This is a genomic window from Olivibacter sp. SA151, from assembly GCF_054130995.1.
In genome coordinates this window covers 2,249,185-2,306,855 of the sequence record NZ_CP096391.1, presented here as the reverse complement: position 1 = coordinate 2,306,855, position 57,671 = coordinate 2,249,185, and the positions used below count along the sequence as shown (strand labels likewise).

The 57,671-nt window shown below is 38.7% G+C and carries 59 protein-coding genes (2 of these 59 only partly in view); 23 read left to right on the top strand and 36 right to left on the bottom strand.

The window, feature by feature from the left end:
- The 6 genes from M1D52_RS09450 to M1D52_RS09425 all read right to left on the bottom strand — a co-directional run.
- Nucleotides 1-63: the 5' end (the start) of a hypothetical protein gene (locus M1D52_RS09450; protein ID WP_437392356.1), read on the bottom strand. 1,140 nt of this gene lie to the left of the window's left edge; the window shows 63 of its 1,203 coding nt (coding positions 1-63); the start codon lies at nt 61-63; its stop codon lies off the left edge, out of view.
- Nucleotides 64-73: 10 nt separating this feature from the next.
- Nucleotides 74-3,808, bottom strand: coding sequence for an AAA family ATPase (locus M1D52_RS09445; RefSeq protein WP_437392354.1), 3,735 nt, complete (start codon nt 3,806-3,808; stop codon nt 74-76).
- A 1-nt stretch (nt 3,809) separates the two neighbouring features.
- A complete protein-coding gene (locus M1D52_RS09440; RefSeq protein ID WP_437392353.1) occupies nt 3,810-5,051 on the bottom strand; it encodes an exonuclease SbcCD subunit D C-terminal domain-containing protein in 1,242 nt (413 codons plus the stop codon).
- A gap of 8 nt (nt 5,052-5,059) precedes the next feature.
- Nucleotides 5,060-6,682, bottom strand: coding sequence for a P-loop NTPase fold protein (locus M1D52_RS09435; protein WP_457941736.1), 1,623 nt, complete (start codon nt 6,680-6,682; stop codon nt 5,060-5,062).
- A 219-nt stretch (nt 6,683-6,901) separates the two neighbouring features.
- On the bottom strand, nt 6,902-7,429 hold the full coding sequence (locus M1D52_RS09430) for a hypothetical protein (protein ID WP_437392349.1): 528 nt from the start codon (nt 7,427-7,429) through the stop codon (nt 6,902-6,904).
- Nucleotides 7,430-7,538: 109 nt separating this feature from the next.
- Nucleotides 7,539-7,943, bottom strand: a complete 405-nt coding sequence (locus tag M1D52_RS09425) for a DUF805 domain-containing protein (protein ID WP_437392347.1) — start codon at nt 7,941-7,943, stop codon at nt 7,539-7,541.
- A gap of 1,334 nt (nt 7,944-9,277) precedes the next feature.
- On the opposite strand from M1D52_RS09425, the gene M1D52_RS09420 reads away from it, so the two are divergent.
- The 4 genes from M1D52_RS09420 (at nt 9,278) to M1D52_RS09405 (ending at nt 13,455) form a co-directional block, all read left to right on the top strand.
- On the top strand, nt 9,278-9,442 hold the full coding sequence (locus M1D52_RS09420; protein WP_437392345.1) for a hypothetical protein: 165 nt from the start codon (nt 9,278-9,280) through the stop codon (nt 9,440-9,442).
- Nucleotides 9,443-9,538: 96 nt separating this feature from the next.
- Nucleotides 9,539-10,525 (top strand): hypothetical protein, encoded by a 987-nt coding sequence (locus M1D52_RS09415; RefSeq protein ID WP_437392343.1) that lies wholly within the window; start codon nt 9,539-9,541, stop codon nt 10,523-10,525.
- Nucleotides 10,526-10,529: 4 nt separating this feature from the next.
- Nucleotides 10,530-11,006, top strand: coding sequence for a MauE/DoxX family redox-associated membrane protein (locus M1D52_RS09410; RefSeq protein WP_437392342.1), 477 nt, complete (start codon nt 10,530-10,532; stop codon nt 11,004-11,006).
- A gap of 10 nt (nt 11,007-11,016) precedes the next feature.
- Nucleotides 11,017-13,455, top strand: a complete 2,439-nt coding sequence (locus M1D52_RS09405) for a TonB-dependent receptor domain-containing protein (RefSeq protein ID WP_437392341.1) — start codon at nt 11,017-11,019, stop codon at nt 13,453-13,455.
- A 288-nt stretch (nt 13,456-13,743) separates the two neighbouring features.
- Here M1D52_RS09405 and M1D52_RS09400 read toward each other — a convergent pair whose 3' ends face one another.
- Nucleotides 13,744-14,403 carry a hypothetical protein gene (locus tag M1D52_RS09400; RefSeq protein ID WP_437392339.1) on the bottom strand — a complete coding sequence of 220 codons (660 nt, stop codon included), beginning with the start codon at nt 14,401-14,403 and terminating at the stop codon, nt 13,744-13,746.
- A 443-nt stretch (nt 14,404-14,846) separates the two neighbouring features.
- Here M1D52_RS09400 and M1D52_RS09395 point away from each other — a divergent pair, with 443 nt between their 5' ends.
- Nucleotides 14,847-15,104: a hypothetical protein gene (locus M1D52_RS09395; protein WP_309012404.1), complete on the top strand. Its 258-nt coding sequence runs from the start codon at nt 14,847-14,849 to the stop codon at nt 15,102-15,104.
- A gap of 35 nt (nt 15,105-15,139) precedes the next feature.
- On the opposite strand, the gene M1D52_RS09390 is transcribed toward M1D52_RS09395, so the two are convergent.
- The 3 genes from M1D52_RS09390 to M1D52_RS09380 form a co-directional block, all read right to left on the bottom strand.
- Nucleotides 15,140-15,346: a hypothetical protein gene (locus tag M1D52_RS09390; protein WP_437392337.1), complete on the bottom strand. Its 207-nt coding sequence runs from the start codon at nt 15,344-15,346 to the stop codon at nt 15,140-15,142.
- 277 nt (nt 15,347-15,623) lie between these two features.
- On the bottom strand, nt 15,624-15,863 hold the full coding sequence (locus M1D52_RS09385) for a hypothetical protein (RefSeq protein WP_437392336.1): 240 nt from the start codon (nt 15,861-15,863) through the stop codon (nt 15,624-15,626).
- 107 nt (nt 15,864-15,970) lie between these two features.
- On the bottom strand, nt 15,971-16,702 hold the full coding sequence (locus M1D52_RS09380) for an energy transducer TonB (RefSeq protein ID WP_437392334.1): 732 nt from the start codon (nt 16,700-16,702) through the stop codon (nt 15,971-15,973).
- A 974-nt stretch (nt 16,703-17,676) separates the two neighbouring features.
- Here M1D52_RS09380 and M1D52_RS09375 point away from each other — a divergent pair.
- From M1D52_RS09375 to M1D52_RS09365, 3 genes are read left to right on the top strand one after another with little or no spacing between them, the layout of a single operon-like run.
- Nucleotides 17,677-18,198, top strand: coding sequence for a hypothetical protein (locus M1D52_RS09375; RefSeq protein WP_437392332.1), 522 nt, complete (start codon nt 17,677-17,679; stop codon nt 18,196-18,198).
- A gap of 1 nt (nt 18,199) precedes the next feature.
- Nucleotides 18,200-18,616: a helix-turn-helix domain-containing protein gene (locus M1D52_RS09370; protein ID WP_437392331.1), complete on the top strand. Its 417-nt coding sequence runs from the start codon at nt 18,200-18,202 to the stop codon at nt 18,614-18,616.
- 8 nt (nt 18,617-18,624) lie between these two features.
- A complete protein-coding gene (locus tag M1D52_RS09365) occupies nt 18,625-19,053 on the top strand; it encodes a hypothetical protein (RefSeq protein WP_437392330.1) in 429 nt (142 codons plus the stop codon).
- A gap of 272 nt (nt 19,054-19,325) precedes the next feature.
- Here the strand turns inward: M1D52_RS09365 and M1D52_RS09360 are convergent, their stop codons facing one another.
- On the bottom strand, nt 19,326-19,538 hold the full coding sequence (locus tag M1D52_RS09360) for a hypothetical protein (RefSeq protein ID WP_437392329.1): 213 nt from the start codon (nt 19,536-19,538) through the stop codon (nt 19,326-19,328).
- Between the two features lie 882 nt (nt 19,539-20,420).
- On the opposite strand from M1D52_RS09360, the gene M1D52_RS09355 reads away from it, so the two are divergent.
- Nucleotides 20,421-21,215, top strand: a complete 795-nt coding sequence (locus M1D52_RS09355) for an SDR family NAD(P)-dependent oxidoreductase (protein ID WP_437392328.1) — start codon at nt 20,421-20,423, stop codon at nt 21,213-21,215.
- 17 nt (nt 21,216-21,232) lie between these two features.
- Entirely contained in the window at nt 21,233-22,144 is a 912-nt protein-coding gene (locus M1D52_RS09350) for a helix-turn-helix domain-containing protein (RefSeq protein WP_377612870.1), read from the top strand.
- A 276-nt stretch (nt 22,145-22,420) separates the two neighbouring features.
- Here M1D52_RS09350 and M1D52_RS09345 read toward each other — a convergent pair whose 3' ends face one another.
- From M1D52_RS09345 to M1D52_RS09325, 5 genes are all read right to left on the bottom strand, one after another.
- Entirely contained in the window at nt 22,421-23,347 is a 927-nt protein-coding gene (locus tag M1D52_RS09345; RefSeq protein WP_437392326.1) for an RpnC/YadD family protein, read from the bottom strand.
- A gap of 148 nt (nt 23,348-23,495) precedes the next feature.
- Complete coding sequence (locus M1D52_RS09340; protein ID WP_130855184.1) at nt 23,496-24,080, bottom strand: hypothetical protein; 585 nt, start codon at nt 24,078-24,080, stop codon at nt 23,496-23,498.
- 145 nt (nt 24,081-24,225) lie between these two features.
- Nucleotides 24,226-24,450 (bottom strand): hypothetical protein, encoded by a 225-nt coding sequence (locus M1D52_RS09335; RefSeq protein ID WP_130855183.1) that lies wholly within the window; start codon nt 24,448-24,450, stop codon nt 24,226-24,228.
- A 135-nt stretch (nt 24,451-24,585) separates the two neighbouring features.
- Nucleotides 24,586-24,795, bottom strand: a complete 210-nt coding sequence (locus tag M1D52_RS09330) for a helix-turn-helix domain-containing protein (protein WP_130855182.1) — start codon at nt 24,793-24,795, stop codon at nt 24,586-24,588.
- Nucleotides 24,796-24,800: 5 nt separating this feature from the next.
- Nucleotides 24,801-25,019, bottom strand: a complete 219-nt coding sequence (locus M1D52_RS09325; protein ID WP_437392324.1) for a hypothetical protein — start codon at nt 25,017-25,019, stop codon at nt 24,801-24,803.
- Between the two features lie 480 nt (nt 25,020-25,499).
- On the opposite strand from M1D52_RS09325, the gene M1D52_RS09320 reads away from it, so the two are divergent.
- Nucleotides 25,500-26,906 (top strand): TlpA family protein disulfide reductase, encoded by a 1,407-nt coding sequence (locus M1D52_RS09320; protein WP_437392322.1) that lies wholly within the window; start codon nt 25,500-25,502, stop codon nt 26,904-26,906.
- Nucleotides 26,907-27,311: 405 nt separating this feature from the next.
- On the opposite strand, the gene M1D52_RS09315 is transcribed toward M1D52_RS09320, so the two are convergent.
- On the bottom strand, nt 27,312-28,019 hold the full coding sequence (locus M1D52_RS09315; RefSeq protein WP_437392321.1) for a LytR/AlgR family response regulator transcription factor: 708 nt from the start codon (nt 28,017-28,019) through the stop codon (nt 27,312-27,314).
- Entirely contained in the window at nt 28,016-29,047 is a 1,032-nt protein-coding gene (locus M1D52_RS09310) for a sensor histidine kinase (RefSeq protein WP_437392319.1), read from the bottom strand. The genes M1D52_RS09315 and M1D52_RS09310 overlap by 4 nt, the downstream gene beginning before the upstream one ends.
- Nucleotides 29,048-29,249: 202 nt before the next feature.
- Between M1D52_RS09310 and M1D52_RS09305 the strand changes: the two genes are divergently transcribed.
- Entirely contained in the window at nt 29,250-31,688 is a 2,439-nt protein-coding gene (locus tag M1D52_RS09305) for a TonB-dependent receptor domain-containing protein (protein WP_437392317.1), read from the top strand.
- 394 nt (nt 31,689-32,082) lie between these two features.
- The gene (locus tag M1D52_RS09300) at nt 32,083-33,558 is read left to right on the top strand and encodes an aminotransferase-like domain-containing protein (RefSeq protein WP_437392316.1); all 1,476 of its coding nucleotides are present in this window, start codon (nt 32,083-32,085) and stop codon (nt 33,556-33,558) included.
- 130 nt (nt 33,559-33,688) lie between these two features.
- Here the strand turns inward: M1D52_RS09300 and M1D52_RS09295 are convergent, their stop codons facing one another.
- From M1D52_RS09295 to M1D52_RS09265, 7 genes are all read right to left on the bottom strand, one after another.
- Nucleotides 33,689-34,432: an SDR family oxidoreductase gene (locus M1D52_RS09295; RefSeq protein WP_437392314.1), complete on the bottom strand. Its 744-nt coding sequence runs from the start codon at nt 34,430-34,432 to the stop codon at nt 33,689-33,691.
- A 320-nt stretch (nt 34,433-34,752) separates the two neighbouring features.
- On the bottom strand, nt 34,753-35,487 hold the full coding sequence (locus M1D52_RS09290; RefSeq protein WP_437392312.1) for a DUF6597 domain-containing transcriptional factor: 735 nt from the start codon (nt 35,485-35,487) through the stop codon (nt 34,753-34,755).
- Nucleotides 35,488-35,582: 95 nt separating this feature from the next.
- Nucleotides 35,583-36,365 (bottom strand): hypothetical protein, encoded by a 783-nt coding sequence (locus M1D52_RS09285; protein ID WP_437392311.1) that lies wholly within the window; start codon nt 36,363-36,365, stop codon nt 35,583-35,585.
- A 169-nt stretch (nt 36,366-36,534) separates the two neighbouring features.
- Nucleotides 36,535-36,660 carry a hypothetical protein gene (locus tag M1D52_RS09280; RefSeq protein WP_437393131.1) on the bottom strand — a complete coding sequence of 42 codons (126 nt, stop codon included), beginning with the start codon at nt 36,658-36,660 and terminating at the stop codon, nt 36,535-36,537.
- 61 nt (nt 36,661-36,721) lie between these two features.
- Nucleotides 36,722-38,146, bottom strand: coding sequence for an MFS transporter (locus M1D52_RS09275; protein WP_437392309.1), 1,425 nt, complete (start codon nt 38,144-38,146; stop codon nt 36,722-36,724).
- A 69-nt stretch (nt 38,147-38,215) separates the two neighbouring features.
- Nucleotides 38,216-38,488 (bottom strand): Ada metal-binding domain-containing protein, encoded by a 273-nt coding sequence (locus M1D52_RS09270; RefSeq protein ID WP_437393125.1) that lies wholly within the window; start codon nt 38,486-38,488, stop codon nt 38,216-38,218.
- Between the two features lie 366 nt (nt 38,489-38,854).
- On the bottom strand, nt 38,855-39,817 hold the full coding sequence (locus M1D52_RS09265; RefSeq protein ID WP_437392308.1) for an aldo/keto reductase: 963 nt from the start codon (nt 39,815-39,817) through the stop codon (nt 38,855-38,857).
- Between the two features lie 100 nt (nt 39,818-39,917).
- Between M1D52_RS09265 and M1D52_RS09260 the strand changes: the two genes are divergently transcribed.
- Entirely contained in the window at nt 39,918-40,274 is a 357-nt protein-coding gene (locus M1D52_RS09260; protein ID WP_130855164.1) for a winged helix-turn-helix transcriptional regulator, read from the top strand.
- Between the two features lie 436 nt (nt 40,275-40,710).
- On the opposite strand, the gene M1D52_RS09255 is transcribed toward M1D52_RS09260, so the two are convergent.
- On the bottom strand, nt 40,711-41,607 hold the full coding sequence (locus M1D52_RS09255) for an NmrA/HSCARG family protein (protein WP_437392307.1): 897 nt from the start codon (nt 41,605-41,607) through the stop codon (nt 40,711-40,713).
- A gap of 74 nt (nt 41,608-41,681) precedes the next feature.
- On the opposite strand from M1D52_RS09255, the gene M1D52_RS09250 reads away from it, so the two are divergent.
- A complete protein-coding gene (locus M1D52_RS09250; RefSeq protein ID WP_377610777.1) occupies nt 41,682-42,068 on the top strand; it encodes a winged helix-turn-helix transcriptional regulator in 387 nt (128 codons plus the stop codon).
- 31 nt (nt 42,069-42,099) lie between these two features.
- Here the strand turns inward: M1D52_RS09250 and M1D52_RS09245 are convergent, their stop codons facing one another.
- The gene (locus M1D52_RS09245) at nt 42,100-42,360 is read right to left on the bottom strand and encodes a hypothetical protein (RefSeq protein WP_437392306.1); all 261 of its coding nucleotides are present in this window, start codon (nt 42,358-42,360) and stop codon (nt 42,100-42,102) included.
- Between the two features lie 132 nt (nt 42,361-42,492).
- On the opposite strand from M1D52_RS09245, the gene M1D52_RS09240 reads away from it, so the two are divergent.
- On the top strand, nt 42,493-43,239 hold the full coding sequence (locus M1D52_RS09240) for a zeta toxin family protein (protein ID WP_437363886.1): 747 nt from the start codon (nt 42,493-42,495) through the stop codon (nt 43,237-43,239).
- Nucleotides 43,240-43,493: 254 nt separating this feature from the next.
- Nucleotides 43,494-44,060 carry a Crp/Fnr family transcriptional regulator gene (locus M1D52_RS09235; protein ID WP_437392305.1) on the top strand — a complete coding sequence of 189 codons (567 nt, stop codon included), beginning with the start codon at nt 43,494-43,496 and terminating at the stop codon, nt 44,058-44,060.
- Nucleotides 44,061-44,137: 77 nt separating this feature from the next.
- Here the strand turns inward: M1D52_RS09235 and M1D52_RS09230 are convergent, their stop codons facing one another.
- Nucleotides 44,138-45,868 (bottom strand): ABC transporter ATP-binding protein, encoded by a 1,731-nt coding sequence (locus tag M1D52_RS09230; protein WP_437392303.1) that lies wholly within the window; start codon nt 45,866-45,868, stop codon nt 44,138-44,140.
- A gap of 38 nt (nt 45,869-45,906) precedes the next feature.
- The gene (locus tag M1D52_RS09225) at nt 45,907-47,691 is read right to left on the bottom strand and encodes an ABC transporter ATP-binding protein (RefSeq protein WP_377610783.1); all 1,785 of its coding nucleotides are present in this window, start codon (nt 47,689-47,691) and stop codon (nt 45,907-45,909) included.
- Between the two features lie 25 nt (nt 47,692-47,716).
- On the opposite strand from M1D52_RS09225, the gene M1D52_RS09220 reads away from it, so the two are divergent.
- Nucleotides 47,717-48,769 carry a helix-turn-helix transcriptional regulator gene (locus tag M1D52_RS09220; protein WP_437392302.1) on the top strand — a complete coding sequence of 351 codons (1,053 nt, stop codon included), beginning with the start codon at nt 47,717-47,719 and terminating at the stop codon, nt 48,767-48,769.
- 138 nt (nt 48,770-48,907) lie between these two features.
- On the opposite strand, the gene M1D52_RS09215 is transcribed toward M1D52_RS09220, so the two are convergent.
- From M1D52_RS09215 to M1D52_RS09185, 7 genes are all read right to left on the bottom strand, one after another.
- The gene (locus tag M1D52_RS09215) at nt 48,908-49,084 is read right to left on the bottom strand and encodes a hypothetical protein (RefSeq protein ID WP_437363890.1); all 177 of its coding nucleotides are present in this window, start codon (nt 49,082-49,084) and stop codon (nt 48,908-48,910) included.
- 7 nt (nt 49,085-49,091) lie between these two features.
- Nucleotides 49,092-49,682 (bottom strand): zeta toxin family protein, encoded by a 591-nt coding sequence (locus M1D52_RS09210; protein WP_437392301.1) that lies wholly within the window; start codon nt 49,680-49,682, stop codon nt 49,092-49,094.
- A gap of 135 nt (nt 49,683-49,817) precedes the next feature.
- The gene (locus M1D52_RS09205) at nt 49,818-50,321 is read right to left on the bottom strand and encodes a CPBP family glutamic-type intramembrane protease (RefSeq protein WP_377610788.1); all 504 of its coding nucleotides are present in this window, start codon (nt 50,319-50,321) and stop codon (nt 49,818-49,820) included.
- Between the two features lie 157 nt (nt 50,322-50,478).
- Complete coding sequence (locus tag M1D52_RS09200; protein WP_437392299.1) at nt 50,479-50,979, bottom strand: hypothetical protein; 501 nt, start codon at nt 50,977-50,979, stop codon at nt 50,479-50,481.
- Nucleotides 50,963-51,304 carry a hypothetical protein gene (locus tag M1D52_RS09195; RefSeq protein ID WP_437392297.1) on the bottom strand — a complete coding sequence of 114 codons (342 nt, stop codon included), beginning with the start codon at nt 51,302-51,304 and terminating at the stop codon, nt 50,963-50,965. The genes M1D52_RS09200 and M1D52_RS09195 overlap by 17 nt, the downstream gene beginning before the upstream one ends.
- 199 nt (nt 51,305-51,503) lie before the next feature.
- On the bottom strand, nt 51,504-52,004 hold the full coding sequence (locus M1D52_RS09190) for a DinB family protein (protein ID WP_437392296.1): 501 nt from the start codon (nt 52,002-52,004) through the stop codon (nt 51,504-51,506).
- A 53-nt stretch (nt 52,005-52,057) separates the two neighbouring features.
- Nucleotides 52,058-52,906 (bottom strand): helix-turn-helix domain-containing protein, encoded by an 849-nt coding sequence (locus M1D52_RS09185; RefSeq protein ID WP_437392294.1) that lies wholly within the window; start codon nt 52,904-52,906, stop codon nt 52,058-52,060.
- A 545-nt stretch (nt 52,907-53,451) separates the two neighbouring features.
- Between M1D52_RS09185 and M1D52_RS09180 the strand changes: the two genes are divergently transcribed.
- The 5 genes from M1D52_RS09180 to M1D52_RS09160 form a co-directional block, all read left to right on the top strand.
- Nucleotides 53,452-54,240 (top strand): AraC family transcriptional regulator, encoded by a 789-nt coding sequence (locus tag M1D52_RS09180; protein ID WP_437392293.1) that lies wholly within the window; start codon nt 53,452-53,454, stop codon nt 54,238-54,240.
- Between the two features lie 80 nt (nt 54,241-54,320).
- Nucleotides 54,321-54,674, top strand: coding sequence for a cupin domain-containing protein (locus M1D52_RS09175; RefSeq protein WP_013667672.1), 354 nt, complete (start codon nt 54,321-54,323; stop codon nt 54,672-54,674).
- Between the two features lie 227 nt (nt 54,675-54,901).
- A complete protein-coding gene (locus M1D52_RS09170; RefSeq protein WP_437392292.1) occupies nt 54,902-56,314 on the top strand; it encodes a TlpA family protein disulfide reductase in 1,413 nt (470 codons plus the stop codon).
- Nucleotides 56,315-56,482: 168 nt separating this feature from the next.
- The gene (locus M1D52_RS09165; RefSeq protein WP_437392291.1) at nt 56,483-56,848 is read left to right on the top strand and encodes a BlaI/MecI/CopY family transcriptional regulator; all 366 of its coding nucleotides are present in this window, start codon (nt 56,483-56,485) and stop codon (nt 56,846-56,848) included.
- Nucleotides 56,849-57,671, top strand: the 5' portion of a protein-coding gene (locus tag M1D52_RS09160) for a M56 family metallopeptidase (protein ID WP_437392289.1). The gene runs 680 nt beyond the window's last position; the window shows 823 of its 1,503 coding nt (coding positions 1-823); its start codon is at nt 56,849-56,851; the stop codon falls past the right edge of the window.

Below are 57,671 nucleotides of genomic sequence, written 5' to 3'. Positions count from 1 at the left end.
GTGGAACGTTATTATAAATTGGTATATGAACCCTTGTATTGTATAATCTGCAGTTCTGCTCATAATTTTTGTTTTATACTCCCACCACTTCCACCCCACTCTTCCCACTACTCTTTTTACTCACCTTGATCTGTACCGGTATCCGTTCCGTCATTTCCTGTACGTGCGAGATCACTCCCACCTTACGCCCTTGGTTATGCAATCGTTCAAGTGCATCCATGGCAATATTCAGTGTGTTCGGGTCTAATGACCCGAAGCCTTCGTCAATGAACAGCGATTCTACCTTCATCCGACTAGATGAAAGGGAAGCCAGTCCCAAAGCCAGCGCTAGCGATACTAGGAAGGACTCTCCACCCGAAAGGGAATACACGGTGCGAACCTCATCACCCATATCCTGATCAAGCACTTGCAAGCCTAATGTATTTGGGATGCGCTGTAACAGATAACGTTTGCTTAGCATCTCCAAATGGATATTTGCATAACTGAGCAGTACATCTAGGGTATACTCCTGAGCGATCTGCCGGAATTTTTTCCCATCGGCCGAACCGATAATCTCATTCAGTTTGGCCCAGTTTTCTACCACGGCAGCTTTTCTTTCAATCACCTGAATTAATTCACCTATCTGTTTTTTATTAGCTTCGTCTTGCTTTAATCGGAAGCTGATTTCATTCATGGCTCGTTGGTTTTCCTGAAGATTATTCCGAATAGTATTGAACAGTCCCGTTAGAGTCTCTAAATCCCTATCGGACAACTTTTGCTGCTGGTGTTTTTCCAAGGTTATTTCTCGCTCGGCCAACACCGATCGAGCCTGCATCACCGCATCTTCTAGTTGCCTGATAGCTTTCCGCTCATACTCAAGCCAATCTGTTCCGAGTGCCAACAGTCCGTGTAAATCCTCTTGACTAAGATTCGTGTTATTCCGATTGTTGTAATCCACCAGCCAATCTTCGATCTGTTTGCTTAACGTATCGCTTTGCTGCTCGAGTGCCGTTATATCTTTACGACTCTGTTCCTGTTGCGTATGCAGTTTAGTGAACTGTTGCTGTAACTTTTCGGCTTCGGCTCTATGTTGATCTAATTGTCGTTGGGCAAGATCAACGGCTTGTTTTAATTCGGCTTCTACTAGAGTGATTGCTTTGCCTTCAAAAAAACCGTTACGTTGCTGATTCAGTTGGTCTAACAGGGCTCGCTGATCTTGAAAGAGTTGACTTTTCTTCCTTAACTCACCAACAAGGCGCTGGACTATATCTTCTTTTCCTTTGATAGTTGCCGATAATAGATGATAGGCGTTAGTACTTTCTTCCAGTTCTTTTGTTTTTGATTTCCATTGCGCTGCAAATTTATTTATGTGCTCTAAGAAATCGTCTGGATTGTGCTTCCAATTAGCAAACCATGCTTCATTTTGAAAATAATTGGAGAGCCTCTGCTCTACTCCTTCCAAAAGAACTTTTGATTTTTCGGCTTCGTTTCGTTGCTGGTCCAACCGTTCGGCCAAGCTCTGTAGCTTCCGCTCTACATCTTTCTCTTGGTTAGCTAATAAATTGATATCCTTCTCTAATTGCTCAAGCGTTTCCTTTTGTTGAGCTAGCACTGCTTTCTGCTGGTAATAATTACCGATACTTCCCTGTAACTGCGATTGCTTTTCTCTATGCTTGGTTAGCTCTTCTTGCAGCCAATCTGCCTTCTGCTCATCTGCTACTGCCTTACTCGTCTCATAAATAGAAAAGGACTGCCAAATATGGCGTAAGGTCTCCAGTTGCTCTTCTTTACCTTTATACGCTGCTTTTTGAAATTCAACAGCTTTTTTCAGTCGATCAAGAGCTTCCGCTAAGCGGGCCTCCTTGTTTCTTACGGCCTCGTAGGATTGCACGATTTGTTGGTGATCCTCTTCCAATTCGTTCAGTACGTGTTGCAGTTTAGGCTGTTGATCTGCGTAAGGGTGTTCTGTGCTACCGCAAACTGGACAAGCCTCTCCGACCACGAGTTGGCTACGCAAAACCTCCACATTTTCGGATGCCGCCAAACGTGCCTTGTTGAGCATCTTCAGGGAAGTTTCGCATTGAATTTTACCGGTTAGGACGTCCTTGGCCGTTGCCACAAGCTCCGTGTTTGTATCTGTCAGTTCTTTTTCCTGTTGCTGCAAAGCAATTTGGATAGTTTTAAAATCATTTTCGGCTTGAATCAGTAGCTGCCAATGCGCCTTGGCCTCCACTAAGGTTTGAGTCTGTGCATCCGCTACCACTTTGTTTTGCTCCAATTCGCTTAGCGAAATCGCAGCTAGTTCAGATTGCATGGCCTGATAGGCCTGTTGTTGTTGCTCGTGGTTGTTCTCTAGTTCTCCCTGCCTTTTAAAAAGCTTTGCCTGTTCCTGCTCTGCTTGTTGAATTTTCTGTCTATAAATGGCTAACTGATTGGAAGCGACTCGCTCTGCTTCCAGCCACTGCGTAGCATCCGCGAGCTTGGAAACAATCAGTTGGTAATTATCGGCAATTCCCTGTTTTGCGCTATGCTGTATTTTCCATTGTTCCAATTGGCCAATAGCATCTTTTAATTTATTAGCCTCTTGCTTTTGCTGTTCTAGTGCGACCGCTTCTTCCTGCTGTTTTTCCTTGGCCTGTAGAACATCTTCTTCGGCCGCTTTTAGCTGTCTTGTGCGCTCGCTGATCTGTATATCCAAAGCTTTAGCCTCGTCCAATATCGGCTGCGCTCGATCGCGGCTATTTCTTTGATTTTCTAAATGGGCATCAGCCTCTTTTAATAAATCCTTTTGACGTTCTTGTTGCTGTTGAACAATGGATAAATTAATATTGATTTGTGCTAGATTGTTTTTCCGTGTATCGAGCTGACCGTGCACATTTACTAAAGAATCTATCCAGGTACGAGCGGGCTGTACTTGCTCAGCCTGTTGGAGTTTCTTTATACGAGTAGAAGCTGCCTCTTTCGCTTCATATGATAAAGTATACTGCTCGTTAGCTAATTTAAAGTTTTCCTGTAACTGGCTTAACTGCTTATACCAATCGATTTCTTTACCTATGGCTTCCAGTTCTGTTTCTTTTGCTTTAATTGTTAGCTGGTATTCAGCTGCTTTTGCTTCTAAATCGGCAAGTTCTTCTGTAGTGAGTGTGCCCACACCCTCCCTTTTCAGATTTAGTTCACGCAGCTGCTGGAGCGCATCGCGATGCTTTTCAAAAATTTTCTTGGAAATTTCGGAGTAGATATGCGTGCCGGTGAGCTTTTCTAAGAGAGACGATTTCTCATCTTTGCCAGCTTTAAGAAAAGCAGTAAAATCACCCTGTGCCAGTAAAATAGAGCGCGTAAATTGCTCGAAATTGAGCCCCACCAACCGTTCAATCTCGATTAGTAGTTCATTCTTCCGACCGGGGATATCGCTGTCATTACTAATATTTTTAAGGCTAACATTGTAAGCTTGCAAAGCGCCTTCGGCCTTATTGCGTGCGCGCCTGACACTCCAATTGGCACGGTAATGCTCTCCATCAACGCCCACAAAATCGACTTCGGCAAAACCTTCAGCAGTGCCATCTCTCAGGATCCCACGTGCATCGCTCTGATTAATGGCACTGCCCTGCACATCCTGAACTTCTATACCAGATTCTTTGGCTTGTAGGTAACGGGGCGTTTTGGCATAGAGCGCCAAACAAAGGGCATCGAGTATAGTAGATTTGCCCGCGCCGGTAGGACCGGTAATAGCGAAGATTCCTGCTGAACACAACGGCTCTTGCGTGAAATCAATTTCGGTGGTTCCTTCGAGTGAAGCGAGGTTCTGTATGCGTATGGCTAATATCTTCATCTTAATCGGCTTCGTTTATTTCCTGGCTTACTTGATTGAACAATTGTAGTATCTCCGCTGGGACAGCGTTGCTGTATCTCGATTGATATACCTTTGAAAAGACATCGAGTGGCTTTAATTCGTGTAGTTTATCAGCAGTGATAAGCTCTTCGGCCTTATCAGTAGCTGTTGCAGAGGGATATCTTGTATCGATTCTCGTAAGGCGTACATTTTTTCCTTTTAGCGCGGTCTCAATCTTATGCCTCAGTGCGGGTTCAGGGCCATCCAATAGTACCCTTACTTCTAAGTAAGGTGCAGGTATTTGACCTTCTTCCGTTTTCGGTAATTGCTGTAAAGCTTGCAAGACCTGTGGCAAAGAACTATGCACGGACGGTACGCGCTGCAACGCAACAGATACGGGTATTTCAATCGATTTGACCGCTTGTAGTTGCCCCGCATTCACTTCGAAGGTGATGACCTGATGTTTATAGTTAATTTCCGAAAAAGACATGGGAATTGGGCTACCACAATAACGAATATGCTCTTGCCCTCCTATTCGTTGTGCTTTGTGAATATGCCCCAGTGCCACATATTGAATATCAGGATGAAATACCTGTGCAGAGATGCTCTCTACACCACCCATGATAGCGCGCTCGCTCTTATCCATATCGCTTACTTCTGCCTGTTGTGTATGAAGGTGTCCCATAGCAATGATGGCCTGTCCAGCTTCTCTTTGTTCCGCTGCGTACGCATAAGCTTCTTTATAGAAGGCCGTGACTCCTTCAACATAAGGATTATCACAATTAAGTATTGCCGGATAATCGCCCATCCGTAAGAATGGTACAGCCAAACACCAGGCTTCTATTTGACCTTTCTGATCTTTTAAGGGAATAGTAAGCTTGCCGTAATCAAATTGGCCGTCGGTGTTTTTTTCTACGTGGCCAATGATATGGATATTGGAAGATTCAAGTAAGGGCTTGGGAGATTCTAGCCGTGAGGCAGAATCATGATTACCGGCAGTAATGACAATCTGAAGATTTGGATTGCTAATTGTAGCTTTATTAAGAAAGGCATAGAACATTCTGATCGAGGCAGCCGAAGGATTGGACAGATCGAACACATCGCCACTGATCAGCAGCACGTCTATGTTTTCCTGCTGCAGCGTCTGTAAGAGCCAGTTCAAAAACTGCTGATGCTCATAAGTGCGATCGTACTCGTGAAATAATTGCCCTATGTGCCAGTCGGCGGTGTGTAGAATTTTCATGTATAAAACTAATTAATTACACCCTTTTGAATGCACTGTTGTAATGTGAAGTGCAACAATTTGAACACATCGATTTTAGCTCTTACTGTATCTTCTTTTGGCTCTGTGAACGCACCTATCACATTTGGTTGGTTCCATCGACGCCCTCCGTCGTCTGTGGATCTTAAATAATACTCGAAATAGCAATTGTCCTGTACTGGATTTTGAAAAAAGTCGTTCTCAGTTTGAGTCCCATACCTTAACAAATCATCGTTAAAAACTTTTTCAGATGGCAGTAAAAAAACAAGACACCATTCGGCAACTGCACGTTGTACGTTATCTACTCTATACTCCCATTCTAGCTCCTTTCTTTTATATTCAGCACCAAGCTTTTGGGAAAGCACTTGCATCTTTTGATTCAAGGTTCCTAAATCAAATAAGGTTTGTAAGAAACGTATCAAAACATAAAAATCGAATGTTATAGCTTGATGATTTCTGCTGTCTGGGGTCAACGGTAGGGTCTCTTCGGCAGATAGAGTGAATGGAGATGATCTATCTAATGTCCTTATTGTTAACTCTTCTAAATCAATCAATGAGTAAAGTGTCCATTTTAAAACAGCTCGAAAAGTCGTGCCTCTGCCGAAATGACTGGCAATAGATTCTGAGGTATTCCACGGTTTAGCATTGATAAAGTCATCCACCTTTGAAATCAAGTATTTTTTGCTGTCGAATGCAAAGGGTTGTGTACTGTAGAATTTATTGAGATATCCGTTAAAGTCGACATTCTGACCATACTTATTTGCGAACATCCTTTTAATATTCTGATAATCGCAAATAAAAACAACTTTGTCAAAACCAAACTTATTTTGTTCTGTCATTGCATCGTAATGTGCACTAAAAACATTAAAAAGTCGAAATACTTGATCAGGTTCAAGTCTGTCTAAATCGTCAATAATCAGTATCGTGTTAATATCGCTTTCGGTTTTTGGGTTGTTATTCTCTTTATCAAACTTCACTAAATGATATTTTTTAATATCGATTAATGCTTGATTAATCAAATGCGAGACATCATCCATCTCTAGAACTCCAGGTCGCCGATTAAAACTTTCAAGATATTCTTCAATGGATTTTTTAACATCGGGTTCGACATCGTTTTCAAATTCTTTAAAGTCTCTGCCTTGAGCTTTCAACATCTCTAAAACCTCAAATAAAGATTTCCCAGTCTTACTAAAAGCAGAGATCATCGACTTTAGGAAATCCATACCGGCATTTGTTTGTAATGCAAAAACTTGTGCTTTAAGTGCCAACGAAAATTCGTCCTTCTTAAATATCGGCAAATCTTTGTTACCATACTTGGCTATTATCTCCGATAATATATCGAATTTGATCAATTCAAATACGTCTTCGTTATTCGCAACCGCATAGTTGACCGGATATAAGTTTATAGAAACAAAATGCCGATTTGAATCCTTTTCAAAAAAATCACGAATGAAGGTAGACTTTCCAGAACCAAAAGGTGCCGAAAATAGGATTCTAGTGTTTCTCTCATCAAGCAAATGATCAAGAAAATAATCCTCTATTTTAGAGTATTCAACTTTTATATCTGTGTGATGGGTATTCATTAATGTTAGTTCTTCGCTTTGTTTGTTCAATGTGTAAGTTAATTGATCACTACATAGTTAAATATTAATATTCTCACATTTTTATGGTTTCCCGTATTCCTGTTTTGGTTGTTGGTTATTAGTTACTCGTTATTGGTTGTTGGTTCCGGCGCGCGAAGACGTAGCTTTTATTAGTTGTGCGTTTTTCATATACCCTAATTATTCATCCACCCTTCAATGTTGTTGTTACTTATGTGCACATTATTTTTACTATCTATCTTTCCAATATAAAACAAGTCGTATTCTATGCGTATTCAACGCAAATATCATATTCAGCTCGGCCTTGATGGCATCATTTTCCCAACGCGTTGTCCGTGACAAATAGGTCTCTTCATATTCCTTGGTAGGTTTTGCTTCACGGTCTTCTTCAATTGGAATTCCGAGTTGATCAATAGCCAATGCTTTAATCCGTTCATACTCTCGATTATACTTTTTGAACTTGGTATGTTCCTTTTTTAATATCCGTTCCTCTTCCGGTGAACTAACAAACATTGCTTTATCCCAATCGTATAGTACAAATCGAACAACAGAATCTTTTGGCGTGTAAAAGTAGTTTGTATACAGGGGTAAATAATGGTGTGGCTTATGTAAAACAATTACTGGTAACCTCACAGGATATCTATCTATGAGCGGATAATACGCTTCTGATAAGTATACGTTATGGTGCAAAAACTCTGGTTTTGGACGAAGATTCTTCTCTGCAGCGATTACTTCAGAAATAGGAACCTGTTTCGTCATTATCTTTTCCTGAGCATGTAATAGAACAACTGATTGCGAAAAGGCAATTAAAAAATGAAATATTATCTTTTTCTTATAACGCATTGCAAATTATCAACCTAGTGACCAATTACTGTTCTTCAATTGATTTGGAGCTATCGTTTTCGATATCGACTTCATCAAGTACCGTTGCCATCTCCGGCCGCATGTAAGTCGGTTCTCCTTTTGGTACACGCGGATCGTCTCCGTAATAGTTCTCACCTTCTTCGCCCTGCCGGAATATCAATACCAAAAAATAGAAGGGAACTATTTGATACCAACCATTACTGCCAAGATCATGGCATCTCTTTGCACCCTGTGCCCACAAAAACCACAAAAGTGGTACAGCTCCTAATCCCAAAAGGTTATAAATAGAATCTTCGTCATCACCTATTACGATGTTGATGAAGATTATGAAGATAAGATAGATCAAAAAGCTGATACCGTATTCTAACCTTCTAATACGGCCTTCAAATGAAAAGGGTGCTCTGAACATTTTGGTTATTGGTTGATTATTAGTTATTGGTTACTAGTTATTGGTTATTCGTTATTGGTTATTCGTTATTCGTTATTAGTTATTGGTTCGGTGCGCGTAGCTAAAGAGCCTATTTTTAGGTTGTTAGTTGTCCGCGTCTCACACGAACCCATTACATTTTCAATTATTGTTTTTTGTTCTGATTCTATAGGTTATAGAAATGCTGCATTCCTATTCCGTTGGTTGCTATATTCTAGTTGTTAGTTGCCAGTTGCGAGTTGTCAGACTCACAAAGCTCCCTCACTATTTGATTTCGTTGGTTCAGTTTGTTTAATGTTTTAGTTTGACTTTGTCTTTTTTCTTTTGGACCGCCAAAAGAAACAAAAGCTCGCGACTTGAAATCTTCTTTGAACGGCTCTGCTGTTACTTAGCCTCTACTACCCGAACATTTCGAGGTCGCTTTTTTCCTTATTGAAGGGTTATTCCTTCGACTATTGATAGCTAATTTTAGTTCTCTGACTTTGGCTTAATTTGTTTAATATTTTAGTTTGACTATGGAAAGTTAGAAAAAGATTTTTTGATTTCACAAATAAAAATAAAAAAGTGAGAACAATCATATTGCTTAACCTGTGCATTGATTCGATTTTTCTTCAAATTTTACGACTACCATATAGAACAGGAAACTATTTTCACGAATTGCGTTCCGGATTATATGAAAGTGAATAGAAGATCAATATTTACATTATAGTCAATGAAAGCTCACTAACTGCAAGGTTTATATGCCCTATAAATATCAAATAAACAGTCGAATCTAAGCAGGATTCTTAGAAGTACGGACAGTTTACACCATATTAATCAAGATGATTGAATTTTATTGTAGTTATACGCATCAGATATGATGAACGAATTCGTATCGACACTGTATTTCAAACATCACAGCAACAACTGGGTAACATACAGTCTACAAGTATGCATCTTGCACCACTGATGAAAATGGTCCGGCATCTTCAATCCTTAAAAAAGAATATATCAATTCATAATAATAGCTGACAAACAAATTAAGACGCGTATCGAAACTAAATTGGACAAACCCGTATGCAAGTATAGGAATCCCCTAGGTATTAAGATGGATATGGCGTTTATTTCAAAATATTGAACCTACTGCCCAGTTCATAGATACTGTATTGCAATTGGTGAAATTTAATTCAATCTACGTTCTATTAACGCTAGCTTTAATACGGGTTGATAGTATATAGACCTTTTAACACAGACACAAACATTGTACACATAACAATTGATCTAAAGGGGTAGCCGAAAACCTTGAAAAGAGTAGGTCAAACTTAAATTAAAAAAAGATGAAAAAGTTAATGATTGTAGCTGCATTCCTCGTAGCAGGAATTGTATCGTCTAAAAATCTAGAGGCCAGTGTTAATCCACCTGCACCTTCTTGTTCGGGGTCAGGGCAGCATTGTGCAACAGCAACTGACGGTACTACTTACGTGAAATGCGAAACCTGTTAAAACAAAAGCTAGGCTAACTTATTCTATTGTATGAAAAACTTTATCGAACTCATACGGGAATAGGTTAGCCTTTAATTACGTCAATATCTAGGTCATATGAAGAAACATGTCTTTTTCTTTATTGTAATGTTAATCTTTTCATGTCTGCCCATATACTTATTACATAGCTTTTCGAAACCGAAAGGATCAGAAATGGGCTTCCGGAATTTTTTCAGTGAGGATACGCTTAGAAAAAGTTTCGAGAAACAATACGCTAATGTATCGTTCCAAGAAATGAAATATGCTAATCGACACTTCTATATCCACGAAATTTCTGCAAATAGCATTCTAGAAAAAGACTTGGAAGGAGAAGATATAGGCAGTTTTAGCCTTAACAACATAGGTCAATTGTTAGATTATTTACCCTTTGACTCAACAATGGGACTGGCAGATCTGAAAAATCAACAGGTGTCCTTTATAAATTATTCTGGAATAGCCCGAAACAGTACACTTAAAATTAACAAGTTGCGTAGGGTAGGTTTTTTAAGTAAATCCCACCTAATTTCTAAAATCCCTCAGGATACTACTTCTGTATATAATGGCAAGGATAATTTTGCAGTATATGATCTAGAAAAAGGAACGGTACATAAAATAAATATCTTACCCAATATTGAAAATAACGGAATGATTTATGATGGGAATTTTATCGAGGGAGAAGATAAGTCGTTCTATTTCACATATTTTTTTAATGAGCTATTTGCTTTCGACTCTATAGGGAATCTTATATATAAAACCAAAACTATCGACAGGAATTTACAGAAACCCGAAATTAAACTGTCAGCTAACGGCTGGCGAACTTTTGATAAAAATGTGGAGTTAAGAAATAAAAGTGGCACAACAGACGAAAAGTATTTATACCTATTAACAAGTATGACCAATAATTCCTATAGCTACGTAGACGTTTATAACAAAGAAAATGGAAATTACGTTAATAGCCTACTTGTTCCCTTTGTTGGTGGTAATAGAATAATAGGCATATCGAAGGTTAACAACAAACTATATTGTATTACCAAAAACGCCTTCGCGTGTTTTAACTTCAAATGATAATATGAACAGGCAAAAAGCAAGAGAAGCATTAGTGTTTATTATTAGAGTAGCTATGATACTCTTATTCTCGATAACCCTGATCGACAAGGTGTTTCGTTTTAGTAAATTCAAACAGGATCTTTTTCTATCTCCATTGATCCCACAAGTATTAATCATGCCGACAGCAATAAGCGTGATAATTATAGAGCTAGTGATATTAGCTTTCCTTTCGATTGAAAAGCAATTAAAAAATGGCTTGTTATTGACTAGTTTTACATTGAGTTTATTTGGATTTTATCTCCTCTTCCTTGCCATGTTCTATGATGATACGAAACCCTGCGCCTGTGGCTTTATATTGGAAGGTCTTTCTTATAAAATGCATATAATATTAAATTTCATTTTATCACTACTGACGTACATTGCGGCAGTTGTTCATGATAACGTCAATTATTCTAAGAAGACTCTCCATCAGGAAATGATGACTAACGCAAATGCATAATTGATAACAGATGCGAAGTTATTTTCAATACTGGATCACTTTTTCCCTTCCAATTGCGTTGATAAGTCATGCATTTGCTCAATCCATCACAGATTCTACAAGCCAATATAGAATAACGGGAATAGTTAAAGATTCAATAACCGACAATCAAATAGAATTCTGCTCGGTAACTTTGCTAAGTAATGATTCGTTGAGCAATGTACATACGTTCACTGATTCTTCAGGGATATTCCACCTTACTAGTTTAGAAAGAAAAGACTATTCAATCCATTTGCAAAGGATGGGATATAAAAGAAAAGTGATCAAAATTCATCTTGACACCGTTAAATCGCTACAAATTATGATTCCGCTGTCGCCGGATATTACGATGTTAAAAGAGGTAAGCGTTACTGGGATAAAAAACAAAATTGAAAGTAATCGTGATAGACTTATCTATAATGTAGACGATGCTGACATACAGGGCAATCAGAAACTGATTGATATTCTAGCGAGGGTACCTTTAATCAACATTGGAAGAGACAAAAGACTGGAGGTTCTGGGAAAAAAAGCCGTCATCATCCTGATAAACGGAAAAAGAACGATCTCCGATGCAAATTCACTTATGAATTACCTCAATACGTTGCCTGCGAAAGAAATCAAGAATATAGAAGTAATGACAAATCCTTCTTCCAAATATGATGGAGAAAATAATGCTGGAATTGTAAATATCATTACTAAAAAGCCCATCGCCCCTCAATATTTTGGCTCGATAGGTCTTGGTGCTGGCACTAGAGATAATAATGATGCAAACGTATACTTAAGCATCCAGACAAAAAAAATAAGTTCGGTGATAAACTATGGATTCAATACGTATAATAACATAGGAGACTATACTATACATCGTAAAATGCTAGATACCAATCGGCAAATTGATCAAGATGGTGACAGAACCAACAAAGCGTTTACACAAGCTGGATTATTCAATTTCTCTTATGAGGTTGATAGCTTAAATATCATTTCAAGTAATTTCAACATCAATTCATCAAAAAACGACAAGAGTAGTTTATCCAATTACTCCTTTTTGTCTCAAAATACACAATATGCTAAAAATAATATTTATGCTCTATCTGAATCCAAGAGCATTGGCTTAAATCTTTATTTGGATTATACGCGTAAATTCAAAGGAAACGACAATGAGCTGGTAATTTCATATCTTTATGGAAATTCCAGTAATAGTAATACATATGGTGTCGACAATCTTCAAAGAGAAGGATATGAATATGAACTTAATGTACCTAAATCAAAAGAATCGACTATTCAGATCGATTATAATTGGTTCCTTTCGAAAAAATCTAAAATAGAGGTTGGAGCAAAAACTATATTGAGGAATTTTACAACCTATATTAATGACTCTGTATCTAACAAGTCCGAACAGCTTGAGATTATAGATATACTAAGAGGAAAATCGACAGGTCTCGAAGCATCCCAAGATATTTACGCAGCGTATTTAAACTACAATTATTCATTTAGCAGCTACTATATATTAGTTGGTTCAAGATTTGAATATACTAATGTTAACGGAACATTCTACAACGAGAGGAAAGCACAAATAGCAAATGATCACCACAATTTCTTCCCTTCCATCACAGTCAGCAGAAAACTCAAGAATGACCAAAATGTCAAAATACAATATTCACGTGGAATTATGCGGCCAGGAGTAAATTTGTTAAATCCGAACATTGTATCTTCATATGATCCGAACAATCTGATCTTTGGAAACCCTGAATTACAGCCAGAGTTTTCAGATAATTTGGAGTTAAGTTACGATGTGTTAGTAAAAAAGAAGAGCTTTTTGTATGCTTCTTTATACTACTCTGAGGGCAAAGAAATTATTCAGAACATATCCCAAAGTAATGGCGAGGTCCTAAGTACATCCTATTTTAATTCGGGACGTGATCGATCTCTTGGATTAAACTTCTCGAGCTCGATATCGTTACCAAAATTAAATATAGGTACATCGTTCAATGTCAATAGATATATCGTAAAAAATCAGTTGGAGAATGTGAGCGTGGCAGAAAACAATGGATATAATTTTACAGGAAATTTCAATTTCAATTACAGATTACCTAAAGGCCTTACATTACGGGGGATATTCTCCATAGGTGCTCCAAAAGTTATTCTTCAGGGACGTTCTTTTAACTTCAGCTATGCTCAGTTCAATCTTAATAAATCAATCCTCAAATCACGAGGCACATTGGGATTAGAGTTAACAAATCCATTTTCATTTAACAATAGATTTTCACAAAGAATCGGAAGTCCAAATTTTAATCAAAAAGAACGTTACTTCTACAAAATGGATCATGTTGCTATTAATTTCTCGTACTCGTTCGGTAAATCCTTCGCTCAAAAAGGGGTCGATCGAAAAATCAAAAATACAGATGTTAAGGAGGGGCAAAAATCAATGAATTAATATTTGGAAAACCATATATGAAACCACTTTCTTTTCTTCATACGGAGCTTCGTTTAGCTTCTCTATATTGCTTTGCTAATATTACAATAATATGTTTATCAATGGATAAACTGTTTTTACACCGCCACCATAATAATGATTCGATTTTTCTCCAAATTTACGATACCAACTAAAACGCGAAACTGTTTTCACGAATTGCGTTCCGGATTATATGAAAGTGAATAGAAGATCAACTTTCTGCGGGAGCACTTGAAGTTTTGGTTTTTTAATCTAATATTTATCGAAAAACTAGTCTAGAAACCGAAGTGTTCCTTCGACAGCTTTCCAATACTTATTAAATTTCTTCTTGCCTTCATCCGTGTAAAAGCAATAGAAAAAAATCACCCCTCTTCTTTTTTTGGCTAGACACAGCACTTCAAGATGATTATATTTATCCTGATAATAGTCCTCCGGCTCAAGTTTAAGAGAATAGAAAAAAGCTGAATCCGCGTTAAACTTTCGATGAGCTTCTCCCGCTGGGTAATAGTCTATATACTCCCTCCAGTTTTTTCCTGCTTCTTTGCCCATTGAATGTATAATATCATATTTTATATTTGCCTCATGCTTCCAATCAAGACCGTTGAATGCACCCGGAACCGATATTTTAGATAGAAATACAGAATCATCTTTGTTAAAAGGCCGATACATTGAAATGAAGGTTAGGAACTGTCCATCATCAGATCTTAGTTGCCTTGGAGCACAGGTAATAATTGCTTCTAATTTAGGCCATGATCCAAAGCATTCGGTACCTGAAACTTCTTCAAAACCAATTGCTTTATTATAAGAAACGTTCATCAATTTTAACTCGTCAACCGTATGAGTGGGTACCAGAACGGCAGGAGATTGGCCGGAAACGATAGATGTCCAGCATAAACATATCAGAAAAACTGTTACACGGAATAAAGTCATAGATTTAGGGTATGATTTAATTAATACAAACTTTTTTTCTATACCATTAAAGGCACATTATTGATCCGTTAAAACCGACGGAAACAGCAAGTTCATTAGCCGTCATAATTCTATTGAGCTATGAGAAGTTAGAAAAAGTTTTTTTTATTTAAAAATAAAAAGAAGAAAGTAGGAACAATCATATTTTTTATTCCACTTTACCTTAGATGTAAAATGGCAATGATGAAGAAGTCATTCTTACCATTGAATGGAAGCTTGCTTTTGATTACCCCTAGTGTAGTTGATTAGGCTTTAAATCATGATACTTTTAAGTAGAAACAAAAGAATACACCTAAGAGCAGCTTCAGGAATTGGCTAAATTTTATTATTTTTGGTTCGATGCAAAGCGAATATAATAGTTTTTACCACTATTGACCGCATCGTTGTAGTAAATGTAGTATAATATGAGATCTGCCACATCAAAGGATTTAGCAAAACGAGGAAGCGATGCTGTCAGAAGGCTTCGATTGCAACGGCTGAAAAACGGCCTTCCTTTTATGATCAACGCCAATGAGCTAGAGGGATCTATGTGCTATTTAGAATATCCTGATGGAACAATTTGCTTGGTCAAACAAACCACAAATGGCTCGGATTTTGAAATCGTTCATCAACTGGACCAACAAGAAATAAACAATATTCGCAACAGATACCGTTTGGAATAAATATTCCGATGCCACATTTATACATTATTACGGGATCAAATGGGGCTGGAAAATCTACAGTTGGAGCTTCTTATTTCCCTGATTATAAATTTAGCTGAATCCAGCGTCTCTTGATCTGCCTTTGCACGTTTTTTTTCTGTAGCCGCTTTTGCGGCTTCTTTTATTGCGTAATCAAAGGCATTTTGGGTATCCCATTTTGCCTTTAGGCTTGCTTCATAAGGAAATGATTTTACTTTTGTCATGATACAAAAGTAACAAAAGATCTAGGCTGTATGAACTTCGCTAAATGATTCAGCTCCTTCACGCAATCCTGTTGAGCCGCTCTACCCGCTAACCCCTACTTCGCTTCTTAACATGATTTTTAGGCCCCAACAAAGCTAAATCATTTTAACGCTCATTTCATAAGGCCGTCCTTACCATTGCACGAGCCTCGTTTGACTTATCTGTTGTAATTGAACAAAAAAGCCATACACGTTTTTTTCGGTGCATGGCTCAAATATGTATGATAAATAGATTAGTCTATTTATTCTTATTATCTAGTTTGGCGCGAATTTTTTGAACGAATTCAATTGAAACATCTGCCGCTTCAGCGGCCTGTTCTATGCTAAAGCCAAATTTTTCCAAGAGATTTGAAATAACCTGACTTTTGCTTTTTTGTTCACCCTTTTGTATTCCTTGTTTTGTTGCCCTGTCGAGCATCAGTTCTTCTATGCCCACAGCTTCGCTCCTTCCTTTAACCGTTTGTATTTGTTTGTCCAAAACAACATTATTATACTGATTATCAAAATGTACATAATACTTCAAAAAATTCGATAGCAACACTGTAATCTGCAAAAAATCCTATTTAATCTTGATAATACACACATTTATTTTAATTGAAAACGAAACGGAATGCTAAAATCTGCATCTACTGCTTTTCCCTTATCGTAACCAGGTTTCCAACCCTTCTTCGGCATGAGCCCTGCCACGCGCATCGCTTCTTGCTCCAAAATAGTATTTCCTGAAACTGCAATTTTCAAGGACTGCAACCTCCCTTTCCTGTCAATTCTAGCGGTTATCATGATAAGACCTTCAATTCGTTGCTTAACGGCCTGATCGGGATATTTTAAGTTCTCTTTTAAAAAAATGGGGAGAGCCTCCTTTCCATCTGGATAAACAGGGATTTCGTCTATTTCCTTAATTCCATATTTCGCAAGCTTTTCCTCGCGCGTCAATGTTTGTAGGTACTCGTTCTTAACAGTATGTGAATTTTGCTTCCCTAGACTATCATACGTAAAAGTTTCCGCAATAATACCTTTTATCCAAACGAGTTTATCTGTAATCTTTCCATTTGGATTATAATAGACAAATTCTCCTTCTCGAATTTCGGGGTTTAGTGATGAAAAATGACCATGCATCTGCATTTTCTTATTGGCATAATGATCTTTTATCTCGTAAAGGTTAGCGGTACTGTCAAAACTAATGGTTCGATAAAAATGGTAAAATTCGGGTTGATTCGTTTTATTCCATTTTTTGTCATAGTAGATGGTGTCTGTCGACTGTGCTTTACTGTTGTGGTAAGTAAAACCGAAAATAGCGAGCCATAGGAGTTGTTTCATATTTGTATAAGCTTAGGTGTCCTCTAATAGATATTGAGATGATATAGTTTAGTTTGACTTAGCGAAAATACTTAGTGTATTTTGGATTTGCAATAGGTTAAAGATGAGTCCTATCACTTCACACTAACTCCATAAAACTATCCTTGCCATTGCAGAGAAGTCTCGTTTGGATGCCGACGATATCTTAAACAAAAAGCCATGCTTGTTTTTCAATGCATGGCTTAAATATGTGATAATAGCTAGTAGTCTATTTTATGATTTTAATCTTTGGGCATTGTTTTTAAGAGCCCCTTTGCAGGTACTCTTTGATTTCGCCTCCTACTTTAACAAAGGCTTTCATTTTTTATTGCTGACTCTTCTGCCAATGCCTTTCTGACACCGAAAAGGACTTTATATTCCAAAGCTCGCCGTTAAAGACTACTTTTTTAGCTCATCATATTGAGCGATAACTTCGAGCTACATGAAGTCTCTTCATTTTCTCTTCCTGTTTTTTTATGTACCTAAAAAATCTTCGAATTAGTTTGCGGAGCTTACTTCCTCCGGCTTCCTCTGAAGTCGATTTAATTTCGCAAGTTGAATCACTTGCATTTGAAGTGGGATCACCTAAATTGAACAGCCAGTCACCACTCTTTTCGTAGAAATCGTTTATACTTTTCATAATCTAAAATCAGACCTCTAAATAGCAGGCACTTAGACAAATATAAGGCTCTTGGCAATTTGTACATTACTCAAAAGGCAGGATGTTAAATACTAATATTTTTAGTATATTTGAATTATTAGGACTCTTGACTAATAGCGAAGCATTCAATAAAGTAAGAAAGAGTTGACGAATTGACAGTTAGCTGAACAATATCCTCACCACTGAAAGTCTACTCGCAGAACGTAGATGAACGTGTAACCTTATAGTGGAATGGATAATAAGGAAATTTATTTGTTCACTTAAAAATAAACAAAATTTGTAAAACCATTGTTTTATGGATAACTTTGTATGTATAAAGTTCATTAAAGAGTATAACAAAGTGATCTATTATTCAGTTGTGATCAACGGATATGAAGATCAGGCATCCTTATTCGAAGGATTTGTAGACAAACATAGTGTTGTGAATAAGGAAAAGTTAAATCATATTCTAACATGGCTACGGGTAATCGGAAATCGGTATGGGGCATTGTCTCATTTATTTAGGGATGAAAAGGATGCCGCGGCATTGCCCCCACCAGGAACGAAGAGAGAACCATGCTATATTGAAGAAGATCAGACTGCGAGTAACAACTTGAGATTGTATTGTCACCGTTTGAATGAACATGTGGTCATTTTATTTGATGGGGATATAAAAACAGCAGACCAAGCGCAGAATTGCCCTCAAGTAGCACCGTATTTTAATCTTGCAAATACGTTAGCATTGGCGATTGACAATGCGCTTAGAGACGGAGATATTGAATGGGATGATGACTATTTGGATATCATTTACGAACAGAATTTGAAAATTGTATTTTGACATGAAAATATCAAGAAAAAAAATTAATAAGGAGCAAAACGGACAGCTGGAAATCAATGTTATAGACAATTGGCTAAAGGATAATGGTGACCCTGCTATTGAACGCCTCGTTAAGAAAAACCTAGCTATCGCGAACAAGATCGCTTCGCTTTTAGAATCAAAGGGTATGAAACCCGCTGATTTAGCTGCTGCCATGGGAAAGCAGCGTTCGGAGGTATCAAAATGGCTATCGGGTCAGCATACTTTTACCACCAAAACGATTACAAAAATAGAAGAAGTGTTAGGTGAAGATATTATTCATATCGAGCCGAGTGTAAGAAACGTTTACTTTACTGCCTATGTACGTGTTGAGGATATTCAACCTGCCATCCAAGAAGATATTTTTGAGGATTCATTATATGAAGAGGTTTCTGCTTAACGAATACCATGGAAAAACGGACAATCATCGCTGAAAAAATTCACTTAGTACGGATACTTCCTTCCAGAGAATATTTTGACCATCAATACGCACTTGCAGATAAAGAGTTAAAACTTAGCATTGCACAATCAACAAAACATAATTCGGAAAAAAAATCCTTTAAAATTTCGCTTTCCGTTTTCCTAGAATATGAGGGCCAGAAAATTGCAGATTATCTTTATGACTTTATTTTTCAGGTAGAAAATTTAGAAGAATATGTTCTTAAAAAAGATGAGAAGCCTCTATTCTCAGGCCTTCTTATAAGCACATTACTTACTATCGCTTATTCCACACTAAGAGGCATATTGCATACGAAATTAGCTGACACCGCACTTAAAGATTTTATACTGCCGGTTATTAGTCCGAATGAATTGTTAAAGTCGAAAATAAACACTTAGTTTTAGTTATTTCGCTATGATATAAGGCTGTATGAACCTCGCTAAATGATTCAGCTCCTTCACGCAATCCTGTTGAGCCGCTCTACCCGCTAACCCCTACTTCGCTTCTTAACATGATTTTAGGCCCCAACAAGGCTAAATCATTTAAACGCTCATTTCATAAGGCCGACTTTGCCACCGCACGAGAGCCCCGTTCGGGTCTGACGATATCTTAAACAAAAAAGCCATGCACGTTTTTTTTGTGCATGGCTTCTAAACTTATGCTGTATACTCTATAGCTTTTCAACTACTTCCAAAGATAGCTTCAGGCTTTTAGCAATTTGCTCGTTGCTTAAAAGTCCTGTTTCTTTTAAAGATTTAGCTGAATCCAGCTTCTCTTGATCTGCCTTTGCACGTTCTTCTTTTCTGATAGTCTCAAAGGCATTCTGGGTATCCCATTTTGCCTTTAGGCTCGCTTCGTAAGGAAATGATTTTACTTTTGTCATGATACAAAAGTAACAAAACCGAGGAGTTTACTCCGAGCTCATGAACCTTTTTGAAAATGAACACAAGTGAATAAGATCTAGGCTGTATGAACTTCGCTAAATGATTCAGCTCCTTCACGCAATCCTGTTGAGCCGCTCTACCCGCTAACCCCTACTTCGCTTCTTAACATGATTTTTAGGCCCCAACAAGGCTAAATCATTTTAACGCTCATTTCATAAGGCCGACTCTGCCACCGCACGAGAGCCCCGTTCGGGTCTGACGATATCTTAAACAAAAAAGCCATGCACGTTTTTTTTGTGCATGGCTTCTAAACTTATGCTGTATACTCTATAGCTTTTCAACTACTTCCAAAGGCAACTTCAGGCTTTTGGCAATTTGCTCGTTGCTTAAAAGTCCTGTTTCTTTTAAAGATTTAGCTGAATCCAGCTTCTCTTGATCTGCCTTTGCTCGTTCTTTTTCTGCAGCCTATTTACTAATATTTTTAGTAAAAAATATTCTTTTATTTCAAATAATAAAACGAAAAAGTGAAACAATCATATTCCTTAGCCTGTACATTGATTCGATTTCTCTCTAAATTTCACGATTGTTAATAGAACATGAAACTGTTTCACGAATTGGATCTCGGGTTATATGAAAGTGAATAGAAGACAACTTTCTGCGGGAGCGCCTGTAGTTTTGATTCTTTAGTCTAATATTTATCGAAAAACTAGTCTAGAAACCTAAGTATTCCTTCGACGGCTTTCCAGTTCTTTTTAAACTTTTTCTTGCCTTCATCCGTGTAAAAACAATAGCCGCCCCGACATTTAAATACAACATGCCGACATTTGAACACTTTTAATTTTTCAAACAGTCGCAATTTTGCCACATAAAATTTGAAGAAGATGGAGGTTATATTAATTACAGGTGCAACAAGCGGAATTGGTGAAGCATTAGCATACCGACTAGCAAAGAAAAAACACAATTTGCTTTTGGTTGCACGAAATGAACAAAAACTGAAACAGCAAAGCGAACAACTATCAAACCAAAACGGAATTACAGTAAGTTACATTGTTGCAGATTTGAGCAAACCCGAAACCGCATATTATGTCTTTGAAGAGGCTAAAAAGAGAAACTTGTCGGTAAACGTTCTGGTGAATAATGCAGGAATTGGTTCAAGTGGAGAGTTTGTAAACAACAATTTGCAGTCCGAGTTAGAAATGTTGCAATTAAATAATTCTTCATTGGTTGCACTTTGTCATCTTTTCCTGCCCCAAATGAAAAACAACAAAAATGGAACTATTATAAATGTCGGTTCTATGGCTTCCTTTTTCCCAAGTCCATATATGAGTGTTTATGCGGCTTCCAAAATGTTTGTCCGTTCATTTACCCAGGCATTGACCGAAGAATGCAAACCTTATGGAGTAAATGTAATGTTGTTTTGTCCGGGACTTACGAGTTCCAATTTTATGAATACTGCTGCCAACAATAATGAATGGGGAAAAATACTTGTAAAAGGTGCGTATACACAGACACCTGAACAAGTTGCCGCAGAAATGATAAAAGCATTGGAAAAGAAAAAAACATTTCATGTTTCAGGATTTCAAAATGCAATGTTAGCAAAAATAGGGTCTTTAATTCCATACTCTACTATTACGAGCGTTTTTGCTCAACGAAAAAGAAAAGAAATGGGATTGTAATTTATAAATTTGAACTTATGAACAAGCAGGAAGTTGCAACGGTAAATATTCGGTCATTGGCACAACAACATCAGCTATTGGGTTTAGCGAAACCGAGACATCCTTTGTTTAGTTTACTGCGATTTGAAGATTTCCCAAAAAATGAAGTGGAACAACGCACAAAATTAGTTTCGGATTTATATCAAATCACGCTTAAAAAAGATTGCCCTTGCAAAACGCAATACGGGCAAACGCAATACGATTTTGACGAGGGGGTCATGTCTTTTTTTTCTCCGAAGCAAGTGAACATTTTAGAAGTAGGCAATTTTATTCCGCAAACGGGTTGGTTGCTGTCCGTACATCCCGATTTTTTGAGAGGTTACCCCTTATCGCAAAAGACAAAAACGTATGACTTTTTTCATTATGCTGTTAACGAAGCTCTGATATTGTCAGATGAAGAACAAAAGTCCATTGAAGCCATTTTTTTACAGATAGAAAAAGAAACAAGCTTACCGATAGACAAATTTAGTCAGGATGTAATTATTTCAAACATTGATTTATTGCTTACGTACTGCAATCGTTATTATCATAGGCAGTTCATTACACGAAAACAAAATAGTAGTGAACTTTTAAGCAAATTTGAAAACTTGCTAAATGCTTATTTTGCGGAAACGGAAAACGGTTTACCGACTGTAAACTACTTCGCTTCTAAACTTAATTTATCACCAAAGTATTTGAGCGATTGTTTAAAACAACTCACCGGTCAAACCGCACAACAGCACATTCACGACAAATTGATTGAAAATGCTAAAGAAAAACTGACAAGCACCGGACTTTCAGTAAGTGAAATAGCGTATCAATTGGGTTTTGATTATCCGCAATCATTCAGTAAATTATTTAAACAAAAAACCGAAATGTCGCCTTTAGCATTCCGGCAAAACTTTAACTGATAACTACTTCAAGTATCACGCGCTCGTGAATACGCATTCCTCGGATTCGAAAACCTATAGTTATTGGCTAAGCGCGAATTGTGTTCGGGGTTATTGGAAAGTGAACAGAAGATCAACTTTCTGTGGGAGTGCTGGAAGTTCTTATTATTTTACGCTCATTCCATAAGGCTGTTCTGCGATCGCACGAGAGCCTCTTTAGATTATGTGGTAATTAACAAAAAAGCCATGCTTGTTTTTTCAATGCATGGCTCAAATATGTATAATAAATAGATTAGTCTATTTATTCTTATTATCTAGTTTGGCGCGAATTTTTTGAACGAATTCAATTGATACCTTTGCGGCTCTGGCGGCTTGCTCATCGGTAAAGCCGAACTCAAGCAATAAATTTTCAACAAACTCTTTACTCTTTTTTTGTTCGCCCTTTTGTATTCCTTCTTTTGTTGCTCTATCAAGCATCAGTTCTTCTATGCCCATAGCTTCGCTCCTTCCTTTAACCGTTTGTATTTGTTTATCAAAAATAACATTATTATACTGATTATCAAAATGCACATAATACTTCAAAAAATTCATTAATGCTCTGATCTTCTTACTGCTAAGCTGTGCCTTCGCCAACTTTCGCAATAGCGTTCCTTTGAATTCCAGCAGCTCGCTATCTTTTTTCTCGCTGTCCTCTGCCCTATTGCCAACAAAAGCGCTCCTACCAACCAGTACCGCAAGAGCAAAGGGATTATCACTCTGTAGTAACTCTTGCTCATTAGAATGAGCCAGCTGGTATGTATTAAAGCGATAAGTTAAACTGGTTCCTTGATAGCTGGTTTCGTATCTATCAGGTCGCTTCATCTTGTATCCGTCCGTAAAGATGGCATAGGCACTGATACGTCGGTTGTATTTGTCCAATATCCTGTAATAGTAAGTGAACATACGCCTGGGGAAATCCTTTTGATACCTTCCTTGTACTTCTACATGAATCAGTATCCATTCCTCCTTCCCTTCCCAGGTGTTTACTCTTGCCAGCTTGTCCACAACCTTCGGCGAAAATTCATCTTCTTCGGGCGGGAATAACTGCTCGAGTTCTTTATCGAGAAAGGCGATGCCCTTTTTCAGGTCGTATATATCATCAGCCTCGGGATGCATGAAACGAAGGAAGTCATCGAAGATCTCTTCCAATATCCCCTTCCATAACAGATCGTCTTTTTTTGCCATCGACAGGTTCGGCTTTGGTTCTATGGCAAAGATACTGAAAACAACGGAATATTACTAATATTTTTAGCACAAAACATTTACAAGGTATTAACAATATTCAATCCCTTCGCAAATCTGTTTTCTTTAATTGTGTTACTCAAAAAGAGAATTAGTCATTTTGCTTTTTAACAAATTTCAGCGTCTTAACGGCTTCTAAAACTGCTTTCTGATTCTCTGGCTTTAAATCATGTCCACTTAACTGGAATCGGACGTTGTTGTTACCTACAGCCCATAAGCTATCGAAATAGACCCCCGTTATGCCATTGCCAGCTTGCTTTGGTTCTACGATTTTAGCGGTTCGTCCATTAACTTCAAATTGAGAATAGTTGTTTACATAAAACTCATCTGGATTCTTACTTGTATCAACCTCCGCGACAATATGTATATAAGGCTCTTTCAGCAGCCTTTTATCAAAATACCGGGTGGAAGATTTAGGTATTAGTACAATTGATTCTTCTAATGAATTGGAGTAGAATCCTAAATCAAAAGACAAGGTATCTTGCTTATCAATAGCAATCTGTCCTACATAAGAATCGATCCCTTCCGCCTGTACAGGTTCCCATGTTTTCGGGACTTCAATACTGAAAGATTCAAAGTTGAGCGTTTTAGTATCGGAACACGAGGAGACAATAATAGTTGCCAATAGGCAGCAACACTGTAATCTGCGAAAAACCCTATCTAATTTTAATAACACACACATTTATTTCTTTAATCGAAAGCTAAACGGAATATTAAAATCTGCTTTCCCGCAATCCTCTGGAATTGTATCCTTAGTTTACATAGCTAGTCAGCAATTATTTTCCAAAGTTAATCATTTATATACTACTTTTTTAAGCCCATCATATTGGAGGATAACTTTGGATTGCATGAAGCCTCTTCATTTTCTCTTCCTGTTTTTTTATGGACCTAAATAATCTTCGAATCAGCTTGCGGAGCTTACTCCCTCCGGCTTCCTCTGAAGTCGATTTAATTTCGCAAGCTGAATCACTTGCATTTGAAGTGGGATCACCTAGATTGAATAGCCAGTCACCACTCTTTTCGTAGAAATCGGTTATACTTTTCATAATCTAAAATCAGACGTCTAAATAGCAGTCACTTAGGCAAATATAAGGTATTTTTTAAAATTGTCGGCAATTCGCTTGTTGCTCAGTAGTCCTGTACGAAAGGCAGTATGGTAAAGAATATCCGATCATTAGCGATTAATCGTCGTTAACATATGCCAGTATATCCCCTGGCTGACATTCCAAGGCCTTGCATATGGCTTCCAAAGTTTCGAACCTTATTGCTTTCGCTTTGCCTGTCTTCAATATTGACAAGTTGGCCAAGGTAATACCTACTTTTGATTGCAGTTCGTTGAGGGACATTTTACGTTTGGCCATCATCACATCCAAGTTTACTACTATAGCCATCTCTGTTAAATAGTTAATCGTTGCTCTTCCTGCATCATAGTGCCTACTTTATAGATAAATGCCAATATCAGCACAAATATGCCAATCTTGATATCTGCCAAATCATAGCGAAAGCTAGGGAAAGAGGTTACAATGTCATTTGCAAAATGATTTAATCTTTGCCAGCTGTATAGGGCGATGCCGATTTTTAGTATTCCATAAACGAGATATAAACATCCAATCAACGTAATTCGCTTTGTTATTCCTATTGTAAAAGGATTGGCCAGGTTAAGTTTGCTGACGGTGGACAATAAAAGTACACAGATCGTGAATGTAAACAGCGAAGGGGGGAAATCGTGATATCCTTTAACGTGTTGATACAGTATTCTGTCAATAATATTATCCGAATTGAAAATATAGGTTCCGCTATTAACCGAATAAATTCATAGATTTAGGATATGATTTAATTAATACAAATTTTTCTATATACCATTAAAGATACATTATTGATCCGTTAAAACTGACGAAAACAGCAAGTTCATTAGCCGTCATAATTCTATTGAGCTATGAAGAGTTAGAAAAAGATTTTTGATTTTAAAAAAATGAGAAGATTTAGGAAAGTATAAATTTCCTCCTATCGACGATTTGGCAAGTGTATCTACGCTATTACGTTTGAAACTTTTAAAAAATAACTTAACTTCATACCAATTATAACTTCCTATTTTATGATACAACGAATAAGTCTGTTAAGTACCGTACTTATTTCTCATCTGCTGTTAAACTGTCTGCTTGTCTCAGCGCAGGAAGACGATTCTGTAAAATTTACGGCTATTGAGGATAGTGTCATTTCTATAAGAATGCAGAAAATGCTCGGTAGCGGCCCTGATGGCAACATATCCTTTTCAATAGGGGTACAAATGGATTATCCTGAAGAAATAAAGGTCTGTAACCCTAATGTCACCGGTATTCCGGAAAGCATTCGCCAGGCAACTGCTTCCTTTTTAATATTGGATAATTTTCAATTCTATTTTCAAAATTATATTGCAGGAAAAATGCCTAAAACTTATTTCCTGCAGGAAGCAAAAAAAGCCGGATGGGATTTAAAGGATACCCTGTTCCTTTCTCGCGAACCCCTGCAGTGTGTACTGCAATTTGTTACGGGTTTAAACGACAAAGGTGAAGCCATTTTTATTGCAGATATTAATGGGAATAATGATTTCTCTGATGATGCGATAAAACGCTTATCGAGTTTAGCTCATTTAACGTATGGGGCGTCCCCGATTCCCGTTCCGGTGGATTACAGTGAAAGCGGTCAAATTCTTAAAGATACAGTGCATATAATTTTAGCAAGCCACGAAAAGGACAGTGAGGGTAAACCCATGCTTACTATAACGTATCCTGAGTTTTATTACCGAAAAATATACAGTAACGGGATCCCTTATTACTTATGCTGTGGGCGTTCAATCGGTGATCCGCTTAGATTGTATGTCGTGCCGGAACAACCGAATTTCAGTCCAATGCAAAGGGACAAAGGTTACAGATTGGGCGATCTGATCCAATTAAATGGTAATTCATTTATTTTCAAAAATAGTTTGAGTCACGGCAGGATAATACGTTTGGAAGGGAAAGGCCTAGGCGCCATTCAGATCGGTCAACAGCAGCCCGGATACGCAGATGTAACCCGCGCAGATATCGATACGAAATCTGTGAGAAATCAAGTAGGTTTTATCGCCCCAACGGTAGCAGGTACAAATATAATCGATAACAAAAAGATCAATACCGATAGCCTCAGGGACCGCTGGGTTTTTATCGACTTCTGGAGCACTACCTGCGGCCCATGCATAGAGGAGTTTCCAAATCTGAAAAAGCTGTACGGAACGGTGGATAAAAGCAGGGTTGAGTTCATTGCTGTGGTTGATGAGCGTCGTGGAGCTAGCCTTCAGGAATTGATGAGGAAACATGAACTTCCCTGGCCTACACTTAAGATGGGAACCGGCACAACCATGGAAGGCTATGACATTTATTCTTACCCTACCACTGTACTGATTGATCCAAAGGGTAAAATTGTACGAAAGGATATACGCGGGGAGGAATTAAATAATGTATTGCAGGATTTGCAATTGTTGCAATAATTGGATTTCTAGGCCCCGGCAAGGCTAATCATTTTTACGCTCATTTCATAAGGCCGTCCTTACCATTGCACGAGAACCTCGTTTGACTTAACTGGACCCGAAACTATTTGCATGAATCGTATTTCGGATTATATGAAAGTGGCTTTTTTAAACATCATTCCTAACTATGCCCCCAAGAGGCTACGTATGACCTGATCAGAAAGCTCGGCGAAGCTCCCGGTGGTAATATGGATGTATTGTTACTCCGCTTTATGGATTATTGTCGGGTGAGGGATATCAAATGTTAAATATGGGATTGGCTCCATTATCGGGGTTTGACAAGAAGAAGAGAGTTATATATCTTTTTACTACCCACCATGATGGAACGCCGAGATTATGAGAATACCCTATTAAAAAAAAATAGACTTAACTTTTCATCCTATCGATCACATTTTTTTTGTAGAACTTTCCAATTGGAAGAACCGTACCATTTTTCAAAAACAATTCACCACCGGCAATTTTGGAAATTTCTCTCAGTGCAACCAAGTAAGATTTATGAATCCTAACAAAAAGCTTAGCATTCAATTTATCTTCAACTTCCTGTGTAGTGATTTGGCTGAGATACATTTTCTCAGCGGTGAAAAATTTAACGTAATTGCCGTAACTTTGAGTATAGAGTATAGCGTCAAATGGTAGTTTTAGGATTTCATTCTCAACTTTTAACACAATATCATCAGATTCTTCAGTAGGTATTTCCGGAGTCTTTTTAGCTGTGCCTAAACGGTTGATAACTTTATCAATAGCGGAAATAAAGGTTTTAAAATCAAAAGGCTTTACCAGATAGTCAACTACATCATATTTATAAGATTCAAGGGCATATTCTTTATAGGCGGTAGTGAGAATGACAAATGGCCTATTTGATATGGCTTCCAGCATTTCCATTCCTGTTAGACCGGGCATGTTGATATCGAGAAACATAATGTCTACCTTATTGCTGTACAGATATTCCGTTGCCTCGACGGCTGTATAAAAGGACGCATTCAGCTTAAGATGTTTAAGTTGGCTGATAAAGTGTTCCAGCACTAGGTGGGCTCCTTCTTCATCGTCAACGATGATACAATTTAATTGATTCATAAGAGTTGTTTTTCCAATGGGAGTATAAGGACAGTTTCATAAGTGGATTCCGATTGATTTTCGTTGAGCATAAAATCACCGTTATAGACAACAGCTAATCGTTGTTTAAGATTATTCAGCCCCACTTGGGTCGATGACTTTTTTAGATTTTCATCTGCTATCGAATTTTTTATTGTCATATATAACTGATCTTTTTTGAGCTCAATAGCAATATGTACAAACCAGGATAAGAGATTTTGGCTATGTTTAAAGCTGTTTTCTACCAGTATGATCAACAATAAGGGGGAAATTTGTAATAATTTAAGTTCGTCGGCCGAATGATCGCATGTAAACCGTATATCACATCTTTTGCCAATGCGCTCCCTTTCTAAATCAATGTAATTTCTGATGAAATTAATTTCATCCGCTAATGAAACTTTAGGGATAGTGCCATTTTCTATCTGGTAGCGCATCAGTTCAGATAATTTGACAATAAGTCCGGGAGTTCGGTCCGGTTCGGTTAAGCTTACCCCATAAAGGTTGTTGAGCATATTGAAGAAAAAATGTGGATTTAGCTGCGCATGTAGAAATTTGAGATTCATTTCATTGAGCAACATCTGGTCCATGCTCCGGCGTTGCACTTCCATGGCGTAACTCTGCATCAGTGATAAGGCCATAATGGTTGCCGTACTGATTACGCAAATAACAAAATGGTATAGAAAACTGAGCGCAAATTCATCAGGTTCGAAAAAATCGGGTTGTATCCAACGGATGTCGGCAATATAAAGGACAGTTGCCCCGACCAAGATCACGAATAAAGAATAGAAAATATAGATGATATATTTTTTAACTAAATAATACCTGAAGATAAAAAAGCGATGAATCTGTGCCTGGATGTAAAGGATCACAAAAAAGACAAATCCTTTTAAGAAATTTTCAGGAGAGTTGATAAATATCCACTCATGGAGCATCGTTAAAACAAACATGGCGCAGAAGATAATAACCTCCTGTATCCACCTTTTACCCATGCTGATTGTCGTACTATTCATAAAATAAGTGCCGAATTTAGATCATAATGATTAATACAAAGATTCACATTACGGCGATTTTATGCATCAAAGTTCCAAAACCAAATGTAAACCGGAAAATTAAAAGGACAAACGGTTTTCGACATTTAATTAGGCCCTTTCGTCAGTTTTATTTTTAATGCCGCTGCGGATAATCTTGTTTTGCGGTACTAATTTTTTGCAGATGAAAGAATTATTGAAGAATTTGAGGAAGCAGTTCATTTTGCTGCCGGTCTTGTTAATTACAACACTTGTAATGGCTCAGACAGCGGGAAATGAAGTTGAGATTAAAGGAACTGTTGTTAGTGCATCCGAAAATGTACTTTTGGCTGGGAGTACTGTTGTCGTAAAAGATGCTGCCGGCGGCATGATCGGCCGGGTGAGTACCCATAAAGACGGAACATTTCACTTAAAAGTCAAGCCCTTGTCAACGATTACCGTTGTCATCAATTATATTGGTTTTAACGAGTATAATTCAGGAACTATACTGCTATCTAACGAAGATCTCGATCTCGGACGAATATACCTAGATATAAAAAGCACCATGCTTGAGGGAGTTACGGTGGTAGCGAGTCGTAAAAAGCCACTGATTCAAAGTGCTAAAGATAAGCTCATCTATAATGCAGCTTCTGATATCAGTAACAAATCAGGAAATGCGGCAGATGTATTGCGTAAAGCGCCCATGTTGACTGTAGGTGCCAACGGTGATCTGAAACTTCGCGGAAATTCGAATATTATGGTTCTGATTAATGGCATCCCCTCACGTATAATGGCAAAGAACCTGAAGGAAGCATTAAAGATGATTCCGGCAAGTTCAATTGTCTCGGTGGAGGTGATGACAAATCCTTCTTCCAAATACGAAGCGGAAGGTGCTGCCGGCGTGGTTAATATCATTACAAAAAAGAAATTAAAAGGAACCAGCGGAACATTGGATATCACAGGTGGAAATCTGGAGCAGACAGGGAACCTTTCTCTAAATATGAGTTCGGGAAAATTCAATTTTTCAGCCATGGGAAATTATAGCCGGGAACGTGAAAGAACGACATCTTCTCTTACCAGAACGAACCTGAACAACGGAAAGCAGATCGGATCACTTTTTCAAGAATCTGATATGCGGCAAACGACTAAGGGTGGTTCTGCGAGCTTATCAGCTCAATATAAAATTGATTCCATGCAGACCCTTGAAGCAGGTTACTCCTATTGGAACGGTTCGTGGCCGCGAAAGGGAGGATTGTTTAATCGCTATACCAGTGCGAACCTGTATCAGGAATATCGACAAAAAAACCAGCAAAGCGGCAAATTCGATTTTTCTGAATGGGTTTTGAATTACCAGAAAAAATTTAAACAAGAAGGACAGGAATTACAGATTATAGGTCAGGCTTCTACGGCATCTGATGTTTCCAGTTATATCACTGAACAGTATAAACCGGATGGTAAACTAGCTTTTACGGAGAGGGGACCAAATAATGGGAAGGAAAAAGAGTGGAGTATTCAAGCCGACTATTCCCACCCATTTGGGCAGGAAGGTAAGTCATCGCTGGAGACAGGTTTAAAATATTTGGGAAATACCTCCAGAAGCACGTACGAGGTTATTAATAGTTCACTGCCAGTAGATCCCAATCGCTCGGGAAATATGCAGTATAGGCAGCAATTTTTTTCAGCATATGCTACCTTAAATTTTGATCTTGGAGACGAGTGGATTTTACGTCCGGGGATCCGCTTTGAAAATACGGACATCAATGCAACATTTCAGAACAACGCCCCTTACACGCGGAAGTTTTCTAACTGGGTACCCAATTTATTGGTGTTAAAGAAACTAGATGAACGTCATGAACTAAAGTTAGATTATAATGAACGAATCCGCCGTCCATGGATCATGGATCTGAATCCCTATGCCAATGCCGCGGACCCGTTGAATATAACACAGGGTAATCCGTATCTGAAGCCTGAGCTTACCAGAAAGCTGGAACTATCGCATACCTATACAGGCAATGAGAATACATTATTCATGAGCAGTCTGTATTATAGTTCCAATAAAAGTGCAGTAGAACAGATTGCCAGAGTTAATGAAAAGGGGGTCTCGTACACTATGCCGGATAATATTGGTGAAAGCACACGAATGGGACTGAACTTAAACACCGTTTTTAATCCAGTTAAAAACTGGACTGTCAATGCAGGGGCTGAAGTATTCCATTTAAAATTCCGTAGTAATTCACTGGGGCTTAAAAACGATGGGACATTTTTCAGTTCTAGTATCAGCAATTCGATCAATTTGGCAAAACAATTTCAGTTTAGTGCGACTGCGGATTATGGAAACGGTTTTATCACTTTGCAGGGTAAAAATACCGCTAATTACTCTTACCGTTTTGCGGTGAAGAAGGATTTTATGAATAATATGGCGAGTCTTACGCTGGCCGTCATCAACCCGTTCCAGAATAATTTCAAGGAAACAGTGTATGCTTTTGCTCCTACGTTCCAAAGTACGCAGATCAACAGATTTTACAATAGAGCAGCAACGTTAACTTTTAGCTGGCAGTTCGGAGGGTTGCGTGCTTCAAACAATAATGATAGTCATTTTTCCGATCAGTCCTATGATAAATCTCCTAGGACTAGAAGGAGATAATCTATCAAATTGCTAAGAGGCTGCTTGGAAATGTACACACGATTAAAGGCAAACAAAATAAAAAGCTCAGGCTCATTACTGAAAATAGGTCTTGCCAGGCATCAACCCCGAAAAATATACGTAGTATAATAGCATAAAGTACGGGGATTAACAGTACTTTGATGGTGGTTGACAGGGATTTCTTCATAGGCCGAGAGATACCGATAGTTTTTTTGTGTTTTTGCGTTAGCTTTATGTTGATCTAGTTTTACTTTGCGAATGTAAGCATTATCAACAGGAATCTTTTAATTTTCAGGTTTGTCACTATTGAGAAGAAGAAAGCAACATAAAGTCTAAATTAGACGACATAATATTTTAAATGTATACGGTTTGCGTCGAGTACACACCTTTAAATATGGCAGTTCAAACATTACCTTTTAGTACCCTCATCGCTGTTGACAGACAGTCCGCAATACCTATTTTCAGACAGGTTGCAAATAGTTTGGTGGAACTGATAAAGAATGGAAAACTAAAACCTGGGTATCAATTACCAGCAAGTCGGGATATGGCGTCAATGTTAACATTAAACCGTACAACGGTAGTTGCTGCCTATGAAGAACTGCAGGCTCAGGGTTGGCTTGAAGCGATAAAGCGGAAAGGCAATTTCGTTGCGCAGCAGTTACCGGTAATGAGCCCCAAGTCGTTCGACATAGGCACCTCAGCGAAATTTCAATCAAAGGACCAAGATATCTTTTATCGACAGGTGGCTATTCGAAAACCAATAACCAGGCAGCTAAAACCTTACCAGCTGATGATTAATGATGGTTATCCTGATGCCAGAATTGCACCGGTAGACCTGATCGTTGATCGGTACAAATTTTTATCAAGAAAAACGAATGTTCATGATAGGTTATTAGCTGACGGCTCAAAGGGTAGTATATCGTTAAGAACAGAGCTTGCTCTTTTTTTGTCCAAGACCAGAGCCCTCGATATTACTCCTGAGCAAGTGCTGATTACTCATGGTGCACAATTGGCAATAACTGTCGCGGCCAGTATGATACTCCAGCCTGGTAGTACCGTTGTTGTAGGCGACCTTAATTACGTCTTGGCAGATAGGCTTTTTGAACAGCTAGGCGCTAAGCTTATAAAAGTTAAGGTTGATCAGGATGGTATTGATGTCGATGCAATTGAAAATATCTGCAAGCAATCAACACCGAGTCTGCTTTACATCATTCCACACCACCACCACCCCACAACGGTTACGCTCAGTGCCGAAAGGCGAGTCAAACTTTTAGACATTATTCGCCGCTATCGTCTTCCTGTAATCGAAGATGATTATGACTATGATTTTCACTACGCAAGCGCCCCTATATTACCTTTAGCCAGTGCTGAACACGATGGCTACGTTCTTTACATTGGCTCAATTTCTAAAACATTGGCTCCAACTATCAGGCTGGGATATTTAATTGGCAGTGAAGACTTTATATGGCAAACATCGAAGCTAAAACAAGTTCTAGATATTCGTGGTGATGTATTATTCGAAGAATCTGTTGCTCATCTTTTCAACATCGGCGAAATGCAAAGGCATTTGAGAAGATCTGTAAAACTATACAAAAGAAGGCGGGATGAGTTCTGCGAACTATTAAATTCTTCTTTGGGAGATATTGCCAATTTCAGTACTCCTAATGGGGGTATGGCAGTTTGGACTTTATTTGATCCTAAATACTCCATACCCCAACTCTCAGAAAGGCTTGCTACCCAAGGTATATACATGAACGATGGCAGCATCTATAAATATAAGCATGACGTCAATGGAATAAGGTTTGGCTTTGCCTCGCTGAATATGAGTGAAATGCAATCTTTCGCAAATGCACTAAAACGATCCCGATAAACGTCCTAATGGAAGACTTAGCTCTATGCTTAAGTGAGAGCCCTGTCCTCTGTTGAAATCTAGAATCCTATGATAAAATTGTTTCAATATTATAATCCGATAGATTTTGTAAAGGTTCTCAATGTAATTATTATGACTTTCTTGTCCAATCATCGAACCTTATCTTACCTGGATAAAAATCGCCGGCAGGAACCAATCCTGACTTTGGCATGCTATGGAACATGTATTTGTCATCCTCGTTAGCTACCACAACTTTATCTTCACCTTTCACCTTCAAATAGTTTTCCACGAAGTTGTTCATCAATCCGCGGTCAGGCCCTGCTATTTCAACGATCTTATTTTTAGGCTGTTCCAAAGCGAACATTACCACATAATCTACAACATCTTGCAATGCGATCGGTTGATAGTCAATTGTTGAAACATGGACGTTCCGGCCTTCGCCCTGAACAGCGATGATGGTGCTTACATGTTCATGAAATTGTGTTGAACGGATGATAGTATAGGGTATGCCTGATTCGATTACGGCATCTTCCTGATACTTTTTTGCTTGCAGATACCCTATATGTTGTGCGCGGTCTGTTCCGACAATAGAAAGTACGAGATGGTGCTTAATAGCTGCAAGCTTTTCAGCTCTAATTAGATGTTCAGCAGCCGTGCGAAAAAAATCCAAAGCGATCTGATCATCTGGCGATTGAGAATTAGAAAGATCGATTACGATTTCAGTTCCCATCAAAGCTTTTGCCAGTCCTTCCCCCGTCAGGACATTAATGCCGGATGAGGGCGCTCCAACAATTACCTCATTACCCATACTTTCCAATGTTTTACTTACTCCTTTGCCCACAAGGCCGGTTCCTCCGATTACTAAGATTTTCATGATTCATTTATTTAAATAAAACTTGATCAAACAAAAACAGACGCCAATTATAAATACGAAGCTACTGCCTTGTTTATTTACAAAATACGAGATAAAACAGATAGAGATGACCATCCAATATTCAGATTTGTGACAGTCCAGGTTTTGCATTCAACTAAATAGAATAACAATATCATTTTAAATGTATTGGGAATTGACGTGGCTTCGTTGTGTATAACGGTGTAGGCTTACCAAAGTTAGGACAGCATAAAATTCAGATAAAAATAATTTCCGCAAATTACTTTTACACTACGACTGGCACTTTGTAAAAATGCGACAAATTAAAGTAATGATGGTGAAAGTCCCGTATTTCGTTTGATGTCATTGCTAAGATGTGAATGATCATAATAACCGCATTCAAATGCAATATCGAACAAGCTGCGGTTTTGCTTCGAATCTTTGATTAAAGACAAAGCATGCTGAAAACGAATAATGTTCGAATATTCTTTTGGTGATAGTCCGATGAGCTTTTTAAAATTCCGCTCCAGTTGTCTTACGGTTGTAAAATTTCTTTTCGCCAGATCGTAAATGTTAGCTGTTCCGTTTGATGAATGTATATGATCAATAACAGCACGTAATGGATTGGTTTTGGTTTTTATTCTTTCGGAATAAAAATGGTCAAAATAATTGAATGGATTTTCAAATGCTTTATCAACACGAAATGAATTGGATTTTTCTAACTCGACCGTGTCATTTGTCAGTTCATTTTGTGAAGCGTAGCTATAGAAATTCGCAAAAGTTGCCGGTTTTAGGCACACACCAATTAAATGTGTATCGTTATCAATAAAGCTGTCTTTAAAAGAATTCATTGCACCCACTACGTACGTCTTCCCAAATTCCATCGAAAGCGCCCCGTTATCTGTCAGGCATTTATTTCCTAAATTCAGTATAATGCCCGCACAGCCATCCGGAAAAACCCGTTCCCATTGCTTTTCATTTTCAGCTCCCTTCAGTTCCCAATAAAAATGAATGAAGTGTTCCAATTCTTTATAAGGCTTTATTTTTTTGTATTTCATCGGTTTCTATGGTGTCGTTCAATGCAATGAAGGTTTGTGTTTCCGGATTTTGCCGTCACATTATAAAAGTGAAAAATCATTAATTGCATTTATTTTTATACTTTATTTTCAATTTTATCAAAATAGTTCATCACTTTTTTGTCTGTGTCGTTTTGTAACCTCACTTTGCTGTCAAAAAGTTCCGTCCTTAATTGTCTGTATAAGGATACTCCGTTTCTCAAACTAGCTAATAATGATTGCCGATCATAGGTTGGAATCGTGCGTTTTAACTTTTCTAAATCTGCGGATTCCAGTTCTGTTTCTACTTTTCTAACACCACGAGGTAAATTGTTATTTTTGACATGGAGCAACGGTCCAAAAACAACCATTCGCAAAAATCCCATAAAGTCATATGCTTCAAAATATTCTCCCCGCCCTATTTTTAGCAATGCGTAATGGATCCAAGTCCAAAAACGATCTTCAATCCATTGATAGTCGGGGTAAGGGAACTTCGCTTCTGTGTGCTGCATTGCTCTTTCAAGTTGCCTATCTTTGTCGATTAGCAAAGTTGGAGTTTCAATACGGACTTGAAATTCGTCAAGTGTTAAAAATTTTATATCTACGTGCAAAAGAGGATTGTCATAAAGACAAATCAATAATCTCGGTTCGCCAACATGCTCACCCGTAAATCCCGACAAAAAATCCCCTAATCTTTTTGCATAGTCGAGCATACGATTGCTGTCGTTGGAAATTTTTTGTTTCGTTACCAGAATTAGGTCGAGGTCAGAAAATTCATCTATTTCATTGGTCAGCCACGAACCGGCAACAGCCAAACCAATCACGTTGTCGTCCGGCTCTAAAATCTCTTTAGCTTTGTCAGCAAATTCTCGTTGTATCATTGTATCACTGTCATTTCTTCAGGTTACCTGTAACTAATAAATACACGTAATGCGGATTAAAAATAATTGTCAGCATTAGTTTCAAATTTACAAAATAAATTCTTCCGTAATTAGGCCGTTCTGCGATCGCACGAGAACCTCTTTGGATTATGTGGTAATTAACAACAAATCACAGATCGTTCAGAAATTCAATAAGGATTTCTTTGTTCGGTTCGCTATCGAAATAATGTCTGAATCCAAAGTCGCTCAAAGGATCGATAAATCCCCCATGTTTGGAATAGTTTATTGCTGTCATCGCTTATAGATTTGGTCTGGGGCTAAGATACGTTTCGATATATCAATTATAATCATAAACTTTAATCAATCCCATGCGCAGATTCATTTTTAGGCTTAATTGTATTGGGTAGCATTGACAGCATTATCCAAACAATTACTAAGCAAAAAACACCCGTTGCCAATCCTATTTGCAGTGCTAATAGATAGTCATTTTTACCCATGTTACTTTCTAATATAGCATAAAAAATACCCCCTATGATACTAATCCCCAATGCGGATGCCGTTTGCTGAAATGTTGAAAATATTCCCGAAGCAACGCCAGCGTCTTTTTCATTAATATTGTTTAGCACCACGTTTAGTAAAAAGGGTAAAACAAAGCCATTACCTAAGCCATATAGTGATAAAAATAGCATGGATACGATCGGCCTGTCAAAATTAGTGAACAAGAAAATCTGCAATAAAAAGGATAGTAATATGATACCCAGACCAAGTTGTAATACACGTTTTCCATACTTTGGAAGTAGTTTAGCGGCAATCATGGATGATATCATAAAGAAAATGGCGTGAGGTACAAAATACATTCCACAAGTTAATGCATCAACTCCCAAGCCACTCTGTAAATAAACCGCAATTATTAACAAATACGCCGTATGGAGCATGAAATGGAATAATACAGCAAACAATCCAATCTTGAAATCCATCAGTTGGAAAAGTGAAACGTCAATAAGAGGATATTGTTTGTTTGCTAATTTCCTTTTTTGAATGATAACAAAAGATATTAGAAGAAGTACTGATGAAAGCAACAACAGATAAAACCACGAAGGAAAACCATGTTCCCGGCCTTCAGTCAAGGCGTATATCAAACATGCTAAGCCAATCGTTAACACGAAAGCTCCTGCATAATCAAATTTAACTTTTCCAAGCCTTGGTGTTTCGGTTAAATAAAAATGAATTGCTAAAAGTGATAAAATACCAACAGGAAGATTGATGAAAAATATTAAACGCCAGCCCGCTACAATAAAATGGGTCTCTGCCAAATATCCTCCCAAAACCTGTCCTATAATAGCTGCAATACTTAATGTTATTCCATACCATCCAATAGCAACAGCTCTTTCTTTGCTATCAGTAAATAAAATCTGGATTAATGAGATGGATTGAGTGACCATAAATGCCGAACTCACACCCTGAAAAAAACGAGCTATGTTTAATTGTGTTGCATTTTGGCTTAAACCACAAATGCATGATGTGATTGTAAAAGTCAACATTCCCCAAAAGAAAATTTTCTTTTTACCTAAGAAATCTCCTGCTCGTCCTCCCGTTATCAGAAAACAGGCACTTCCTAACAAATACGACGCGATAACAAGCTGTATTTCTCCGTCAGAAGCATGTAGATTGTTTTTAATGGTTGGTATAGCTATATTGACGATAAAAATATCAATAACATACAATAAGGGCGCAGTAAGCACAACAACAAGTGCAAACCACTTATTAACAGTAGCATTCATGATAGTGAAAAAATAAATCGATAAATTTTAAGTGGAGTGGAGTGGATTAGGAATTTTGCTTTTCCAATTCTAAAACCATTTTTTTTGCCGGATGCCGCCGCTATATCCGGTAAGATTTCCATCGGTGCCGATGACATGATGACAGTGAATTAAGGGATAGCAAACTTTACAAGCCCTGTATCCTTTTAAGATACAGTCTTTGGTAGTTTTAAAAAACTCAATATTCTCCGGTTTAGTTTTTTTGGTAGTGCAAGATGGGCGACAAAATATCCTTGTAGTTTTTAGCGCTCTATAAAAGATACCTTCATAATTGATATCCTTATCTATAACTGCTTTATACATTTGCTCAAAACTTAGTTTCATGACCTAATTACTTTATTTACTGAGCAAATATAGAGCTGTATAAATTGCCGGACAACCGGAAATTTGACAAGTATTTTTTTATTTATTCACATACATAAATGAACTTTGTCCACAAAAGATATGAGAGCATAACCGTATTTATCAGTTCCAATCAACATATTCGCGTATTACAGATTTTTATCAATAAGTGAAGTGATATTATTTTTAACTTGCCTTAATGGACGAAATGATTGACTATTTTCTGCATTTCGGTAATCTCAATAAATAGCAGACTGTCCTAATAGTAAGTAGAAGGCAACTACTCGAATTAAAAAAATTATTTTTCTGATGGGTACTTGAATAAGCCTACCCTCTTACTTTTACTAGCAAGTCATGCGGATAGCCTAACACGATTTTGCTTAATTCATCCAATCGGGAAAGTTCTTCAGGGTTTAATTCTATCTCTGCTGCTTTTAAGCTGTCTTCCAAATGATTAATATTACGAGCACCCGCCAATGGAAAATGACCAGTGGATAACGCCCAGGCAAAAGCAACCTGCCCCGGCTTTGCGTCATGTTCTTTGGCCACTAACTCCAGGTAGTTAAGAATCTCCTTCGTAATATCATCCTCCCGTTGCGCTTCATCAGCTATTTTGGCTAAGCGCCCGGTTGCACCGTTCCTGTATTTACCGGTTAATAAACCGCCGGCAAGCGGAGAATAAAGCATGGTTCCTAATCCAAACTCTTTGGCCATTGCCAGAAATTCCCGATCTGCTGTTCGTTGTACCAAATTGTATTCAATCTGGATAGCGTTCAATGGAATCGAGGAGGCAATCGCAGCAGTTTTCCAGGCAGGGAAATTGGTTAACCCCATATAAAGCACCTTGCCGCATTGTACTAAATCTTCCAATCCGCGGGCAATTTCCTCCCAAGGGGTACAACCATCGTCATAATGAGGCATATAAATGTCGATATAATCGGTTTGCAATCTTTTGAGGCTTGCATCCACGGCCTGACGCATCGCTTTACGGTGATTTCCGAAATTGCTGATACCAGGATTCGGACGGCTACTTCGCGTATATTTTGTGGAAATAATAAAATCCTGGCGTTGACCTTTCAGAAATCTCCCGATGATTTCTTCCGATTCGCCCAACTGGTATCTATCGGAAGTGTCGATAAAGTTACCGCCTGCCTTGGCATAGCTTGTTAGGATACCGTGTGCTTCCTCCGGAGTTGATCCATAACCGCTGCGGATGCCCAAACCGGCTCCGCCTAGAATAATTTCACTTGCATACAGACCGGTGCGTGTGCCGAATAATTTGTACTTCATTTTTTTTGTTTACTTTTATTATACAAAAGTATCTGAAGGTAATTTTGTGTGCAATAACGGATAAATTTGTCCGTATCCGAATCGTTTAGCAATTGGACTTATGTATCAAAAGAAAATACCGGTGATGCTGGATTGTGGCCTGCATCTTTTTATGGAAGTGATGAGCGGAAAATGGAAAATAAGTCTTCTTTGGAGCATTTACCACGGCATCAAACGACCGGGAGAAATTCACAGAACCCTATCCAAAGCTTCCAGAAGAGTGTTGGATGTACAGCTGAATCAATTGGTAGCACATGGTTTAATTTTAAAGAAAGATTATAACACCAAACCCTTTAAAGTGGAATACGAATTGACGGAACTAGGCAAATCACTTATTCCTGTTATTGAATCAACTGCCCGATGGGGAGAAGAAAACAGAGAAATTTTAGAAGAGCGGATTTTATCCGAAGGAGTGTAATGAAGTGTTACGTTTTTTTCTCTCCGCAAAAAACAACCTAAAGCAAGGTAAGTTCATTAATCCAAAAATGGTTCCCGACTAACATGATGCTATGAATTCGGACCGTATATTCCTGATTTTGTTTCCCTTAATAAAACAGGTACAGAAATGCTTACCAAAGATTAGATCAGCATAGTTGATGGTGCACCACCTTAAAAGAGTTGCCAAAATAGCTTATTAGGTAGCCGACGGACGGGATTCCTTACAGCTAAACACCTCCGAAGCTAAAATTGGCAACCAGTACCTTTATCAAAGATTCTATATTTGGATCAACTACAATTTATTAGCGGGCTATTAGGAAATGGATGATCTTTTCTTATACAATCAATATCAAAAAATAAAGACTTTTATGTATCAAGCTGTCTAGCGAGAGGTCTTATGGGGGGCAGAAAGCATATCACTGTTTTGAGATGTTGGATGTTTTATGTTGTAACGCCCTGATGTTTTTTGTGCCAACCTCATCCATCCATTGATCAAAAGTTGTCAAGCTTGGCATCCATTGATTAATAAGCGAATAATCTATTGGATCGTAGCCTTCCTTTTCGATCATTTCAACCAGTTGCGCGAATGTTTTGCTTTGTTGATATAATAGCTCTTGGGGAACTTGTATAAACTCAATGGATTGGTTTAATTTACTTTCCAGCAGCTGTAAAATTTGCTTTGGCGTGTACAGGTCGCTTCCTAAATCAATCGTTTTCCCTTCGAATTGTTTTTGATTTTGAAATACAATTCTGGCAAAGGTTCCTATATCCTTTGTGGCTATATAGGGAATAGCCCGATCTTCGGGTAGCGGATTTATAAATTTTCGTTCTCCCAAACCGAAACTTGGCAGCAAAAGATTTTCCATAAAGGATGCTGGCCTTATAACCACGCCGTTTAACCCGCTGGCCCATAAGTATTGTTCAATACTGAATTTGAATTTTGGACGGAACGTTGCTTGTTTATCTGATGCCATGACGGAAGAATATACAACGAAATTGACTCCGCATTCTTTGGCTACCTCTAAGATCTGAATTCCCATCGCTGCTTCCTGTTCATCAGTCTCTTTGCTGGATATCCAAACCGGCGGCAGCACAAGATATAGTCCGTCCATGGTTTGCAACGTTGGGCGTAAAGCATCAGCGTTTTCCAGATCTCCTTGTAATAAATGAGCACCTTTGCTTTTTAAATGCTGTGCTTCCGGACTATTTGGATTTCGGGTTAAAGCAGTCACGTCGAAACCATGATCTAATAACTCTAAAACGGTGGCGCTTCCTTGATTTCCGGTAGCACCTGTAACAAAAATCTTTTTCATTTTCTGTAATATATTGGACAAAGGTATTTCGGGATACCGTTATATTTGCGTTTAGTTTCCTCAAGGAAAGCGCTATGGAGAAAAAGATAAAGCCCTGTATCGACGATGAAGAAATGTTGAATAAAAGATTTTTGGCATTGCGAGACACCTTAGAATTATTTGGAGGTAAATGGAGGTTCTGTTTACTTCTTAATATTTATTATCATGAGCGATTACGGTTCAAGGATTTTTTTGAAGTTTCAAAGGGTATTTCCCCAAAAGTGCTAAGTAAGGAATTGACAATTCTGGAGGAACACCAACTTGTTCAGAAAGTTGTCGAATACACGCCTACGCAAGATATTGCGTATTATCAACTCACTTCCCATGCGCAGATGATTTGGCCGGTTCTGAATAGTTTGATCGAGTTTGGACTCTCAAACAGAAAAGAGGTAATTGGGGCCATCTTAAAAAGTAAATCTTGATGGTATTTTTTGTTGAACGGGTGATGTAAGATCAATACCCTCTACTTCGCTTCTTCACATGATTTTTCGACCATGACAAACCTAAATCATCTTTGCGCTCATTCACTAAGGTCAACCCCCGTGATATAACGGCTGTGTTTAAAATATAGTTCTTTTTTATTAAATTTGAGCAAAGCGGTAATAGAATGGGTAATGTAGCAAAATCGTCAAATAGGTTGTCCAGTATAATGGAAAGAAACGCAGTCAGCAAAGCGGCAAAGAAAGCATCGTCACGCGCTGCGAGGATTTCCAAAGCATTAGAGATCCCAGTTCAAGTAATCATGAAGGGCACTTTGATCGAAAAGTCCGCTGACGGATCTGTTAGGACAATTAAAAAAATCAAAAAATCACCTAGTAATATAAAACTCAAAAAAGGAGCGACGTTATGCCTAAAGCCAAAAGGCTAAGGGTTTTTGCGGGCCCGAATGGATCTGGCAAATCTACCTTGTTCGAAGATATCAACCAGCAATTTGATACAGGCTATTTCGTAAATTCAGACGCTATCGAAAAAGAAATCAGTTCGACAGGCTTTGTTAATTTAGAAAATTTTGGATTAAGCCTTACGGAAAAGGATTTGCATTCTTTTTTTCGGAAGCCCAATACGCAATCGCTTCTGGAAAAATCTGCGGCTGAGGGACATAAAATTGATATTCAGATTAAAGAAAACGTAATCGTTGATAGGTCACGGGATACACATAGTTATGAAGCTTCACTTATAACCTCTTTCATTCGTAAACACCTACTGGAAAAAGGGATTTCCTATTCTTTTGAAACGGTGATGAGTCATATTTCAAAATTGGATGAAATTCAAAATGCCAAAGATTTGGGGTATAAAACTTATCTTTACTTTGTATGTCTTGATGATAGTCAGCTTAATATTTCTCGCGTACAAAACAGGGTAGAAAAAGGAGGGCATGCTGTTCCGAAAGATAAAATTATCACACGGTATACGCGAACTTTAGAAAATCTTCTACCAGCAGTTCTATTAGTACAAAAGGCGTATCTATTTGACAATTCCGGGCAAACCATGCTTCTAGTCGCTGAAGTAAAAGATGGACAACTAACTATTCTTGTGGAAGAAGAGAAACTTCCAAACTGGTTTATAGAGTATATCGTAAATAAAGTTAAATAGCACGGGGCAAAATCTATGTATGGCTGGAGCTTAAAGCCAGCTTGCTATTGCCGGGAAGTCGTCGTTCGGACGGCAAATAGTATTCTTAAACAGAAAGCCATGCGTGTTGTTTAATGCATAGCTCAAATATGCATGATAAATAGATGTATTTAGCCTATTTCTTCTTCTTGTTTAATTTCAACCAGCATATTGGCATATTACAGTTTTTATCAAATGGTAATTAAGTAAAGTGATATTATGTTTAACTTGCCTTAATGGAAGAAATGATTGAATATATGCTGCGATTTGGCAACCTTAATAAACAGCAAATCGATCTGGTCGTAAGTAAAGCGCAACCACGCGAATTAAAAAAAGAGGATTATTTCTCTGAAGCGGGGAAAGTGCCAAAGGAGGTTGGCTTTGTAGTTGAAGGTGTTATCCGTGGCTGTTATTACAATAATAAGGGTGATGAAATTACACGTTGTTTTATTAGTGAAAACAGCTTGGTATGTGATTATGTTAACTTGGAGGCAAACACTTCATCTTCTGAGTATCTACAAGCCATTACAGATTGTAACCTTATTGTATTTTCAAAAAAAGATTGGGAAGAACTCTCCCATATTATCGTTGGTTGGGATAACATTAAGAATAAAATGGTGCAACTATGTATGTACCAAAAATCCAGAAAAGGCCCCGTTATATCGCAAGATGCTACCACAAGATATTTAGAATTTATGGAAAATTTCCCATCGCTCATCAATCGTATTCCACTGGCTTATATTGCCTCGTATTTAGGAGTAACTCAACAATCTCTTAGCCGAATACGGAAAAATATCCGGTAATATAACTTTTTACTATTGGTAAATAGCATGACTGTTTAATGCTCAGGTTTTGTGATTAACATGATGCCGTCATATAATTACTCCACTTTCCATTCCCTACGCTGCTTGTGCTGCTGCCTGAATTTGGCATAATAGCCGTTTTGCAGCAGCAGATCATGAGGGCTTCCCTGCTCTATGACACTGCCGTTTTCCAGTACAACGATATGGTTGGCCGCCTGAATAGTGGCAGGGCGATGGGCAATGATGATGATGGTCCGGTTTTGGTCGCTGGAAATATTAGCAATGGCGTTGCTGATAGCCTGTTCGTTTTCCGGGTCAAGGGCTGATGCGGCCTCATCTATTAACACAATACGCGCCTTTTTCAAGAACGCCCTGGCGATGGATACCCGCTGGCGTTCGCCGCCTGATAATTGAAGTCCTCCTTCACCAACCTTGGTGTCCCAACCCTTGGGTAGCCTTTCGAGCATCTCATCGAGCTGCGCTGATGAAGCGGCCTCTTTTAATTCGGCCTCCGTCGCATCGGGTTTGGCTATCAACAGGTTTTCCCTGATGGAGGTGTCAAAAAGATAAACGTCCTGAAAAATAATGGCGATGTCATCTATCATCGTGTTGTAGTCCAATTCACGGATATCCACTTTTCCAATCTGAATATTTCCCTGATCTACATCGTAAAAACGTGCTATAAGCCTGATCAATGTCGTTTTTCCAGAACCCGACGCACCGATTAATGCCGTTGTACTGCCGTGGGGAAAAAGCAAGGAAACATTTTTAATGACGGGCTCGCGGTCGTATGTAAATGTTATATTGTTTAATCGGACGGATGTATCTCCGCTATTTTTGGTATGCCGCGGGTTGATGGGTAAGGTTGGAGTTTGCAGTATATCCTTTACACGGTTCATGCCGTTATCCATGGCCTGCAGCGCCCCGATCAATTCTGTCAGGTACGCCAACGGTTCTAAAAATCGGACGGCCAAAATAAATAGAATGATCGTTTGCGAAACGGTGAATGACCGGTCGATAAAGAACTGTGTTATAAGCAAAATGACTGCAATGAAGCCTACGGTAACAGTACCAATAAAACTGAGGAAAGGTATCTTGGCCCGCTGCAAACCCTTACGATAAACAGTGCGGTGCTTCGCGAGTGTTTGTTGCAACGACTTTGTTCCTTCCACGGCTTTCCCGGCTGCGCGAAGCACCGTTTGGGCCTGTCCTAACTCGATGGCCTTTCCTGCGATTTCAGTGGCCGCTCGCTCGAGCTTAATTTCCTCTTCAGCTGCTATTCTTGCACCCCAACGCAATACGAAAAGCGCCAAGGGCATAATAAATAGAAATAACAGTCCTATTTGCCAATTGACTAAAAAGGTGACAAGAATAATGGAAGCGGGCACCAATATGGCCACGATGGCAGGCGCTCCAATGGTTACTGCAAGTTGGGCAATTAAGCCTATATCTGCTGTAAGGGTACGGGCTAGCCTTGCTTTATTATCAGAGGTAAACCAACCTAACGGCAGTTGCGTAACATGGTTCATTACATTATTGCGTAACTGCGTTGCCAGCTTCATGGATGCGCCGAAACCGACAGGTGTTGCGATAACAGTCAATGTTAAATAACTTACGAAGGCAACAGCACCGATTATAAGCCAAAATTCTATATCATGAAAGGCAACTGATTCTTTTAGTAGGTAATTAAGTATCGGCACCAACACGCCCAATAAAACACCTTGCAATAGGGCAAGAATAACATGAAGTAATGTTAATTTGAGAAGGACCGATTTATCCGGAAATAGCCTATATAGCTTTCTTATCATTTTTTGTTGATTTGATATGTACACGAAACAGGGGTTTATTATTTAATCTGCTGGGCCTGCCACATGCTGAAATAGAGCGACCGATTATTGAGCAGCTGCTGATGGGTACCGTGCTCCACAATTTTACCTGTCTGCAGTACGATGATCTGATCGGCATTGGTAACTGTATATAAGCGATGGGCGATCATGATCACCGTTTTGTTCTTCACCAGCGAGCTGAGTGCCAGTTGAACCAGGATTTCATTGTCAGGGTCAAGCGAGGCGGTGGCCTCATCAAGAACTACAATAGGAGCGTTGGATAAAATTGCCCGGGCAATGGTCAGCCGCTGACGTTCTCCACCGGACAGGCCACTGCTAGCTGTTCCGAGAACGGTATCATACCCCTGAGGAAGCCGCTTGATTACCTCATGTATATATGCGGCCTTTGCAGCGCTGATAATGTCCTGCTCTGACGCCTTTGGATTGGCTACCCTAATATTTTCCCGAACGGTATCCCGCAACAACACGACGTCCTGAAAAACAAGCGACATGCTTCCTAGCAACTTCTCCGATGTCATTTGCCGGATATCAATCCCACCAATGGTAATATTGCCTTTTCCCACGTCGTAGAACCGAGGGATAAGATGAGCCAAGGTCGATTTTCCAGATCCGGACGGGCCTACCAGGGCGGTTACCGTACCTTGCGGGCAGCGAAAACTTATATCCTGCACAGCATATTGTTGGTTGGAGTACCCAAAAGAAACGTTATGAAAAGCAACGGCATATTCTTCGGGATCTTTGGGATAATTCCCTTCCGGTATAATATCCTGTGTAAGAATGTTTTCAATATTGGAAGCAGACAGCCGTCCTTTTCGTAATCCCTGAGAACCGTGAACGGCGGGCACCAATGAGGTTGGCAATCCGATTCCGACAATCAGGAAAGGTAAGAACTCTGCAACGGGCAGTATGCCGCGGTTAATCAATAAAATGCCTGCGATAACGATGACGCCCAACAGGGTTGCCTCTGATGCAAAAAGGCGGGCAATTGCGGAGCTATATTTTGTTTCAGACACCCACACTTGCATGGCCTTGGCATATTCTTTTATGGCCGCATCAAAGCGTGCCAATAATCGGCCCCCAACGCCAAATGTTTTTACCACTGTAATACCATCAGCATATTCGACCGCTGATGCGCTGATTTTGCCTTCAGCAACCAATAATCGGTTCATGTGGGTAGTTGCCGACCGCATCGCGATCTTGAAGCTGATATACATAACGGAGAGAACGGAAATGCTTAGAAGTGTCATCAGCGAGTTTACGGTCCACAGGTAGCTAACACCTACAAGAACCACCGTTAGCGCTCCTATCATCTCGCGGAGTGCATGCGCTATCAGCTGATGCATTTCTTCCAGATCGGTGGTCATCACTTTTTTAATAGCGCCTGAGCCGTTTTGCCTGAACCAGCCTAAGGGAATTGCTCCCAAACGTTGCACAAGCCGCACCCGAATATTGTACAATATTTCGGCGTCTGCGGTATGGCCCAATTGGGAGGAAAAGAACAAGAAGACCAGCCGAAGAGTTGCGCCGCATATGCCCACTGCGACCCATGACCATATAGATTGCCGGGAGACTTCTTCGAGTGAATAGATCATTCTAGCAATCTCGGCTATGGCGATATAGGGTGCTAAACCGACCGCAGACCCTACTAAAGCAAGCAGGCATCCGCCGATTACATATTTTCTAACGGGCCATAGTAAACGGTTAAGGGCCTTAGCTTGCATCAATTCAGTTGGTTTTCCTTTTGATGTTGAAGTTTCGGACTTGTTATTCTCACGTTGTTGCATGCGTTATTTATTTTGATTCTAAATAATGTACTTTTGTACCTGTATTTGGCTTTGCAAAGTTCCTTCGCATTATGGGGCGACCGGTAACGCGAAAGGAAGTATAAAAGCCGTAAGAAGAATTATTATGGGATACAGCATGCAATTGGAGTCGGAGACGGTTTATGTGAATACCGAATTTTTCAGTCCGCGTATATTGGAACATAGGCTTTCGTATGAAGATAATTCGCTATCGATGGAATTATCTGACATCTCTTTAAATGATTTTCATTTAATACGTGGCAGGCAGGCAGCCAACGAGGATATCAGCTTTGTCATCCACTTCGACACTTCGTTTTATGTCACCCATTTTGTGCTAGGTAATACCTTAAATGCATCAAAGCAGAATCCTTGGGCGTCTTCTCTAAACACCTATCGGCTATACTATCAAGACAGGGATCAATCGGAATCCGGATATATAGGTAAAAACCAGCAATATGATTTCTTTGAAATGGCTTTTCAGAAAAGCTTTTTAGACGGGCTCGTTGAAGAAGATGAGCTGCTTGCAGACAAGTTATTTAGCCGCTTTGGTAAGGAAGAATATAGAAGCGCTCCTGCTTCTCCTATAATCCCTGATATGTACAGTTGTCTTGGCGCTATGAACAGTAAGGTTTTTACTGGGCCGCTGCAACAGTTGTACCTAGAGACGAAAGCCCGTGAGCTTTTGTTGCTACAGATTCAGGCGCTAATGAAAACAGAAAGTGCAGTATCAACGTTAAAACCTGCGGATATTGACTGCCTGCATGAAGCAAAGCATTACATCGAGCGGAACTACCGAAGGCCTTGCTCCATTATTGATTTAGCCAAAATTGTCGGTATTAATCAAACCAAACTGAAACGCGGTTTTAAAGAGTTGTTCGGCACCACGGTATTCGGTTATGTGAGAGATTTGCAAATGGAAAGGGCTAAGCAGTTACTGCTGGAAGAAGGCCTTTATGTTAGCGAGGTGGCCGATCAGGTAGGATATAATCACCCTCAGCATTTTACAGTGGCGTTTAAGCGTAAATTCGGTGTATTGCCAAGCGAACTGAAAAATAGTTAGCTTTCATTCCATGAGACTGTTCTTAGCACGGGAGCCTCGTTTGAACTGCCAACAGTATTTTAAACAGAAAAGCCATGCACGTTGTTTAATGCATGGCTTAAATATGTATGAATAGATGTATTTGTCTATTTGATAGTTTTAATCTTTAGGCATTGTTTTTAAGAGCTCCCTTGCCGGTATTTCTTTGATTTCGCCTCCTACTTTAACAACAAGGCTTTCATTTCTTGTTGCTGACTCTTCCGCTAACTTCCTTAATGCTTTTCTGACACCGAAAAGAACCTTTTCTGAAAAGGTTGCGTTTTGTGGCTTTGTCATCGTATGCTTAGTTTCCATTGCTAGTCAACAATATTATATCCCAAAGTTCGTCATTAAAGACCACTTTTCCAAACTCATCACATTGGGCTATAATTTCGGGTTGCATATCCATATTGTCCAACACTAACCACTTGTCACAGTTTGGTATATATAAATGAATCAAATTTTTAATGCCTCTATAGTATCTTCTGTGAACAGTTTCGTCCGGAATATGGTGACCTCCTTTTGCAACTCGCATTGCTACACGTCTCACAGCTTGTTCCGGGGAATCTAACCAGAAAAACAAAAGGACAATTTGATACCCCTGTTTTTTTGCACCCTTAACTAAAGAAATATAGCTACGCGTCGCTAATGTAGTTTCAAAAGCAAAATCAGCCTTTTCGTCGATTAATTCTCGAATACGACTAAGCATAATACGCCCTGCTTCCAAAGCCACGCTTTCAGGATTGAACGGTGAAATTCCAGCGGCAATCATGTCTGCATTGACAAACTCTTTACAATCCAAAATTTCAGGTAAAACTGTAAAGCTGGCTGTTGTCTTTCCAGCTCCGTTACAGCCCGCTATAATGTAAAGATTCGGCATAAATTTATACATCATTTATTTATCCTTACAGATCGTTATATCACGCCTTAATGTGTCATGTTTTTTTAGATTGTACATTAATGTAAGCAGGATAAATTTGAAAAAATGTGTCCCAAATTTAACATTTTTAGTTAATAGCTATTTTTACTGTTAGAAGAAATTAAAAACATTGTTGTTTAAAAAGGATACCAGATTGGAGGCAGCATGTAAAGAGGCAACAAAAAGTGTTGCTTTAGCGATATCGTACTGGTTCCGGATAAACACGTATGAGTAGGCAAAAATGAATCCGGTAAAGACCATCACCATCGCATACACCCAATTATAATAGTGAGAAATACCAAATAAGATAGCGGATAATAGCACCAGCAATCTTCCCCTCAACTTAAACTCGTATCCTATTTCGATAACGGCCAGCTGGAAAATAAAGGTCTCTATCACCGGTGCAACGATAACTAGCATCATAAAAGCGAAGAAAATACTTTCATTTTCGATAGGATTGGATGTTAAGCTAGGGTCAATCATAGTCGCGATAAAAGCAGTGACGCCTGAAAAAGTCATTTCAGCAATAAGAAAAATGAAAAATAATTGGATATAGGATTTTGATTGCAGGTAGGATGTCAATTGAGATTGTATTTGGTAAGCTATTTTAATCATCGGTTTATTAGCTAATAAAGAAAAATAAGGAAAGACATGTTGATTTCACCATTCAGCGTAGAAATTTAGAAACGGTATTCTTAAATAAAAAAGTCATACATAGCAATTAAATTATTGACGTCTATAAACTTACAGTATTATTCTTAACGTTTTTTGCTCAATTCCGGAAATACTTCAAACTATTTCCGGAAACTTCGGCAGCCCCGAACAATCCTTTTATGCCATATTTCTTCACTGCCTCTATTCCATTCAGGTAGTGTACAGAACCTCCTGTTGCTTGTACCCTACTAAGGGACTCCTTAATATTCTTGCCATTAATGGTTAATACGTGGTGATTACCCAAGACGCCGACAAGGGTGTTTGCTGCCCATTTGTGATAGATGGCTATGCCTCTGTTATAGGTATATACGTTTGAGCCAGGTTCGATGTTTCCCTCAATCTTTATCCGGCCATTTAAAATAGTGTCTAATTTCCCATAGCGATAAATAAGCAAGCGTCTACTTTTTTCCTTTTTTGTCTCACTGTTGCTGACGTAATATAGGTTATCCGGTGTTAATGTCAGCAACGTATCACCTTTTAAACGGTAACTTAAGGATCCTAGAAATAGCGTATCATCTATTTCTCCAGTGGAATGAATGGCGTTAAGGCGCTTTGCCACCTCTTATCTCTACTGCGCCATACTGCCCGGCATCTCCGAATTTTTCCATCGCCTTTTCCCTACTGTATTCCACTATAGTGGATGCATGACTTACGCCAAGTGCGTATTTTCCTTCTTCCGGATGGAAAATGGAGTCGTTCAGGAGAATTAGTCGATCATTTGGCCGGACATACCCTTTGATTCCGCTGGAAACATTGTCAAAGAAATAATCCGGCAAATATCGTTTTCCGAAAGGAACTAGTGACCAGCCGCTTAAAGAAATAGATAAGACGACGAGAATTATTATGCCAAAGGCGATCAAAGATTTACGATGATTATTACGCATAATTTAGGGTTTAAGGAATTGTCCCAAATGAATTGATTCTCTAATATACAGATTTTAGCTAAATTAATGGAGGGTTAGCTTCTATCCTACTTGCATTACTGTCTATAAAATGATTTGAGAAAGTCATAATGGCCAGTATAAAGCTTTAAGCCATTCATTTTTTAAATCAGCGGATAACAGCGTATTCAGCTTGCTATAATCACCCAACCGAACCGGTGACAAAATAAGTTGCCAAATCTGTGTTAGAAAAACCAGTAAAACCGACTTGCCGTAGCATGGTTACCAATTGTCCGCGATGGTAAGTAGCGTGATTGTTGTGGTGTAAAACGGTTTGTGCAAACTCCATTTTCCATTCTTTCCCTCTTACCTTAAACGAAATTATCTGGGAATAATTTGCTTCGGGGTAATTCGCAATGAGATCTTGGTAATCGTCCATTGTTTTCTTCCAGATTTCAATCAGCTCGCTTTTTGTTCCCGTAAATCGAGCTGAAAGAAAAACCGGATTAGCTACATTTTTCCAAAAATCAATCCAAATCTTTTTAGCACTCACTAGGTGAATTGCTGTTTTTGCAATTGAATTAAAACTGCTTGCTATTTCTTTTTCCCATTGCTCATCGTTGATTTGTTCAAGCCATTTGATTACAGCGCTATCAGTCCAGTTGCTATAATTAGCAATTTCCAACAGATACTTTTTTGTCATTTTGTGTTGCGTTAAAGTGTAACGCAAAAGTAGAAGACTTGTATATGGCAGCGTTATCGCAGATCGTTCAATTGCTGTTGAGGAACAGCCATATTTTGCTGCTGAAATTGTTTAGGGCTTATGCCGTAAACCTGTTTGAACGATTTCGAAAAACTTGAATGATTTTCGTATCCAACTTTATAATATACTTCGCCAGGATTTTCGTTCTGTAACAACAGGGTCTTTGCCATTTCCATTTTTTGTTGCAGGAAGTATTGGCTTGGCACTACATGGTAGAGTTTTACAAATTTTCGCTTGAAAGTAGATACGCTCGTGTTGCACAAAAACGCCAATTCTTCTAAGGTGAGATTGTTGGTTATGTTTAATTCAACTGCTTTCCGTATTTCAAAGTCCGAGTATTTTTCTTGATTTTTTACTTGGAACGCAAGCATTTCGTTCGGGTATTTTTCAAGTAGATGCAACATTAATTCTTCAAATTTCAGTTCTATTATTTTTTCAGAAAAAGATGCGGGTTTTGATTGAATGAGCTTAAGTGAGGTGATGTAGGTTCTGATAAATTCGTCTTTCTCAAATACGACAAACGGCTGATTGGGCCTGTCGGGTTTTGATGGAATTTTGTCAATTATAGAAGCGTATTTAATAAAGAATGTGGCTAATGCCGTATTGTCAAAGAACAACATCAAGCTACGATAATGATTGTTTACCGGAAGTTTTTCGGTCATTAAACAATTACCGGAAGAAAGTATCGCAAATTGCTTGTCTGTAATAATGGTTTTGCTGTTGGCATAATACACTGCTTTCTCGCCTTGTTCTAATAACGAAATCAGATTTTGTGGAAGAAAGATTTTGTTTCTGGGCGCTTGCCGGTCTGAAACGTAATCGTGTATGCTCAATGTATCCATTTTAGATTGCTTATCCCTAGTCTAACGTCACTCCCTGCAAAAGAATACGTTGCTCCAAATTTAGTAAATGTTTTAATCGTCTTCTTTCTTTGCCGTGAAGAAAGAAGCAAAGAACCTCGCAGCGGCAAAATTTTCTACCACGTAACTGTTCTTGCTTAGCCTATAGCTACCGAAAATTTTGGAGGCTGCATTTTATGTTTATGATTGTTACTCCTTCGATCATCATACTCGAACCGAATCAGTCAATATCACCTGTAGTTCTTGCTTCCAAGTATTGTTGGTATAATATTTAGTGGAAATGCTTAATGCAGTCACCTTAGATCGCCCGTCATATCCTAGCGTCGCAATAGAAATACCTCAGTTCGAATTTAGTAGAATGTGTTTTAATCGTCTTCTTTCTTCGCCATGAAGATTAGAAAACTTCTTCTTATTTTCGGTACGTATCAAAGAAACTATCACATGGAAATTATGTTATACTTTTTTTACCGTGTGGTATAAGCGTTGACAATGATTTACCAAGATCGAATAAATTATATTAGAAGGCTATGATTAGTTTGTATACGCTTAACGGTGTTGATAGCGATAAACCTACACGAGTACTCAGATATAAATTGATTTGGTGCCAACAGGGTTCTGCCAGTATTGTTATTGACGCGCAACAGTTCTCGCTCACCGAAAATGAACTGGTTTCCATCACTTCTGGTCAGGTCCATTATTTTAAAGAAATAATAGGATGTATAAGAGTTTTAGAATTTACGCTGGACTTTATATGCAAGGATGAAAACGATATCGAACTAATTTTCCACAACGGCTTATTCTGCCATTTTGGAATGAATGAGGTAATATGCATTTATGAAACCGAAAAATTTGAAGGGTTACTGAACGCTATTGATATCGAACTAAGCACACAGCCTTATCAATACCATATTGCGCTTCGTACATACATCGAACTGTTAATCGTGGAAGTTAATCGAGCTAAAATTGCCCGTGGACATGAAATATGGAAGCCTAGCGCTCTGTTTTTATATTTTTTAGAGCTTGTGAGGAATAATTTTTCTCGAAATTACTCTTTGGTTGATATAGCTGCTATCCTCAATACAACAGAAACAAAGTTAAATGAACTAGCTAAACTTCATACCAGTAAAACCGCGCAAAACGTAATTTACAGCCTGGTTGTGTCTGAGGCGAAACGACTGCTTATTTATCAATCGCACCGTTCCATTAAGGAAATAGCTTTCGAGCTAGGTTTTAGCGATCCTTTCTATTTTTCTAACTTCTTTAAGAAACACACAACACTATCGCCAAAAGATTATAGAAAGGCCTATCTCCTCTAAATATTACATGTTTTTCCAAGCTTTGTCCATTTTATGGCTTCGCATCTATATGGATCTTTGTAAAGCATTAAAAACAAGTTATGGACACTAATATTAACAATTACATTGTTCAAAGCGAAGCCATTGAATGGATTCCTTTAATCGAGAATAATCATCATTACGAAGGCATATTTGTAAAGTCGCTTCGATACGACAAGCTAACAAAGCGATCTAAAACCATCCTTCTTAAATTCGAACCTGGTGCTGCTTATCCTTACCACAACCACCCGGCGGGAGAAGAGTTGTTTGTATTGAAGGGAGAAGCCATTATTGAGAAAACAAGACTCTCCGAGGGCTCTTATTTATATACACCCCCCAACTTCAAACATAGTGTGCATACAGAGCTGGGTTGCCTTCTCTTATTGGTAATCCCTGAAGAAGTGGAAATTTTATAAGCTCCCCCTATCATGATTAAAAAAAGAAGCCATGCTCGTTCTTGACTGCATGGCTTAAATAGGTGCAAATTCCTCACAACGGGCTATAACTTTAAGGCCGCCTATTCATATTGGTATTTTGCTTAAGCATTGAACCTGCCGTTTAACTTTCATGGAATTATTACATCATTTCTATCAAATTTATTAAAATAAAATCATAACTTTAATCATATATGAAAACCTAATTTATGAAACAGTTGCTAAAAGCATTTATTGGAGCTGTAGTGCCTTTTTTCCTGCATCTTTGCTCCTTTGGACAGCCCACAGAAAATCTTAATTACGATTCGTTATCTAAAGATCTGCTTACCATTACGATGCAAAAACTGCGTGGTGAAGGTCCACGAGGCAATCTTTTTGTCACTACAGGATCCAAAGAAAATGACCCTCCTGAGCTAAAGTCGTTGATCCCTGAAGTTAGAGGAATACCTGATAAGTTAAAGAGGACATCGGAATACTTTATACTGCTCAATTATTTCCAGTTTCATTTTCAGGGATATACAGCGGGCAAGATAAGTAAGGAATTTTTTATAGAACACGCGACCAACGCTAAGTTGGACTTGAATGACACCTTGTTACTTTCCCGGAAACCTATACGCTGTGGCGTTCAGGTATTGACGGGCTTGAATAGCCAGGATGAGCCCGTAATAGTTGTGGATGTTAACGGAAACAATGATTTTTCGGATGAACCGATCAGACCACTACTGCCAACCGCAACCGCTGCTACGGGAGGAATCCCCATCCCTATACCGGTAGATTTTTCCGAAAAGGGAAAAATAGTGAAGGATACAATGGATATTATCTTCTCAAGTATTGCCAAGGATGATTCGGGGAACCCCCTCCTATCACTCGCCTATCCTCAATTTTTCTTTCGTAAAATCTCCGTGAAGGGGACTCCTTATTATATCTGCTCCCAGGTATTTCCAGGAGAACGTCAAAAAACTATTTATATTATCCCTGAAAGACCTTACTTTGCGGGTCTGCCGCGCGATAAAGCCTATAATATCGGTGACAAAATCAACTTGAGGGGGGCCGAGCTTACCTATAAAGGTAGTATGGGGGATGGCAGGCTCATCCGACTGGGAGGTAGCAACATAGCATCTATTCTTCGTTTAGATTCAACCTGGTTTAATTATGATGATGAGCCCTTTCCTGACATACATAGTACGCGAATCAGAAACCAGGTCGGCTATCAGGCACCTTCGATAGATGGGACGAACGTCGTTGATAGCAAAAAGATATCGAGCGATAGCCTGCGTGGAAAATGGTTATACGTTGATTTTTGGAGCACCACTTGTGCCCCTTGCATTGCTGAACTTCCCAACCTGAAGGCGATATACGAAAACATGGATCGAAGCAAAATCGAATTTATCGGCGTGGTGGAAGAATATGGCGAAGGTAGTGTCGATCGACTAATGCAGGAGCATAAAATCCCCTGGCCAACGCTTAAAACAGGATCGGGTACCAAAACGGATGGTTATGAAATTTATTCGTATCCGACAACGGTTTTAATAAATCCCGAGGGCCGCATTGTCCGTAAAGATATACGCAGCGACGAGCTAAGTGCCATTTTGGAGAACCTTGATACGCTTAATAGCAGGTAATGCAGAGGGTAAAAGGGAATACAAGCCTGTTGATCTAGAGTTGTTGTCAAATCAGCTTACCAAAGAAGCGAAAATAAAGTTAAAAAAAAAATAACACACTAACAAACAGAACAAAATAAAACTACAATTGTAGTTTTAAAATTACAAAAATAGTTTTATACTTGTAGTATGAAACGACTCAGCGAAAAAGAAGAAGCTTTGATGCAGATTATATGGCGGCTAAAGAAAGCCTTCGCTAAAGAAGTACGGGAGGAATTACCGCCTCCAAGACCTCACATCAATACCGTTGCTACCACTTTGAGACGATTAGCAGACAAAGGCTACTTAAAAATTGAGGATTTTGGATCTACTTATCGCTATGTGCCGGCAATAAGCAAAAGGATGTATACTAATAAATTTTTAAAGCCTCTTTTGGCAAGTTTCTTCGGCAGTTCAATTAAAAATGCCGTTAGTTTCTTTGCGGAGGAGGAGGAAATATCTTTGGAGGAATTAAAGGAAATAGTGGAGATAATCGAAAAGAAAAAGGGAGGATAAATGGAAGCGCTAGCAAGCTATTTGTTAAAAGTAAATATTATTCTTTCCGGATTATATTTTTTCTACTATACCATGTGTCGCTCGCGCAAGCTGCTTATTTACAATCGTATTTTTTTACTTGGCACCATTTTTTCATGTGTCATACTCCCGTTGGTTCCTTTTACCAAAGATATCGAAATTTCAGATCGTATTCCCTCGCTCTTTGACTTAAGCAGCGTCGCTACAAGTTCTACCCAAATGCTAACCGCGGGGGTATTGGAATCAAAAGAAATATCTAGGCTATTTGCCTCTCCCCTAATGTCCAACGATTTATCGCCATCTTCCATCCTTCTTGGCATATACTTATCGGTAATGCTGGGATTGACTATCCGATTAATTTGGCAACTTTTACAGGTCCGGAGAATCATCAAAGAAAGTAATAAGCATCGGGCAGCCGGTATTGTTTATTGTCATGTTAAAGAAGAAATGGCCCCTTGTTCTTTTTTCAGCTACATTCTCATTGGTAAAAGACAACGATACAGGGATGAGTATGTGCAAATTTTAAAGCATGAAGAGGCCCATTGCAAGCAGTGGCACAGCATAGATACGTTGCTTGTCGAGTGTTTGCATATCGCTTTGTGGATTAACCCGTTTATGCTCGGCTTTAAGAAATCTTTGAAACTCAATCTTGAATGTTTAGCCGATGAGGCTGTTCTGGCATCGGGAATACCTCCAAAAAAATATCAGTATCAGCTTCTGGCAAATGTATCAAAAGTTGCACCACTCCACCTTATGAACTCGCTTCATTCTTCTAAGCTAAAGCGACGCATCCTAATGATGAATA

What these genes read in the sequence shown, in the direction of transcription:
- M1D52_RS09235 (WP_437392305.1), top strand. Translation starts at nt 43,494, where the DNA reads ATGGAAGAAATGATTGAATATATGCTGCGATTTGGCAACCTTAATAAA.
- M1D52_RS09365 (WP_437392330.1), top strand. Translation starts at nt 18,625, where the DNA reads ATGGAAAAACGGACAATCATCGCTGAAAAAATTCACTTAGTACGGATA.
- M1D52_RS09290 (WP_437392312.1), bottom strand. Translation starts at nt 35,487, where the DNA reads ATGAAATACAAAAAAATAAAGCCTTATAAAGAATTGGAACACTTCATT.
- M1D52_RS09220 (WP_437392302.1), top strand. Translation starts at nt 47,717, where the DNA reads ATGTACTTTTGTACCTGTATTTGGCTTTGCAAAGTTCCTTCGCATTAT.
- M1D52_RS09425 (WP_437392347.1), bottom strand. Translation starts at nt 7,943, where the DNA reads ATGTTCAGAGCACCCTTTTCATTTGAAGGCCGTATTAGAAGGTTAGAA.
- M1D52_RS09345 (WP_437392326.1), bottom strand. Translation starts at nt 23,347, where the DNA reads ATGGCAAAAAAAGACGATCTGTTATGGAAGGGGATATTGGAAGAGATC.
- M1D52_RS09285 (WP_437392311.1), bottom strand. Translation starts at nt 36,365, where the DNA reads ATGATACAACGAGAATTTGCTGACAAAGCTAAAGAGATTTTAGAGCCG.
- M1D52_RS09260 (WP_130855164.1), top strand. Translation starts at nt 39,918, where the DNA reads ATGTATCAAAAGAAAATACCGGTGATGCTGGATTGTGGCCTGCATCTT.
- M1D52_RS09210 (WP_437392301.1), bottom strand. Translation starts at nt 49,682, where the DNA reads ATGATGTATAAATTTATGCCGAATCTTTACATTATAGCGGGCTGTAAC.
- M1D52_RS09380 (WP_437392334.1), bottom strand. Translation starts at nt 16,702, where the DNA reads ATGAAACAACTCCTATGGCTCGCTATTTTCGGTTTTACTTACCACAAC.
- M1D52_RS09390 (WP_437392337.1), bottom strand. Translation starts at nt 15,346, where the DNA reads ATGACAAAAGTAAAATCATTTCCTTATGAAGCAAGCCTAAAGGCAAAA.
- M1D52_RS09370 (WP_437392331.1), top strand. Translation starts at nt 18,200, where the DNA reads ATGAAAATATCAAGAAAAAAAATTAATAAGGAGCAAAACGGACAGCTG.
- M1D52_RS09295 (WP_437392314.1), bottom strand. Translation starts at nt 34,432, where the DNA reads ATGAAAATCTTAGTAATCGGAGGAACCGGCCTTGTGGGCAAAGGAGTA.
- M1D52_RS09300 (WP_437392316.1), top strand. Translation starts at nt 32,083, where the DNA reads ATGGCAGTTCAAACATTACCTTTTAGTACCCTCATCGCTGTTGACAGA.
- M1D52_RS09275 (WP_437392309.1), bottom strand. Translation starts at nt 38,146, where the DNA reads ATGAATGCTACTGTTAATAAGTGGTTTGCACTTGTTGTTGTGCTTACT.
- M1D52_RS09180 (WP_437392293.1), top strand. Translation starts at nt 53,452, where the DNA reads ATGATTAGTTTGTATACGCTTAACGGTGTTGATAGCGATAAACCTACA.
- M1D52_RS09305 (WP_437392317.1), top strand. Translation starts at nt 29,250, where the DNA reads ATGAAAGAATTATTGAAGAATTTGAGGAAGCAGTTCATTTTGCTGCCG.
- M1D52_RS09270 (WP_437393125.1), bottom strand. Translation starts at nt 38,488, where the DNA reads ATGTATAAAGCAGTTATAGATAAGGATATCAATTATGAAGGTATCTTT.
- M1D52_RS09255 (WP_437392307.1), bottom strand. Translation starts at nt 41,607, where the DNA reads ATGAAAAAGATTTTTGTTACAGGTGCTACCGGAAATCAAGGAAGCGCC.
- M1D52_RS09315 (WP_437392321.1), bottom strand. Translation starts at nt 28,019, where the DNA reads ATGAATCAATTAAATTGTATCATCGTTGACGATGAAGAAGGAGCCCAC.
- M1D52_RS09165 (WP_437392291.1), top strand. Translation starts at nt 56,483, where the DNA reads ATGAAACGACTCAGCGAAAAAGAAGAAGCTTTGATGCAGATTATATGG.
- M1D52_RS09185 (WP_437392294.1), bottom strand. Translation starts at nt 52,906, where the DNA reads ATGGATACATTGAGCATACACGATTACGTTTCAGACCGGCAAGCGCCC.
- M1D52_RS09360 (WP_437392329.1), bottom strand. Translation starts at nt 19,538, where the DNA reads ATGACAAAAGTAAAATCATTTCCTTACGAAGCGAGCCTAAAGGCAAAA.
- M1D52_RS09215 (WP_437363890.1), bottom strand. Translation starts at nt 49,084, where the DNA reads ATGACAAAGCCACAAAACGCAACCTTTTCAGAAAAGGTTCTTTTCGGT.
- M1D52_RS09175 (WP_013667672.1), top strand. Translation starts at nt 54,321, where the DNA reads ATGGACACTAATATTAACAATTACATTGTTCAAAGCGAAGCCATTGAA.
- M1D52_RS09445 (WP_437392354.1), bottom strand. Translation starts at nt 3,808, where the DNA reads ATGAAGATATTAGCCATACGCATACAGAACCTCGCTTCACTCGAAGGA.
- M1D52_RS09420 (WP_437392345.1), top strand. Translation starts at nt 9,278, where the DNA reads ATGAAAAAGTTAATGATTGTAGCTGCATTCCTCGTAGCAGGAATTGTA.
- M1D52_RS09190 (WP_437392296.1), bottom strand. Translation starts at nt 52,004, where the DNA reads ATGACAAAAAAGTATCTGTTGGAAATTGCTAATTATAGCAACTGGACT.
- M1D52_RS09310 (WP_437392319.1), bottom strand. Translation starts at nt 29,047, where the DNA reads ATGAATAGTACGACAATCAGCATGGGTAAAAGGTGGATACAGGAGGTT.
- M1D52_RS09265 (WP_437392308.1), bottom strand. Translation starts at nt 39,817, where the DNA reads ATGAAGTACAAATTATTCGGCACACGCACCGGTCTGTATGCAAGTGAA.
- M1D52_RS09230 (WP_437392303.1), bottom strand. Translation starts at nt 45,868, where the DNA reads ATGATAAGAAAGCTATATAGGCTATTTCCGGATAAATCGGTCCTTCTC.
- M1D52_RS09170 (WP_437392292.1), top strand. Translation starts at nt 54,902, where the DNA reads ATGAAACAGTTGCTAAAAGCATTTATTGGAGCTGTAGTGCCTTTTTTC.
- M1D52_RS09415 (WP_437392343.1), top strand. Translation starts at nt 9,539, where the DNA reads ATGAAGAAACATGTCTTTTTCTTTATTGTAATGTTAATCTTTTCATGT.
- M1D52_RS09205 (WP_377610788.1), bottom strand. Translation starts at nt 50,321, where the DNA reads ATGATTAAAATAGCTTACCAAATACAATCTCAATTGACATCCTACCTG.
- M1D52_RS09330 (WP_130855182.1), bottom strand. Translation starts at nt 24,795, where the DNA reads ATGGCTATAGTAGTAAACTTGGATGTGATGATGGCCAAACGTAAAATG.
- M1D52_RS09195 (WP_437392297.1), bottom strand. Translation starts at nt 51,304, where the DNA reads ATGCGTAATAATCATCGTAAATCTTTGATCGCCTTTGGCATAATAATT.
- M1D52_RS09375 (WP_437392332.1), top strand. Translation starts at nt 17,677, where the DNA reads ATGGATAACTTTGTATGTATAAAGTTCATTAAAGAGTATAACAAAGTG.
- M1D52_RS09240 (WP_437363886.1), top strand. Translation starts at nt 42,493, where the DNA reads ATGCCTAAAGCCAAAAGGCTAAGGGTTTTTGCGGGCCCGAATGGATCT.
- M1D52_RS09405 (WP_437392341.1), top strand. Translation starts at nt 11,017, where the DNA reads ATGCGAAGTTATTTTCAATACTGGATCACTTTTTCCCTTCCAATTGCG.
- M1D52_RS09355 (WP_437392328.1), top strand. Translation starts at nt 20,421, where the DNA reads ATGGAGGTTATATTAATTACAGGTGCAACAAGCGGAATTGGTGAAGCA.
- M1D52_RS09320 (WP_437392322.1), top strand. Translation starts at nt 25,500, where the DNA reads ATGATACAACGAATAAGTCTGTTAAGTACCGTACTTATTTCTCATCTG.
- M1D52_RS09350 (WP_377612870.1), top strand. Translation starts at nt 21,233, where the DNA reads ATGAACAAGCAGGAAGTTGCAACGGTAAATATTCGGTCATTGGCACAA.
- M1D52_RS09280 (WP_437393131.1), bottom strand. Translation starts at nt 36,660, where the DNA reads ATGACAGCAATAAACTATTCCAAACATGGGGGATTTATCGATCCTTTG.
- M1D52_RS09335 (WP_130855183.1), bottom strand. Translation starts at nt 24,450, where the DNA reads ATGAAAAGTATAACCGATTTCTACGAAAAGAGTGGTGACTGGCTATTC.
- M1D52_RS09400 (WP_437392339.1), bottom strand. Translation starts at nt 14,403, where the DNA reads ATGACTTTATTCCGTGTAACAGTTTTTCTGATATGTTTATGCTGGACA.
- M1D52_RS09395 (WP_309012404.1), top strand. Translation starts at nt 14,847, where the DNA reads ATGAGATCTGCCACATCAAAGGATTTAGCAAAACGAGGAAGCGATGCT.
- M1D52_RS09225 (WP_377610783.1), bottom strand. Translation starts at nt 47,691, where the DNA reads ATGCAACAACGTGAGAATAACAAGTCCGAAACTTCAACATCAAAAGGA.
- M1D52_RS09410 (WP_437392342.1), top strand. Translation starts at nt 10,530, where the DNA reads ATGAACAGGCAAAAAGCAAGAGAAGCATTAGTGTTTATTATTAGAGTA.
- M1D52_RS09430 (WP_437392349.1), bottom strand. Translation starts at nt 7,429, where the DNA reads ATGACGAAACAGGTTCCTATTTCTGAAGTAATCGCTGCAGAGAAGAAT.
- M1D52_RS09250 (WP_377610777.1), top strand. Translation starts at nt 41,682, where the DNA reads ATGGAGAAAAAGATAAAGCCCTGTATCGACGATGAAGAAATGTTGAAT.
- M1D52_RS09440 (WP_437392353.1), bottom strand. Translation starts at nt 5,051, where the DNA reads ATGAAAATTCTACACACCGCCGACTGGCACATAGGGCAATTATTTCAC.